General features: G+C 68.3%; 55 protein-coding genes and 2 pseudogenes. 33 read left to right on the forward strand and 24 right to left on the reverse strand.

What is annotated here, in order from left to right; all coding sequences use genetic code 11:
* The first annotated feature begins 79 nt into the window (after nt 1–79).
* The 3 genes from AC0Z36_RS07100 to AC0Z36_RS07110 all read left to right on the forward strand — a co-directional run bounded on the left by AC0Z36_RS07100 (nt 80) and on the right by AC0Z36_RS07110 (nt 4485).
* The gene (locus AC0Z36_RS07100; protein WP_485461849.1) at nt 80–1039 is read left to right on the forward strand and encodes an IS66 family transposase; all 960 of its coding nucleotides are present in this window, start codon (nt 80–82) and stop codon (nt 1037–1039) included.
* Between the two features lie 243 nt (nt 1040–1282).
* On the forward strand, nt 1283–2539 hold the full coding sequence (locus tag AC0Z36_RS07105) for a tyrosine-type recombinase/integrase (RefSeq protein ID WP_485461850.1): 1257 nt from the start codon (nt 1283–1285) through the stop codon (nt 2537–2539).
* An 899-nt stretch (nt 2540–3438) separates the two neighbouring features.
* On the forward strand, nt 3439–4485 hold the full coding sequence (locus AC0Z36_RS07110; RefSeq protein ID WP_485461851.1) for an NAD(P)-dependent alcohol dehydrogenase: 1047 nt from the start codon (nt 3439–3441) through the stop codon (nt 4483–4485).
* A gap of 118 nt (nt 4486–4603) precedes the next feature.
* Here the strand turns inward: AC0Z36_RS07110 and AC0Z36_RS07115 are convergent, their stop codons facing one another.
* Both AC0Z36_RS07115 and AC0Z36_RS07120 read right to left on the reverse strand, forming a co-directional pair.
* A complete protein-coding gene (locus tag AC0Z36_RS07115) occupies nt 4604–5620 on the reverse strand; it encodes a YdcF family protein (RefSeq protein ID WP_485461852.1) in 1017 nt (338 codons plus the stop codon).
* A 193-nt stretch (nt 5621–5813) separates the two neighbouring features.
* A complete protein-coding gene (locus AC0Z36_RS07120; protein WP_485461853.1) occupies nt 5814–5936 on the reverse strand; it encodes a hypothetical protein in 123 nt (40 codons plus the stop codon).
* Between the two features lie 457 nt (nt 5937–6393).
* Here AC0Z36_RS07120 and AC0Z36_RS07125 point away from each other — a divergent pair, with 457 nt between their 5' ends.
* From AC0Z36_RS07125 to AC0Z36_RS07145, 5 genes and pseudogenes are all read left to right on the forward strand, one after another.
* On the forward strand, nt 6394–6912 hold the full coding sequence (locus AC0Z36_RS07125; RefSeq protein WP_485461854.1) for a hypothetical protein: 519 nt from the start codon (nt 6394–6396) through the stop codon (nt 6910–6912).
* Nucleotides 6913–6999: 87 nt separating this feature from the next.
* Entirely contained in the window at nt 7000–7836 is an 837-nt protein-coding gene (locus AC0Z36_RS07130; protein ID WP_485461855.1) for a DUF4097 family beta strand repeat-containing protein, read from the forward strand.
* A 28-nt stretch (nt 7837–7864) separates the two neighbouring features.
* Nucleotides 7865–8008, forward strand: a pseudogene (locus tag AC0Z36_RS07135) (ABC transporter); the annotation flags it as partial.
* A gap of 652 nt (nt 8009–8660) precedes the next feature.
* Entirely contained in the window at nt 8661–8903 is a 243-nt protein-coding gene (locus AC0Z36_RS07140; protein ID WP_485461856.1) for a chaplin, read from the forward strand.
* Between the two features lie 609 nt (nt 8904–9512).
* A complete protein-coding gene (locus AC0Z36_RS07145; protein ID WP_485461857.1) occupies nt 9513–10211 on the forward strand; it encodes a bifunctional DNA primase/polymerase in 699 nt (232 codons plus the stop codon).
* A gap of 8 nt (nt 10212–10219) precedes the next feature.
* Here the strand turns inward: AC0Z36_RS07145 and map are convergent, their stop codons facing one another.
* Complete coding sequence (gene map / locus AC0Z36_RS07150) at nt 10220–11068, reverse strand: type I methionyl aminopeptidase (RefSeq protein WP_485461858.1); 849 nt, start codon at nt 11066–11068, stop codon at nt 10220–10222.
* Between the two features lie 19 nt (nt 11069–11087).
* Between map and AC0Z36_RS07155 the strand changes: the two genes are divergently transcribed.
* Nucleotides 11088–11333 (forward strand): hypothetical protein, encoded by a 246-nt coding sequence (locus AC0Z36_RS07155; protein ID WP_485461859.1) that lies wholly within the window; start codon nt 11088–11090, stop codon nt 11331–11333.
* Nucleotides 11334–11399: 66 nt separating this feature from the next.
* Here AC0Z36_RS07155 and AC0Z36_RS07160 read toward each other — a convergent pair whose 3' ends face one another.
* Nucleotides 11400–12194 (reverse strand): MgtC/SapB family protein, encoded by a 795-nt coding sequence (locus AC0Z36_RS07160; protein ID WP_485461860.1) that lies wholly within the window; start codon nt 12192–12194, stop codon nt 11400–11402.
* Between the two features lie 216 nt (nt 12195–12410).
* Entirely contained in the window at nt 12411–12983 is a 573-nt protein-coding gene (locus tag AC0Z36_RS07165) for a YegP family protein (RefSeq protein WP_485461861.1), read from the reverse strand.
* Between the two features lie 284 nt (nt 12984–13267).
* On the opposite strand from AC0Z36_RS07165, the gene npdG reads away from it, so the two are divergent.
* Nucleotides 13268–13960, forward strand: coding sequence for an NADPH-dependent F420 reductase (npdG, locus tag AC0Z36_RS07170; RefSeq protein WP_485461862.1), 693 nt, complete (start codon nt 13268–13270; stop codon nt 13958–13960).
* Between the two features lie 103 nt (nt 13961–14063).
* Here the strand turns inward: npdG and AC0Z36_RS07175 are convergent, their stop codons facing one another.
* Entirely contained in the window at nt 14064–14675 is a 612-nt protein-coding gene (locus AC0Z36_RS07175) for an NADPH-dependent FMN reductase (RefSeq protein ID WP_485461863.1), read from the reverse strand.
* A 246-nt stretch (nt 14676–14921) separates the two neighbouring features.
* Here AC0Z36_RS07175 and AC0Z36_RS07180 point away from each other — a divergent pair, with 246 nt between their 5' ends.
* The 6 genes from AC0Z36_RS07180 to AC0Z36_RS07205 all read left to right on the forward strand — a co-directional run bounded on the left by AC0Z36_RS07180 (nt 14922) and on the right by AC0Z36_RS07205 (nt 20521).
* On the forward strand, nt 14922–15104 hold the full coding sequence (locus AC0Z36_RS07180; protein ID WP_485461864.1) for a hypothetical protein: 183 nt from the start codon (nt 14922–14924) through the stop codon (nt 15102–15104).
* A 91-nt stretch (nt 15105–15195) separates the two neighbouring features.
* Nucleotides 15196–16389 carry a recombinase RecA gene (recA, locus tag AC0Z36_RS07185; protein WP_485461865.1) on the forward strand — a complete coding sequence of 398 codons (1194 nt, stop codon included), beginning with the start codon at nt 15196–15198 and terminating at the stop codon, nt 16387–16389.
* Nucleotides 16390–16510: 121 nt separating this feature from the next.
* Complete coding sequence (locus AC0Z36_RS07190) at nt 16511–17437, forward strand: regulatory protein RecX (RefSeq protein WP_485461866.1); 927 nt, start codon at nt 16511–16513, stop codon at nt 17435–17437.
* 134 nt (nt 17438–17571) lie between these two features.
* On the forward strand, nt 17572–18954 hold the full coding sequence (locus tag AC0Z36_RS07195) for an L-serine ammonia-lyase (RefSeq protein WP_485461867.1): 1383 nt from the start codon (nt 17572–17574) through the stop codon (nt 18952–18954).
* A gap of 299 nt (nt 18955–19253) precedes the next feature.
* Nucleotides 19254–20045, forward strand: a complete 792-nt coding sequence (locus AC0Z36_RS07200) for a GntR family transcriptional regulator (RefSeq protein WP_485461868.1) — start codon at nt 19254–19256, stop codon at nt 20043–20045.
* Nucleotides 20042–20521, forward strand: coding sequence for an HIT family protein (locus AC0Z36_RS07205; protein WP_485461869.1), 480 nt, complete (start codon nt 20042–20044; stop codon nt 20519–20521). Before AC0Z36_RS07200 ends, AC0Z36_RS07205 begins: the two co-directional genes overlap by 4 nt.
* A gap of 192 nt (nt 20522–20713) precedes the next feature.
* Here AC0Z36_RS07205 and AC0Z36_RS07210 read toward each other — a convergent pair whose 3' ends face one another.
* Entirely contained in the window at nt 20714–21160 is a 447-nt protein-coding gene (locus AC0Z36_RS07210) for a UTRA domain-containing protein (protein WP_485461870.1), read from the reverse strand.
* A gap of 716 nt (nt 21161–21876) precedes the next feature.
* Here AC0Z36_RS07210 and AC0Z36_RS07215 point away from each other — a divergent pair.
* Complete coding sequence (locus AC0Z36_RS07215; RefSeq protein ID WP_485461871.1) at nt 21877–22182, forward strand: hypothetical protein; 306 nt, start codon at nt 21877–21879, stop codon at nt 22180–22182.
* A complete protein-coding gene (locus AC0Z36_RS07220; protein ID WP_485461872.1) occupies nt 22179–22427 on the forward strand; it encodes a hypothetical protein in 249 nt (82 codons plus the stop codon). Before AC0Z36_RS07215 ends, AC0Z36_RS07220 begins: the two co-directional genes overlap by 4 nt.
* A 386-nt stretch (nt 22428–22813) precedes the next feature.
* Here the strand turns inward: AC0Z36_RS07220 and AC0Z36_RS07225 are convergent, their stop codons facing one another.
* From AC0Z36_RS07225 to AC0Z36_RS07240, 4 genes are all read right to left on the reverse strand, one after another.
* Nucleotides 22814–23149, reverse strand: coding sequence for a hypothetical protein (locus AC0Z36_RS07225; RefSeq protein WP_485461873.1), 336 nt, complete (start codon nt 23147–23149; stop codon nt 22814–22816).
* 2 nt (nt 23150–23151) lie between these two features.
* Nucleotides 23152–23547, reverse strand: a complete 396-nt coding sequence (locus AC0Z36_RS07230; RefSeq protein ID WP_485461874.1) for a hypothetical protein — start codon at nt 23545–23547, stop codon at nt 23152–23154.
* A 147-nt stretch (nt 23548–23694) separates the two neighbouring features.
* Nucleotides 23695–24114, reverse strand: a complete 420-nt coding sequence (locus AC0Z36_RS07235; RefSeq protein ID WP_485461875.1) for a phage terminase small subunit P27 family — start codon at nt 24112–24114, stop codon at nt 23695–23697.
* Between the two features lie 551 nt (nt 24115–24665).
* Nucleotides 24666–24989: a hypothetical protein gene (locus tag AC0Z36_RS07240; protein WP_485461876.1), complete on the reverse strand. Its 324-nt coding sequence runs from the start codon at nt 24987–24989 to the stop codon at nt 24666–24668.
* A gap of 217 nt (nt 24990–25206) precedes the next feature.
* Here AC0Z36_RS07240 and AC0Z36_RS07245 point away from each other — a divergent pair, with 217 nt between their 5' ends.
* Together AC0Z36_RS07245 and AC0Z36_RS07250 are read left to right on the forward strand one after the other, a co-directional pair.
* Nucleotides 25207–25434 (forward strand): hypothetical protein, encoded by a 228-nt coding sequence (locus AC0Z36_RS07245; RefSeq protein WP_485461877.1) that lies wholly within the window; start codon nt 25207–25209, stop codon nt 25432–25434.
* A gap of 60 nt (nt 25435–25494) precedes the next feature.
* Entirely contained in the window at nt 25495–25692 is a 198-nt protein-coding gene (locus AC0Z36_RS07250) for a hypothetical protein (protein ID WP_485461878.1), read from the forward strand.
* Nucleotides 25693–25773: 81 nt separating this feature from the next.
* Here AC0Z36_RS07250 and AC0Z36_RS07255 read toward each other — a convergent pair whose 3' ends face one another.
* Nucleotides 25774–26856 (reverse strand): hypothetical protein, encoded by a 1083-nt coding sequence (locus AC0Z36_RS07255; RefSeq protein WP_485461879.1) that lies wholly within the window; start codon nt 26854–26856, stop codon nt 25774–25776.
* Entirely contained in the window at nt 26778–27233 is a 456-nt protein-coding gene (locus tag AC0Z36_RS07260; RefSeq protein WP_485461880.1) for an NUDIX domain-containing protein, read from the reverse strand. The genes AC0Z36_RS07255 and AC0Z36_RS07260 overlap by 79 nt, the downstream gene beginning before the upstream one ends.
* 220 nt (nt 27234–27453) lie before the next feature.
* Between AC0Z36_RS07260 and AC0Z36_RS07265 the strand changes: the two genes are divergently transcribed.
* From AC0Z36_RS07265 to AC0Z36_RS07290, 6 genes are all read left to right on the forward strand, one after another.
* Complete coding sequence (locus AC0Z36_RS07265; protein WP_485461881.1) at nt 27454–28209, forward strand: GntR family transcriptional regulator; 756 nt, start codon at nt 27454–27456, stop codon at nt 28207–28209.
* Nucleotides 28210–28452: 243 nt separating this feature from the next.
* The gene (locus AC0Z36_RS07270; protein WP_485461882.1) at nt 28453–28887 is read left to right on the forward strand and encodes a hypothetical protein; all 435 of its coding nucleotides are present in this window, start codon (nt 28453–28455) and stop codon (nt 28885–28887) included.
* 88 nt (nt 28888–28975) lie between these two features.
* Complete coding sequence (gene tnpC / locus AC0Z36_RS07275; protein WP_485461883.1) at nt 28976–30484, forward strand: IS66 family transposase; 1509 nt, start codon at nt 28976–28978, stop codon at nt 30482–30484.
* A gap of 47 nt (nt 30485–30531) precedes the next feature.
* Nucleotides 30532–30933 (forward strand): IS30 family transposase, encoded by a 402-nt coding sequence (locus AC0Z36_RS07280; protein ID WP_485461884.1) that lies wholly within the window; start codon nt 30532–30534, stop codon nt 30931–30933.
* Between the two features lie 134 nt (nt 30934–31067).
* Complete coding sequence (locus AC0Z36_RS07285; RefSeq protein WP_485461885.1) at nt 31068–31526, forward strand: hypothetical protein; 459 nt, start codon at nt 31068–31070, stop codon at nt 31524–31526.
* Nucleotides 31499–32020, forward strand: coding sequence for a transposase (locus AC0Z36_RS07290; protein WP_485461886.1), 522 nt, complete (start codon nt 31499–31501; stop codon nt 32018–32020). Before AC0Z36_RS07285 ends, AC0Z36_RS07290 begins: the two co-directional genes overlap by 28 nt.
* Before the next feature lie 234 nt (nt 32021–32254).
* Here AC0Z36_RS07290 and AC0Z36_RS07295 read toward each other — a convergent pair whose 3' ends face one another.
* On the reverse strand, nt 32255–33211 hold the full coding sequence (locus AC0Z36_RS07295; RefSeq protein ID WP_485461887.1) for an alpha/beta hydrolase: 957 nt from the start codon (nt 33209–33211) through the stop codon (nt 32255–32257).
* A 314-nt stretch (nt 33212–33525) separates the two neighbouring features.
* A complete protein-coding gene (locus AC0Z36_RS07300; protein ID WP_485461888.1) occupies nt 33526–34221 on the reverse strand; it encodes a hypothetical protein in 696 nt (231 codons plus the stop codon).
* 259 nt (nt 34222–34480) lie between these two features.
* Between AC0Z36_RS07300 and AC0Z36_RS07305 the strand changes: the two genes are divergently transcribed.
* The 4 genes from AC0Z36_RS07305 to AC0Z36_RS07320 are packed head-to-tail and all read left to right on the forward strand — an operon-like array spanning nt 34481 to nt 43302.
* A complete protein-coding gene (locus tag AC0Z36_RS07305; RefSeq protein WP_485461889.1) occupies nt 34481–35173 on the forward strand; it encodes a hypothetical protein in 693 nt (230 codons plus the stop codon).
* Between the two features lie 58 nt (nt 35174–35231).
* Nucleotides 35232–37304, forward strand: a complete 2073-nt coding sequence (locus AC0Z36_RS07310; RefSeq protein WP_485461890.1) for a flotillin family protein — start codon at nt 35232–35234, stop codon at nt 37302–37304.
* A 45-nt stretch (nt 37305–37349) separates the two neighbouring features.
* Entirely contained in the window at nt 37350–42191 is a 4842-nt protein-coding gene (locus tag AC0Z36_RS07315) for a DNA repair ATPase (RefSeq protein ID WP_485461891.1), read from the forward strand.
* Between the two features lie 46 nt (nt 42192–42237).
* Nucleotides 42238–43302: an extracellular catalytic domain type 1 short-chain-length polyhydroxyalkanoate depolymerase gene (locus tag AC0Z36_RS07320; RefSeq protein WP_485461892.1), complete on the forward strand. Its 1065-nt coding sequence runs from the start codon at nt 42238–42240 to the stop codon at nt 43300–43302.
* Here AC0Z36_RS07320 and AC0Z36_RS07325 read toward each other — a convergent pair.
* Nucleotides 43249–44478: an acyltransferase family protein gene (locus tag AC0Z36_RS07325; protein WP_485461893.1), complete on the reverse strand. Its 1230-nt coding sequence runs from the start codon at nt 44476–44478 to the stop codon at nt 43249–43251. The two genes, AC0Z36_RS07320 and AC0Z36_RS07325, sit on opposite strands and share 54 nt — an antisense overlap.
* A gap of 266 nt (nt 44479–44744) precedes the next feature.
* Between AC0Z36_RS07325 and AC0Z36_RS07330 the strand changes: the two genes are divergently transcribed.
* Both AC0Z36_RS07330 and AC0Z36_RS07335 read left to right on the forward strand, forming a co-directional pair.
* Nucleotides 44745–45521 carry a response regulator transcription factor gene (locus tag AC0Z36_RS07330; RefSeq protein WP_485461894.1) on the forward strand — a complete coding sequence of 259 codons (777 nt, stop codon included), beginning with the start codon at nt 44745–44747 and terminating at the stop codon, nt 45519–45521.
* On the forward strand, nt 45521–46930 hold the full coding sequence (locus tag AC0Z36_RS07335) for a sensor histidine kinase (RefSeq protein WP_485461895.1): 1410 nt from the start codon (nt 45521–45523) through the stop codon (nt 46928–46930). The genes AC0Z36_RS07330 and AC0Z36_RS07335 overlap by 1 nt, the downstream gene beginning before the upstream one ends.
* A 130-nt stretch (nt 46931–47060) precedes the next feature.
* Here AC0Z36_RS07335 and AC0Z36_RS07340 read toward each other — a convergent pair whose 3' ends face one another.
* The 3 genes and pseudogenes from AC0Z36_RS07340 to AC0Z36_RS07350 form a co-directional block, all read right to left on the reverse strand.
* Complete coding sequence (locus AC0Z36_RS07340; RefSeq protein ID WP_485461896.1) at nt 47061–47237, reverse strand: hypothetical protein; 177 nt, start codon at nt 47235–47237, stop codon at nt 47061–47063.
* A 345-nt stretch (nt 47238–47582) separates the two neighbouring features.
* Nucleotides 47583–47939, reverse strand: a pseudogene (locus tag AC0Z36_RS07345) (type II toxin-antitoxin system VapC family toxin); the annotation flags it as partial.
* A 254-nt stretch (nt 47940–48193) separates the two neighbouring features.
* Nucleotides 48194–48781 (reverse strand): TetR/AcrR family transcriptional regulator, encoded by a 588-nt coding sequence (locus AC0Z36_RS07350; RefSeq protein ID WP_485461897.1) that lies wholly within the window; start codon nt 48779–48781, stop codon nt 48194–48196.
* 205 nt (nt 48782–48986) lie between these two features.
* Between AC0Z36_RS07350 and AC0Z36_RS07355 the strand changes: the two genes are divergently transcribed.
* Nucleotides 48987–50570: an MFS transporter gene (locus AC0Z36_RS07355; protein ID WP_485461898.1), complete on the forward strand. Its 1584-nt coding sequence runs from the start codon at nt 48987–48989 to the stop codon at nt 50568–50570.
* A 122-nt stretch (nt 50571–50692) separates the two neighbouring features.
* Here AC0Z36_RS07355 and AC0Z36_RS07360 read toward each other — a convergent pair whose 3' ends face one another.
* The 5 genes from AC0Z36_RS07360 to AC0Z36_RS07380 form a co-directional block, all read right to left on the reverse strand.
* Complete coding sequence (locus tag AC0Z36_RS07360; protein WP_485461899.1) at nt 50693–52348, reverse strand: FAD-dependent monooxygenase; 1656 nt, start codon at nt 52346–52348, stop codon at nt 50693–50695.
* 165 nt (nt 52349–52513) lie between these two features.
* Nucleotides 52514–53386 (reverse strand): amino acid ABC transporter permease, encoded by an 873-nt coding sequence (locus AC0Z36_RS07365; RefSeq protein WP_485461900.1) that lies wholly within the window; start codon nt 53384–53386, stop codon nt 52514–52516.
* Nucleotides 53383–54027 carry an amino acid ABC transporter permease gene (locus AC0Z36_RS07370; RefSeq protein ID WP_485461901.1) on the reverse strand — a complete coding sequence of 215 codons (645 nt, stop codon included), beginning with the start codon at nt 54025–54027 and terminating at the stop codon, nt 53383–53385. Before AC0Z36_RS07370 ends, AC0Z36_RS07365 begins: the two co-directional genes overlap by 4 nt.
* A gap of 233 nt (nt 54028–54260) precedes the next feature.
* Complete coding sequence (locus AC0Z36_RS07375) at nt 54261–55148, reverse strand: glutamate ABC transporter substrate-binding protein (protein ID WP_485461902.1); 888 nt, start codon at nt 55146–55148, stop codon at nt 54261–54263.
* Between the two features lie 205 nt (nt 55149–55353).
* Nucleotides 55354–56082 (reverse strand): amino acid ABC transporter ATP-binding protein, encoded by a 729-nt coding sequence (locus tag AC0Z36_RS07380; RefSeq protein WP_485461962.1) that lies wholly within the window; start codon nt 56080–56082, stop codon nt 55354–55356.
* Nucleotides 56083–56421 lie beyond the last annotated feature (339 nt).

Below are 56421 nucleotides of genomic sequence, written 5' to 3' on the forward strand. Positions count from 1 at the left end.
GGGTAATCGGAGCGTGATGCAGGACGCGTTTCCGTGACGGCGTGTGAGGTCCTGCTGCGGCGTGTGGTTGGATCGTCGGGTGCCGGATCTGGAGTCATTGTCGCGGAGCGAGCTGATCACACTCGCCCGTGAGCAGACCGCCGTGATCGAGCGTCAGGACGCGCAGATCGCGGCCATGGCCGGGCAACTCGCCGTGTTGATGGAGAAGTTCGAGCAGCAGGCCACCGAGTTGGACAAGCTGCGGCACCTGGTGTCCCGCAACAGCTCAAACTCCTCCATGCCACCCTCCGGAGACGGCAGCCCGGGGCGAACACCGAAGAAGGAGGCCAAGGGCTACCTCCACGTGGCCTGCACCGACCTCTACACGCATTTCCTGCTCGGGGACCGCTCGATGGTCACCTTCCGGCAGACCGTGCTGCGGGACCTTGAGCCCGATGCCGTGGTCGTCCACGACCGGTACCACTCCTACGACAGTGCTCAACTGGGCGAGTTGAAGCATCAGTTGTGCCTGGCCCACGTCCTGCGCGACCTGGCCATGGCCGCCGAACTCCACCCCGAAGAGGTCTGGCCGACCCAGCTCGCCGGCGAACTGCGCGGGCTGATCCACGCGGCCAACCTGGCCCGCGAACGTGGGGAGAAAGTCCTGCCGGAACGGGTCACCGGGCCGGCCCTGGAGGGCCTGCGGTCCGCCGTGGCCATCGGCCTGGGCCGCACCACCGGACCCGACGTCCGGCCCGGCGCCCGCAAGGTCCGGCTCCTGCTCGAAGCCTTCCGTGAGCGGGAAGCCGACTTCCTACGCTTCACCACTGATCTGCGAATTCCGCCGACCTCCAACCAGGCCGAACGTGACCTACGCCCGTCGAAGATCCAGGACAAGATCTCCGGGCGCCTGACCAACAACACCCGCACCAGCGAGCGTTACCTCATCCGCGGCGTGCTCTCCACCGCGATCAAGCACCTGGTCAACCCACTGACCGTCCTACGCGGCGCGTTCACCGGCTTCACCTGGCTCCCACCCGCGGCCCGCGCCCCCGCCTGACCGTCCCGCACCCCGACCAGCCGCTGACCACCGGTCACCGGCCGTCACCCCATGCCCGGAACCGTCACACGACGTGAACCCGCTGAATGTTTACGATCAGGCGCTGGCAGCGCGCCGTTCAGAGGTCGAGCCGAAATTGCCTGCGGTAAGCGGAATTTCTTGCCGACGAAGGTCGTCTGTGTGCTGAGCATTACGTGCTGCAGCACCCTGGCGCATGCCTGCATCAAAGCAAGGAGACCGCCGATGGCGGGATACATAGAAGACCGATGGCTGAAGAAGCGGCCGAACAAGGCGACGGGAAAGCGCGACCGCACCGAGCTCTGGGGGAAGCGAACCCGCTACCGGGTGAAGGGCATCCCCGGAGTCCAGGCCCGCTCCTTCGATACCGTCGCCGACGCGAAGGCATGGCTTGCCGAGGCCCAGACCGACACGCGGCGCGGCGAGTTCGTAGACGTCCGCGACGGCGAGATCACCTTCCAGGACTACGTCGAGCAACACTGGTGGCCCGGCCAAGTGCACCCCGCTCAGACGCTGGAGAGCATGCAGTACCGCATCTGGGGCCAGTTGCTCCCGCACCTTGGCTACTTCCCGCTCCGCGACATCGGCACTGCTGAGCTGCGCCGATGGTCTGCCGACGTGCAGCGCGAGGTCGGCCCCGGGACGGCGTACGTCGCCTGGATCTACCTCAAGGCGATCATGCAGGCGGCGGTCGAGGACAAGCGCCTCTTCCGGAATCCCTGCAAGGGCAACAGCAGCATCAGGCCGCCGAAGCGGCCAGAGCGCAAGGCCCGTCCCTGGGAGCTGCCGCGCGTCGATGCCGTCCGTCAGGGGCTCCCTGAGCGCTACCGGGTCGCCCTCGACCTCGGGATGGGCTGTGGCCTGCGCCAGGGCGAAGCATTCGCCTTCAGCCTGGACGACATCCGTGGTGACTCCATCCACGTCGAGCGGCAGATTCTCCGGCACCGCTCGCAGCTCTACTTCGGACCGCCGAAGGGCGGCAAGGAGCGCGACGTCCCCCTGACCGCCGCGCTTTCCGAGCGGCTGCTCGCCCACCAGGACCGCTTCAAGCCGGTTCTCGTCACCCTTCCCTGGCTCGACCCGGAGGAGCCCGACCTCCCGCGCGAGAAACGTCGCAACATCACGGTGCCACTGCTGCTCACCACCACCCGGCTCGGTGCGATCAACCGAACAACCTGGAACACCCAGGCATGGAAGCCGGCGCTCGCCGACGCCGGGGTGATCGAGCAGCTGGCCCCGAAGGGGGGCCCGGGGAGGCGGACCTCCCGGGTCTGGGAGCCGAGCCGCGAGCACGGCTTCCACATTCTCCGGCACACCTACGCCTCGGTGATGCTCGAAGCCGGCGAGTCCGTCGTCTCTCTGGCGCACTGGCTCGGGCATTCCGACCCGGCCTTCACCTTGCGCACCTACACTCACTTCATGCCCCAGGCCGGTGCCCGAGGACTAGCCGCGATCGAAGCCTGGTTCACTGGTTCGGCCTGAAAGTCCCCGAGAAGTCCCCGAAGCCGCTCCAGCCCCGAAAGTCACGTTAAACTACCAGGTCAGAGCATGATCATCCCCTGACTGGCCTGAACCCGGCGTACAGGCCGACTCGTCCGCCGTCACCTGGTGTTTTACCCCTGAAAGGGCCTCTGACCTGCGTCGGAGGCCCTTTCAGGTCTTTCGGGAGATTGCTGCTTTAGGTGGCGAAAAGTCCCTGGAAAGCCCCTCGGACAGAGTAGAAAGTCCCTGGAAAGTCCCTGGGATGGGGCCGCATCGGGGCCTCTGAGCAGCGGTTTTGACGAGCGCCAGGGACGGTGGAGCAGCTGGCTTGTCCCTGGGGCACCAGTGTTGGCGGCAATCCGGTTGAGGTCAGTCCCCGGATCGGCGGACTCACGCTCTGCTGAATGCTCCGGCCGGGAGCCACCACCGGGTTGGGGTGCGCGCTGGCGTTCGAGAGAAAGGCGTCCCACCGAGGTCGACGCGGGTCACCTCGCCGGGACGAATGTGCTGTCAGTGAGGCCGGCAGCTGAGTGTTCCGAGGGGCCGTCGTGTGGACAACCAGGTGAGCACGGCCGCCGGCAACGGGGCGTCCAGCTCGGCTCGGTCGGCCCGGACCCAGGAGCGCACGTCGACGTCATGGCTGCCCCCGCGAAGGTCCTACCGACGCGAACCGTAACCCGGTGAACCTTCCCGGTCACGGCACGAGCCGGTCAATGCTGTGCCGCGTCCGTGATGGCTGCGGCGAGCTGCTCGAATTCCACTGGTTCTGCGGCGGCCCGTACCCGGGTGTCAGGCCAAGCAGGGACTGTCCGGGCACACGCTGTGGTGCTCGCGATGGAGCGGGGTCTGCTGAAGGGGAAGCGGGAATAGTCCGGGCTAAACGGTTGCTGAAGGAAACCATGACCTTCAACGTCGCAGCGTATGCAGCACCAGCACCGAAAGCTCCACTGGAGCGCACCACCGTCCCCCGCCGCGCGGTGGCGGCGAACGACATCCTTATCGAGATCAAGTACTCCGGTATCTGTCACTCCGACCTGCACCAAGTGCATGAGGACTGGGGGCAGGCACTGTTCCCGATGGTTCCGGGCCACGAGATAGCTGGGATCGTCACCGAGGTCGGCGCGGACGTGTCCCGGCACGTACTCGGCGACCGGGTCGGCGTCGGCTGTTTTGTCGACTCCTGCCGGGAGTGTGCGACCTGCCTCGCCGGTGATGAACAGTTCTGCGAGAAGGGCATGACCGCCACGTATCCGTCCGCGCCGGACGGCACACCGACGTACGGCGGCTATTCGACGCACATCGTCGTCGACGAGAACTACGCCCTGAAGATCCCGGAAGGGGTCGGACTGGACGTGGCCGCGCCGCTGCTGTGTGCGGGCATCACGACCTATTCGCCGCTGAAGCGCTGGGGCGCGGGCCCCGGCAAGAAGGTCGCAGTCGTCGGTCTCGGCGGGCTGGGGCACATGGGCGTGAAGATCGCCCACGCACTGGGCGCCGAGGTCACCGTGCTCAGCCAGTCGCTGCGCAAGCAGGAGGACGGCCTGCGCCTGGGCGCGGACCACTTCCACGCGACCTCCGACCCGGAGACCTTCACCAAGCTCGCCGGGACGTTCGACCTGATCCTCAACACCGTGTCGGCGAACCTGCCGCTCGACTCATACCTCGGGCTGCTGAAGACCCGTGGTGTGCTGGCCAACGTGGGCGCTCCGGCCGAGCCGGCCGCGGTGAACATGTTCTCGCTGATCGGCGGCGGGAAGGTACTGGCCGGTTCGATGATCGGCGGCATCGCGGAGACGCAGGAGATGCTCGACTTCTGCGCGGAGCACGGACTCGGCGCGGAGATCGAGACGATCGGCGTCGAGCAGATCAACGAGGCGTACGAGCGGATGCAGGCGAGTGACGTCCGCTACCGGTTCGTCATCGACACCGCGACGTTCGACAAGTAGGACGACGAGGGCCCCGGACAGCGTCCGGGGCCCTTTTTCCTTCCCGGCACAGTCGCGCAGGGAATCAGCACGGCGGAACGGTGCCGCGGCTGACGCCGGCACACCGGGAACTCCAGCCTCAGGTGTAGTGCAGCGGGTCCCAGCCGACGGCCACCCCGACGAAAAGCAGCATCAGGCACACCGCGAAGTTCGTGCGCCGGTAGTCGACCACCAGGGCGATGAACTCGCGGATCATCGCGCCGGGCCAGAAGTAGGTCGCCGTCGGCGCGCCGACGACATGGCCGTTGACACCCGTGCGGCGGGCGGTCACCGCGGCGCGGAAGACGTGGAAGTTGTTGGTGACCACCAGGCAGCGGTACCCCGGCTTCTCCGCCTCCATGATCTTCGCACTGAAGCGCAGGTTGTCCTCGGTGGTCATCGACTGGTCCTCGCGGCGGATCCGGTCCTCCGGGATGCCCCGCCCGATGAGGTAGTCCGCCATCGCGTGCGCCTCGGGCAGCTTCTCGTCCGCACCCTGCCCGCCCGAGGTGACGATCACGGGCCCCCGGCCCTTGCGCTCCTGTTTCGCGTACACCTTCTCCGCCCGGTCCAGCCGGCTGGCCAGCAGCGGCGGCACCCGGTCACCGCCGATCAGGCCGGAGCCCAGGACCACCACGAAGTCCACCCGGCGCCGCAGGAACATCCGTCCGTACAAGAACGCGTAGCCCAGGAAGCAGACGAACAGGAAGAACACGTATCCGGCGGCCAGCGCCGTCGTCCCGGCGATGACCAGCAGCACCCGGGAGCCGGAGAACCACGAGTAGGCCAGGAACGCCACCAGCGCGAGGATCCCCAGTCCGGCCAGCAGTGACAGCAGGTTCGCCGGCCGCAGGCCCTCCTTGCGGACGGTCCGGCAGCCGTTGACGATGAGGAAGCACGCGGCGGTCAGCGTCGCCGCCGCGAGCAGCAGCACCACCGCCAGGGCGGCTGCGTCACGCAGTCGGTTGGACACGTCCCCGAGTTGCACGATCAGTCCGGCCGTCGCGAAGACGGCCGCTATGCCGAGGCTGATGGCGTTGCCGAAGCGGCGGCGGTCCCGCAGGACGCCGACGCAGAAGAGGAGAAAGAAAAAGACAGCAACCCAGTAGGCAAGCACGCGTGGATCCTAGAGGGAAACGAGTCGTGAGGTTCACCGCCGAACCTGGACACTTTTCGGTTACGCCGTGCGGGCGTGGTCCTGGCCGCACCGAAGACGGGTTCGGTACGGGGTGAGACAGCCCCAGTCGATGCGCTTGCGCGGGCGACGCCGAATATGGCCTCCTCCGCCAGGAAGAACCGGTACACAACGGTCACCGATCCATCTCTTCGACGAAGAAGATCGTCACATTTTTCAAGATTTCGATCGTTTTCCGCCGCTCGACGGTCTGTTTCCGCAAGCGTTTGAGCTCGTCACGCTCCGCGGAGGTCAGCACTCCGGGAACCCCCTGGCCCCGGTCGGCGTCGCCCTGCTTGAGTCAGATCCGCAGGCTTTCGGGGCTGGCGCCCAGCTCCCGGGCGATTTCGGCCGGTGAGCGCTCCGACGAACGGGTCGGCGTGAGTCGCGTCACGCCGGAACTCCTCGGTGTAGCGCACGGCCTTCTTGGTGCCCACCTGGCACTGCTTTCTCTGGGCTGATCGTCCCAGTGCCCAGTGCCCAGTGCCCAGGTGCCCAGGTGCCCAGGTGTCCAGGTGCCCTGGTTCAGGGGCTGAACTTCACAAAACCGCTGCCCGGTGGGTGTCGTCACGGGCCGCATCCCGTTGGCGAAATCGCCCCGCGCCTGGAGTCGCACTGGCCAATCACGAGGCCGATGGCGCCATTGTGGCGAGAATTTGGCGCATCGTGGCGCCATTGAATTTGATGTGGCGCCATCATGGTGTCAGTATTGCGCTATGGACCTCACCCCGTACGTTGACAATCTCCGCCATGAGCTCGGCGTGGCCGCCGAGGCGGGCGGCGACGAAGCCCGCGCCCTGGCCGACCGGCTCACCGGCCCGCTTGAGTCGGCCGCCCGCCTGACGCTGCTCAACGTCCTGTCCGACGCGATGGACGAGGTCACCCGCGACCTGGCGCCTGGCTCGGTCGACCTGCGGCTGCGCGGACTGAACCCCGAGTTCGTGGTGACCGCGCCGCCCACCGCCGACACCTTCGAGGACGCCGACACTCCACCGCCGCCGGTGGCAGTCCCCGTGGAGGCCGAGGAGGGCGCTACCTCGCGCATCAACTTCCGGCCGCCGGCCCAGCTCAAGGTCCGGGTCGAGGAGGCCGCGAGCCGCGAGGGCCTGTCGGTCAACGCCTGGCTGATCCGGGTCGTCGCCACCGCCCTGGAACCCACGGCGAACCGTAGCCGGAAGGGCTCGACGGGCCTGGGCCCGGCGGCCGGACACGGCTTCACCGGCTGGGTCCGCTAGCCGTACCTGGCGGCACCTCACAGCACTGTCGTACCAAGCCGTTTCACCCGAGCACTTACCTTCAAGCAGCAGAAGGACGGCACAGACATGCCTACTTTCGACACCCCTGAACCCCTCTCCGTCACCGTCGAGGTCGAGATCGGCCGGGCCCGGATCATCGCCGGCAAGCGCACCGACACCGTGGTCGAGGTGACGCCGAGCGACCCCGGCAACAAGCAGGACGTGCAGGCCGCCGAGGAAACCGTGGTCACCTGCGCGGACGGCAAGCTGCTCGTCAAGGGCCCCAAGAAGCGCTCGCTCTTCGGCAAGTTCGGTGCGGTCGATGTGACCGTCGAGCTGCCCGCGGGCTCGGAGTTGACCGGCAGCACGGGCCTCGGCGACTTCATCGGTGAGGGCCGGCTCGGGAACTGCCGCCTGACGACCGCCGCCGGGAACATCCGACTGGAAGAGGCCGCGACCGTACGGCTGAAGACCTCGTGCGGAGACATCCTGGTGGACCGTACGACGGGCGGGGCCGAGATCCACGGCTCGGGCCGGGTGCGGGTCGGCCGGATCGACGGAGAGGCGACCATCAAGAACCTCAATGGCGAGACCGCGATCGGCGAGATCAGCGGCGAACTGCACGTGAAATCCTCCAACGGCCCCATCGGCGTCGTACGCGCGGAGTCCTCGGTCACCGCCAAGACGGCGAGCGGCTCCATCCGCCTCGACGAGGTGGTGCGCGGGCGGATCACCCTGGACTCCGCCGCGGGGGGTCTGGAGGTCGGTATCGCCGAGGGCACGGCGGCCTGGCTCGACGTACGGTCCACGGTGGGGCGCGTGCGCAATGAGCTGGGGACGACGGAGGGCCCGAGGCAGTCCGAGGAGACGGTTGAGGTCCGGGGCCGCACGAGCGTCGGCGACATCGTGATCCGCCGGGCCTGACCCCCTGCCCGGGCTGGTGGGACGGGCAGCCCGAAGCGGGGGTCGCCGTCGCACCGCCGAGCTCCTGGAGCGGTTCGAGCTGACCGAGGCGGCCCGCAAGAACGTCGCCACCTACTCCGGCGGTATGCGACGTACGCCCGACCTGGCGATGACGCCGGCCGGCTGGCCACGGCGACTCCATCAACTACGTGGCGCCCGGCGTCATCCTGACGTCCGCGACCTCGGGGGGCATCGCGACGGCCGTGTCCGTCGGCCCCTACATGACGGAAGGCATCGTCAACCGCTTCCGTACGATGTCGATCTCCTGCGGCTCCATCCTCGCTGATGCGGTAGCCGGCACTGTCTTGTCTAGGGGTGACGGGACATCAGAATCACCGTGATCACAAGAGGCGGTGGCCGCCCGCGTTCCCGACCCTGATCCGGAGCCGCATCCCTGTCACGAACCGGGACGAAGCGTTGTCACGCCGCAGCCGTGGGGCCGGTTGCAGACGGGTCCTGTGCTGCGTTCAGTTCGTAGAACGACGTCACGGCAGGCTGCCATGTGTAGTTCGGTCCGGCGTACGGGTCCGCTTCCACGTAAGCGAAGGGGAGTTCCAACTCCCCGTCGGACAGGAGGTGTTTGCGTGTGCCCTGAGTCTGATCGGCCGCAATATTCATTAATACCTTCCAACGGAAGTAATAGGACTCACCAGTACGGCCTATGTCTTTTCGCTGAGGATCGGATGAACGGGTGAATCAGGACAACGGCGACGTTTCTCCCGCTGCATGCTGTCGTTGAACAGTCTGCCGAACCTGCTCGGCAGCCTAATGCGGAGGTAGAAGTAATGAAGAACATGACCAAGGGTGCTGCTCTCGCCGCGCTGGCCGGTGGCCTCATCGTCGCGGGCGCCGGCGTTGCCAACGCCAGCGCCGGCTCCGAGGGTGCCGCGATCGGCAGCCCGGGCGTCGGATCCGGCAACCTGCTTCAGGTTCCCATTCACGTGCCGGTCAACTTCTGCGGCAACACGATCAACGGTGCCGCTGCGCTGAACCCGGCCTTCGGCAACTCTTGCAGCAACGCCGGCTGATAATCCGGCACGGGTTCTTTCCCCGGCCGGTGCCGAAGCTGTGACCGCCCCGCCTCCCGGAACAACCGGGGGCGGGGCGGTCCGCGTTTCCGGCGGGCGCTGACCGCCGCCACCGGGCCACCGTCGCCTCACCTGCCAGGCCGGGCCGAATCCCCGGTCGGACCGCTGAGTCGACCGCCCCTCGACCCTCCCCGCCCCTCCTCCCGGCCACCCCCGGCCGAACCGCTGGCTCGGCCGGACCCTTGACTCGGCCGAACCGCTGACGTGGCCCAACCCCTGAACACGCCGAACGGTCGGATCCCACACCGGAACGTGTTCACTCCGCTTACATACCGTCAGATCCGATCAGTCCGTGGATCTGCGGCGAACCGACGGCGAAACAGGCGGGACAATGGGGATTGCCTAAGGCCCGCTGCCGCGTTGTGCAGGGTGCGTTGCGGGCGGGGAATAACCCGAGTGCGGAATTTCCAGCCGCCCGCGATGGCTCTGTGGGTGAAAACCCGGTGCGCGTGCGGGGCGGATGCGTACGATCACACACCACCATGTGTGATTCCGACGGCCAAGGCGCATGGCGACGCTGCGACGCTGAGTGGTGGAAGAAGGGGCTCGATGGAGCGAAAAGGCAGGATGGCCGGTTGGCTGCGCCGACGCCCGCGTGAGGACGAAGCCGCCGGTCGTGATCGGCGGGCGGCCGAGTTGATGGAGTTCACCGCCCGGGGGTGGCCGGTGGCACCCGCCGCCTATCCGCTGGGCTACGGCTGTTCCTGCGACCGGGTCGGCTGTCCGTCCCCGGGCCGGCATCCGATGTCCTTCGCCTGGCAGACCCAGGCGAGTGCCGACCCGATGCAGGTGGCGCGCTGGCTGGAGCGTTACCCCGACGCCAACTTCATCGCCCCGACGGGCACCGCGCACGACGTGCTCGACGCACCCGCGGTGGCCGGTGAGATCGCGCTGCGAGTCCTCGACGAGGCAGGTGTGGACCCTGGTCCGGTCGCCCTCAACGGGCCCGACCGCTACCTGTTCTTCACCGTGACCCGCGGCACGCCGCAGGACGAGGACGAGTGGTGGCCCTGTGAGCTCGACTGCCACCCGGAGACCCTGGACGACCACCCGGGTCTGCGCTGGCACTCCCGGGGCAGCTTTGTGCTCATTCCCCCGTCCGCGCACCCTTCGGGCGGGCGGGTGACCTGGCTGCGCGGCCCCCACCTGCCGTTGCCCGACCCGTTGCGGGTCCTGGACGTCCTGACGGACGCCTGTGACACGGTCGGGGCCGGGGCGGCCGACAGCAACTGGCTGATGGGGATGTAGCCGGCCGGCTAGACGAGTGTGAGGATCTCCGAGCCCGTCTCGGTCACCACGAGGGTGTGCTCGAACTGGGCGGTCCGCTTGCGGTCCTTGGTGACGACCGTCCACTGGTCGTCCCACATGTCGTACTCGTGGGTGCCCAGGGTCAGCATCGGCTCGATGGTGAAGGTCATCCCGGCCTCCATGACAGTGGTGGCCCGGGGGTCGTCGTAGTGCGGCACGATCAGGCCGGAGTGGAACGCCTGACCGATGCCGTGCCCGGTGAAGTCCCGGACCACGCCGTAGCCGAACCGCTTCGCGTACGACTCGATGACCCGGCCGATGATGTTGATCTGGCGTCCTGGGCGCACCGCCTTGATGCCGCGCATCATGGCCTCACGGGTGCGCTCGACAAGCAGCCTGGACTCCTCGTCCACGTTGCCCACGGGGTAGGTCGCATCCGTGTCGCCGTGCACGCCGCCGATGTACGCGGTCACGTCGATGTTGACGATGTCACCGTCGTTCAGCACCGTCGTGTCCGGGATGCCGTGGCAGATGACCTCGTTGACCGAGGTGCACACGGTCTTGGGGAAGCCGCGGTAGCCCAGGCAGGACGGGTAAGCGTCGTGGTCGAGGATGAACTCGTGCGCGACGCGGTCCAACTCGTCGGTGGTCACTCCCGGCGCGATGTGCGCGGCCGCGGCCTCCATCGCCCCGGCGGCGATCCGGCCGGCGGTGCGCATCTTCTCGATGGTCTCCGCGTCCTGCGTGTTCGGACCCTCGTACGGGGTCGGGGCGGCCTTCCCGACGTACTCCGGCCGGGTGATGTGCGCCGGGACCGAACGGATGGGGGTGGGCCTGCCTGGTACGAGAATCGCCATACGGGTGAGTGTAACGAGGGTGACCGGGCATTCACCGGACAGCACCCGGACGAAGAACGGAGTACGGACGATGAAGCTGTGGCGACGCCCCAAGGACGGCGAAGAGGGCTGGTACTACAACGTCACCAAGCGTGAGGTCGAGTACGGCAGACTCACCCGCGCCGCGGACCGGCTCGGCCCCTACGCGACACAGGCGGAGGCCGAGCGGGCCCTGCAGACGGCCCAGGAGCGCAACGAGGAGTGGGAGGACCAGGAAAAGGACTGAGTACGGGTGGGCTGACGCGTTCCGGCCGTCCGGTCCACCGTGGCCGGTCCTACTCGTCGGTCCGTCCTACTCGTCCGGTTCGTTGACCCGGCCGCCGCCGACAGCCAGGACACCTTTGAGCTCCGACAGTTCGGCGACCAGGTGGTGCGGGTCGCGCGGGCCCTCCAGTTTGAGGACGACGGAGGTGACCCGCGCGGGCAACTCGTCCGCGGGGACGCTGTATTCGTCCGGGGGGCCGTCTCCGGACCCCCGGGGGAACGGCACCCGTCCCGCCTCGTCGTCCACCACGCCGTCGTGGTCGCGGTGGTGTACCGAGACACCGATCACCTGGAAACCGGCGGACATCGCGGACACCAGGGTGGTGGGCAGCACCCCGTACGACCGCAGGTAGGTCAGCCTTATCTCGATCTCCCGGGACTGCGGGCCGCTGAGTTTCCGCAGGATCGGCGTGTAGCCGTACACGACCATGAAGTGCATCAGCGTGACGCCGACCGCCAGGAGCGGCAGCCCCGCGCCGCAGGCCATGCCCACGGCGCAGGTGAGCCAGACGACCGCGGCGGTGGTCAGCCCACGCACCGCGTCCCGGCGCACGAAGATCAACCCGCCGCCGATGAAGCCGATGCCGGACACGATCTGCGCCGCGATCCGCGACGGGTCGGCACCCGGCGACCCCGGCGGCATCACATCGGCGAAGCCGAATTTCGAGACTTCGACGAAAAGCGCCGTACCCACGCCCACCAGGGCGTGGGTACGGAGTCCCGCACTCTTCTGCCGATGCTCGCGCTCCGTACCGATCAGGCTGGACAGCAGCAGTGCGAGCATCAGCTCGCCGAACTGCTTCCAGCCTTCGCCGTAGGGCATGTTCACAGCGAGTGAAACAGCTGAGCCCCCCGGAATCCCACTCACGTGCTGACCGCCTTCTTCTTCCGCCGTACGTGCTTGTTCGGGCGGATGGCGGCCACGTTATGCCGCTGAAGAGGCGTGCGGGTGACCGGTGTGTGTCCAAAACCCGTGCGGGAAGTGCACGAATCATTGCTTTCCGGGAGGAAACGACCAGGCGTTAGAGGGCGTTTTTAGTCACGCCTTCTTCGCGGGTGCCTTCTTGACCGCAGCCTTCTTGACGGCCTTCTTGGGTGCTGCGGCCTTCGCCGTGGTCTTGGCGGCGGCCTTCGCGGTCACCTTGGGTGCGGCCTTGACCTGCGCCTTGACCTGTTCCTTGACCGCGGTCTTCGCTGTTGCCTTCTTAGCCGCGGCCTTGGCGGACACGGCCTTAGCGGGCGCGGCCTTAGCGGGCGCGGCGGACTTTGCCGGAGTCTTCTTCGTGGCGGACTTCTTATCCGGCTTACCGGCCTTCCCTGCCTTCCCTGCCTTCTCCGACTTACCGGCCTTAGCCGGAGTCTTCGCGGCGGTCTTAGCCGGGGACTTCACCGCGGTCTTCTTGACGGCCGCCTTCTTCGCGGCGGGCGCGGTGACCGTCAAATCGTCGAGTACGGCGGCGGAAGCGCTGCGCTGGACCGCGCGCAGGGCGTTCTGCGCTTCGCGCTTGGTCTCGTACGTCTCCGACTTCGCCAATACGTTGCCGCCGGCCGAGTGCAGCGCGAAGCTGAACTTCCCGTTACGGGCCTGGTTGAGAACGAACTTCGCCGGCACAGATGCCTCCGGTAATCCCGTGGGTCCGGCTCTTTTGCCGAACGATTTCACTCATAAAGAAGCACATATTGGTCAAGTTGTCACATATTGCTGAAATGCGGCGAGGCGGTATATGTCGGTCCGTCGTGGAACCGGCAATCGGCGCACCGGATCTGACAGGGAGTCACCGACCCGGAGGATCCGCCCGCCGCGCAGGTCACCGGCCCGTGCCCGTGGTTGTGACGTCGATTTCATCGAGCCTTCCGAGCGGGTCTGTGCGGCCGACCCCTGGCAGGATCAGGAGTATGACCAACCCCCCCACCCCCCAGCGCGACCCGCACGAGCTCCCCGACGTGTCCGGACTGGTCGTCGGTGTCCTCGGCGGCACCGGTGAGCAGGGCCGCGGCCTGGCCTACCGCTTGGCCGAGGCCGGACAGAGTGTCGTCATCGGCTCCCGCAGCGCCGAGCGCGCCGAAGCCGCCGCCGCCGAACTCGGCGACGGCGTACGCGGTGCGGACAACGCCACCTGCGCCCGGGAGAGCGACATCGTCATCGTCGCGGTCCCGTACGAGGGTCACCGTGACCTGCTGACGGCTCTGAAGGCGGAGCTCGCCGGAAAGCTCGTCGTCGACTGCGTCAACCCGATGGGCTTCGACAAGCAGGGTGCGTACGCCCTCCCCGTCGAGGAGGGCAGCGCCGCCCAGCAGGCCGCCGCCATCCTCACCGACTCGACGGTCACCGCCGCGTTCCACCACCTGTCGGCGGTCCTGCTCCTGGACCCGAACGTCGAGTCCATCGACACCGACGTGATCGTGCTCGGCGACAGTCGCGCGGCCACCGACCAGGTCCAGGCGCTGGCCCAGCGGATCGCCGGAATGCGCGGTCTGTTCGGCGGGCGCCTGCGCAACGCCCACCAGGTCGAGGCGCTGACCTGCAACCTCATCTCGGTCAACCGCCGCTACAAGGCGCACGCCGGAATCCGCATCACCGACGTGTGAGTGAAAAAGTTTTCAGAACGTACGGAAGCCCCCGCACATCAAGTGCGGGGGCTTCCGTACGTTCAAAGCTTTTTGTGCCGGGCGCGGAACGCCCGTCAGAAAATCAGGCGCGCAGCGAAGCGGCCCAGTCGGTGAGGGGCTTCGTGACCAGCGCGCCGGCACCGGCGTCGATGGCCTCCTGGAGACCGATGAGGACGTGCTTCAGCATTCCGGCGGTGCCGGCGTCGGTGAGGACGTGCTGTACGTCGGCGTCGACACCCAGGCGGGTGTGGACCTCGGGGATGCAGATCTCCGGGCCGCCGACGACGAAGTTGGCCAGGTCGTGGAGGAGCGCCTTGAGCTGGATCAGCGCGCGCAGGCCGCCCTGGCCGCCGGGGGAGGCGGAGATCGTCACGACGGCCTTGCCCTGCAGCGAACCCTGGCCGTACGGACGCGACGCCCAGTCGAGGGCGTTCTTGAGCGAGCCCGGGAGGCTGTGGTTGTACTCCGGGGTCGCGATGATCAGACCGTCGGCGGCGGCGATGGCCTCACGGAAACGCACGACCGAGGCCGGCGGGTTGGCCTCGAGGTCCTGGTTGAAGTGGGGCAGCTCGTCGATGCCCTTGTAGACCTCGATGCTCATGCCCGCGGGCGCCAGCGGGCTCAGGGCGTGCAGCACCGCGGTGTTGAAGGACTCGGCGCGCAGCGAACCGGAAATGGCGAGGATGCGGGACATGACAGGTCTCCTGCGGGGCGTGACGGACGTCTTTGGTTGAACGATGAACAAGATAGCGCAAAGTTGGTTCGGAATTCAACTTGTTGGCGACCGGGCGATCGGATCCGGCCGGTCGGCCGCCGCTGCGCACCGGTCTGGACCGCCGCGTCCCGCGACTCTGCCGCACCGTCCCGTGCGGCCGACCGCGGGTCCGGGGGGAGAATGGGCGGGTCCCGCCGTACGTCCCGCCCCAGGAGTCCCGCACCCATGCCTCGCCTCGCTCCCCTCGCCCTGGCCGTCTGCGTCCTGGCGGTCGCCGCGATGGTGGTCGCCGCCGTCGAAGGCAACTGGCTGATCGGACTGCCGTTTGTCCTGCTCGCGGCGGTGAGCGGCAATATCGGGCTGTACTACGTCCGCCGCGACCGGAACGCCCGGAAACCCCGCGTTTGAGCGAAACGCGACCGATCCGACCGCGTTGTCGGTGCGACGGGTTAACGTCGGGGTGATGAAGCGTTCAACTCAGTCCCCCAGGACGGCACCCATGGCTGGAAACGACCGCGAGAAGGCTCTCGAAGCCGCTCTCGCCCAGATTGAACGGCAGTTCGGTAAGGGTTCCGTGATGCGTCTGGGTGACACCGCCCGCGCACCGATCGACGTGATCCCCACCGGTTCGACCGCCCTCGACGTGGCACTCGGCATCGGCGGCCTGCCGCGCGGCCGGGTCGTCGAGATCTACGGCCCCGAGTCCAGCGGTAAGACGACCCTCGCCCTGCACGCCATCGCCAGCGCCCAGCGCATGGGCGGCGTCGCGGCGATCGTCGACGCCGAGCACGCGCTCGACCCCGACTACGCCAAGAAGCTCGGCGTGGACACCGACGCCCTCCTGATCTCGCAGCCGGACACCGGTGAGCAGGCCCTGGAGATCGTCGACATGCTGATCCGCTCCGGCGCGGTCGACATCATCGTCATCGACTCGGTGGCGGCCCTCGTGCCGCGCGCCGAGATCGAGGGCGAGATGGGCGACTCGCACGTCGGCCTGCAGGCCCGGCTCATGAGCCAGGCCCTGCGGAAGATCGCCGGCGCGCTCAACCAGACCAACACCACCGCGGTCTTCATCAACCAGCTGCGCGAGAAGATCGGCGTGATGTTCGGTTCGCCGGAGACCACCACCGGTGGCCGGGCGCTGAAGTTCTACGCGTCGGTCCGGCTCGACATCCGCCGTATCGAGACGATGAAGGACGGTACCGAGGCGATCGGCAACCGCACCCGCGTCAAGGTCGTCAAGAACAAGCTGGCCGCGCCGTTCAAGCAGGCCGAGTTCGACATCCTCTACGGCCACGGCATCTCCCGCGAGGGCGGCCTGCTCGACATGGGCGTCGAGCACGGCTTCGTCCGCAAGTCCGGCGCCTGGTACACCTACGAGGGTGACCAGTTGGGCCAGGGCAAGGAGAACTCGCGCAGGTTCCTGCTCGACAATCCGGCCCTGTCCGACGAGATCGAGAAGAAGATCAAGGAGAAGCTGGGCGTGGGCCCGCGCGTCGACGCCCCGGCCGAGCCGGTGACCCCGGCTCCGGCGGCAGCTCCGGCGAAGGCGGCCTCGGCCAAGGCGGCTCCGGCGAAGGCGGCAGCAGCAGCCGCGGCCGCGGCGGCGACCCCGGTCACTCCGCCGGAGGCAGCGTCCGTCCCCGCCCCGGCCACCCCGCCGAAGGCGGCGGTGGGCGTCAAGGAGAGCTGAGCTGAACCCGGCGGCAGACGACGACCGGCACGCGGAGTTCCCGCGTGCCGGTCGTCGTGCTGCCCGCAGGAGCCGGAGCGACACCGCGCCCGCGGTGCCGGACTCCGCCGCGGAGTCACCCGTGCCAACGCTTGATTTCACTCCGGCGGCCCGGGACACCGCGGGCTGGACGGACACCTGGGCCGGGGAGCGTCCACGGGGGGAGACCACCCGGGGCGAGACCACACAGGGTGAAACCGCTCAGCGCGAAACCACGCAGCGCGAAACCACGCAGCGCGAGACCGCTCAGCGCGAAACCACGCAGCGCGAAACCGCTCAGCGCGAAACCACGCAGCGCGGCTACGAAGAGCGCCTCGCCGCAGCCAGGGCGACGCAGGACAGCCCGCCGCAGAACCCGGACGGGCCACCGGCTGACCGCCGCGGGCCCGGCGGCCGGAAGAAGAAGTCCGGCCTGTCCTGGTCGTCCCAGGAGAACAAAGAGAAGAAGACGAAGCGTGGGAAACGCTTCGGCGTCACCCAGATCGACCCCGGGGCCGACCCCGAAGCGGCGGCCCGGGACATCTGCCTGCGCCTGCTCACCGGGCAGGCCAAGACCCGCGCGCAACTCGCCGAGGCGCTGAAGAAGCGCGGCGTCCCCGACGAGGCCGCCGAACACGTCCTCGGGCGCTACGCCGCGGTCGGGCTGATCGACGACGCGGCGTTCGCGGCGGCCTGGGTCGACAGCCGCCACCGCGGCCGCGGCCTGGCCCGCCGGGCCCTGGCCCAGGAGCTCCGGCACCGCGGCGTCGACCAGGAGCTGGTCAACGAGGCCGTGCGGCAGCTCGACCCCGACCAGGAGATGGAGACCGCCAGGGCCCTGGTGGCCCGCCGGCTCCCGGCCACCCGCAACCTCGACCGCCAGGTCCGGCTGCGCCGGATCGCCGGGATGCTCGCGCGCAAGGGCTACAGCGAGGGCCTCGCCCTGCGGGTCGTCCGGGAGGCGTTGGACCACGAAGCCCAGGACGACGGGGACGAAGACACAGCGGGCGGATACGCGAACAGCTGGTAGCCCCGCAACCTTCGCACGCGTGTCCGCTTACCCTGGAAGCGGACTTCTCACGGCAAGGACGCCATCCGCGGACTTCGCCGTGTCCGCGTGTAACGGTGCGACCCACCAGTCCGTCCCTGCGAAAGGCCCAACCCGTGGCGATAAGCGTCTTCGACATGTTCTCGATCGGAATCGGCCCTTCGAGTTCACATACGGTCGGCCCCATGCGGGCGGCCCGACTGTTCGTCCTGAAGCTGCGCTCGCAGGGTCTCCTCGGCCAGACCACCGCCGTACGCTGCGAACTCTTCGGCTCCCTCGGCGCCACCGGGCACGGGCACGGGACCCCCAAGGCGGTACTGCTCGGCCTGGAGGGCTACTCCCCGCGCGACGTCGACCCCTCCGCGGTCGAGGACGACCTGGAACGCATCAGGTCCAGCAAGCGCCTGCGGGTGTTCGGCGCCGAAGAGGGCGACAAGTACGAAATCGACTTCGACGAGGCCAAGCAGGTCGTCCTGCACCGCCGCCGGTCGCTGCCGTACCACGCCAACGGGATGACCATCGCGGCGTACGACGCCGACGGCGTCCCGCTCCTGGAGAAGACCTACTACTCGGTCGGCGGCGGTTTTGTCGTGGACGAGGACGCGGTCGGCGCCGACCGGGTCAAGCTCGACGACACCGTGCTGAAGTACCCCTTCCGCTCAGGTGACGAACTCCTGCGCCTCACCCGGGAGACAGGCCTGTCGGTCTCCGCGCTCATGCTTGAGAACGAAAAAGCATGGCGTACGGAAGATGAAATCCGTACCGGACTGCTCGAAATCTGGCAGGTCATGAAGGACTGCGTGGCCAAGGGGCTGCGCACCGAGGGAATTCTCCCCGGCGGTCTCAAGGTGCGCCGCCGCGCCGCCCTCACCGCCCGCGCACTGCGGGCCGAGGGTGACCGCGACGCGCACGCGATGGAGTGGGCGACCCTGTGGGCCATGGCGGTCAACGAGGAGAACGCCGCCGGCGGGCGGGTGGTCACCGCCCCGACCAACGGTGCGGCCGGGATCATCCCGGCGGTCATGCACCACTACGTCGCGACGGTCCCGAACGCCACCGACGACTGCATCGTGCGCTTCATGCTCGCCGCGGGCGCGGTCGGCATGCTGTTCAAGGAGAACGCCTCCATCTCCGGCGCCGAGGTCGGCTGTCAGGGGGAGGTCGGCTCAGCCTGCGCGATGGCGGCCGGCGGCCTCGCCGAGGTCCTGGGCGGCACACCCGAGCAGGTGGAGAACGCCGCTGAGATCGGCATCGAGCACAACCTCGGTCTGACCTGCGACCCGGTGGGCGGTCTTGTGCAGATCCCGTGCATCGAGCGCAACGGCATGGGTGCGGTGAAGGCGATCACCGCGGCGCGGATGGCACTTCGTGGTGACGGCCGGCACCACGTCTCGCTCGACAAGGCGATCAAGACGATGAAGGAAACCGGTGCGGATATGAAGACGAAGTACAAGGAGACGTCGCGCGGCGGGCTCGCGGTGAACATCATCGAGTGCTGAAAATAGCCGCTGACCTGCGGCCCCCGAACGGTCATCGAGGTCACCGTCCGGGGTGAAAACAGTCGGTCTCGCACTCCCCGGATTCTCCCCAGCAGCTCCGATCTCCCCAGATCCTCCCCAGGAATCGTCCGCTGGCTCGCTTCAGAGCCGCAGGTCGCAGCCGCATTCCCCCGAGGTGACAGAGGCGATGAGGTCACCCGAGTCGGCTGCCCGTACCTACTCTTGGCGGCGCGTCAGATAGAGCCAGGCGCTCAGGCTGTCCCTGGTAGCGTGCTTGGAATCCGAGGATCATAGGGAGCGTGGTGGACCCAACCCGGTTGGACCCAAGCGCCGACAGAGCCCTGTCCCTCCAACTCGCCGACCTGCTACGTGAGGACATCGCCAGCGGTGTCCTGCGGCCCGAAGAGAAACTCCCTTCCGAGCAGGAGTTCAACGTGCAGACGGGGCTGAGCCGGACGCCTGTCCGGGCTGCGCTGGCGATCCTTGCCGCTGAAGGACTCGTCGTCACGCACAAGGGCTACGGCACCTACGTCCGCAAGCAACGGCCCCTGCGCCGTGTTATGTCTTCGCGCAGCCGCGCTGCGCTCCTGGGATCCGGGAAGCCGGTCTTCGACACTCTGGCGATTGAGCAGGGGCAGTCGCCGTCCCGCCACATGCTCAAGGTCGGCCGTGGTCCGGCTCCTCGCGATGTGGCCGAATGGCTGCGAGCCGCCGTCGGCGCGGCGGCCGTCCTACGCCAGCGGCTTCAAATTCTCGACGGTGAGCCCGCGGTCCTGTCCACCAGCTACTACCCGCTGTGGCTCGCAGGCGGTACCGACCTGGCAGACCACACCGCCCTGCCCGAAGGGCCCGACCTCTACATCAAGTCCCTCGGACACCACGTCGCGGACACCATCGACGTGTTCGCCGCCCGGATGCCGACACCGGGCGAAGCCAAGACGCTCAAGCTCGATCCGGGCGTCCCTGTGGTCCGTATGATCCACGTCGACTACGACGCAACCGGGCGCCCGCTCCAGGTCGCTGACGACCTGTACGCCGCCGACCGGCACGAGTTCGTGTACGAGTGGGCCACACCCGAGGGGACTGCATGACCAGGGAATGGCCGTCGAACTGGGACGACCTGATCAAGGGGGTCGGCTGCGAGATGTGCGAGTCGGGTCGGCCGGAGCGTACGAAGTACGGAGTCCTCATCCGGGCGAGCAAGTTCACCGACGCGTACCTGCAACGGGCCGACGTACAGCGCGGGTACAGCCTGGTTATCTGGCGCGGCCGGCACATCAACGATCCGACAGAACTGACCGATGAGGAAGCCGCAGGCTACTGGGCTGACGTACTCGCGGTGTCACGCGTGCTGCTCTCGTACTACCAGCCGCTGAAGATGAACTACGAGACCCTCGGCAACACTTCGCCGCACCTTCACACACACTTGGTGCCGCGCTACCGCGTTGATCCAGCGCCGGGCCACCCCTTCCCGCTCCTGCCTGTCGATGACTCGTTCCCGCTGCTGCCGGAGGACCAGGTTGAGTACGAAGCCGCCCAACTCCGGGCGCTGATCGCGGGCGCCTAGTCGCTTCTTGAGTTGGCTGAAACCTTGTACACATAAATCTGTAGTCCTAGGGTTATAGGCGTGATGAAAGGACAAGCCCAACCAGTGGCGGTCTTCCTGTCACTAGGCGGGCGGTCCCGACCGTCAGGCCATCCCCGACGGCAACGCTTCGGCGGGTCGCGAGGGCCGCAGACGCGAACGATGGTCAGTAGGTCAATCCGTCAGCGAGCCGCCATCGGAAACCGACGCCTCGACTTCGATCTCCCAATGGTCCACCGGCGCGATCAGGTCCCCGGTTTCGACCGGTCGCCCGGACGTATCACGGTGGGTGCGTCGGATCGCGTACACAGGGAGGCCGGGAGCGATCTCCAAGCGTCGGGCCTCATCAGCATGCGCCGGTCGACATGCGATGTGAAGCGGCACCTGGGTCACCGTGACACCGATCTCCCGCATACGAGCGGGCACGCCAGAGCCTGCGTGGTCGCCGACTTCCGGCATGGCGATCACGTTGGCACCGGTGATCGCCATCGGCTCGTACGACGTCAGCAGCCGTGTCGGCCGGCCCCCGTCCAGGTGGATATAGATCGTCTGCATGACCGCGTCGCCTGGCTGAATGCGGAGCCGTTCAGCCACCTCTGCCGACGCGCGCACGGACGTCATGCGCGATTCGTACACCCCTGCGATTGGTCCTGGCGACAGATTCAGGACCTGTCGAGGAGCGGGCGGAAGGGCCACCTCGGCGGGTCGACCCTTGGTTATCCGGACCAGCCCTTCGGCTGCGAGCAGCTTCAGCGCACTGCCCGCGGCCGTCGGTCGGACTCCGTGCGTGGCGGCGATCTCGCCCTGTGTGGGGAGCCGTTAGCCGGGCTGCTACTCGCCAGCTTCGATCTGCGCGCGAATGGCATCCGCGATCTGCGACGCCTTGCTCGGCGACGGGTCCGGCATCTCGTCTCCCCGTGGTCATCTCCGACGAACTGTGCCGACTGTAGCGCTGGAGGCGTATGTTCTCGCGTGGAATTTAGATCTCGCGAGAGGCCATCCTTTATGGAACCCGCCCCGCCCTTCCCCGTGGCAATGAAGCGCGCCGAGCTCGAACGGATCACGGGGCTCCTCATCAACGCCCGCGTTCAGGGCGGACGGTGGGAGCTCTGTATAGAAACGCCGGCGGACCTGCCATCCGGCACCTGGGATGAGCGGCGCGGATACGTCCAGGCTCACCACGCAGACATCGACATCCTGCGCATGCCTGATGGCTCAGCGACCGTACGGATCAGCTTGCCCACTGCCTGACCAGTCCATTCGGGGCGGCTGCGACGCCCCGCCCACCCGCCACGGCCGGCCCGCGAACCCGGCCACGGCACAACCCGAGGAACCTCATGTCCAACAACATCACCGACGACCACGTCCTCGTCGGCAACTCCACCGACCCCGACCGGCCGGTCGAACTCCGCTTCGGCCCGCACCACGACGCCGACGGCAAGCCCACCGACGAGTGGACCGTCGAACACCTCACCCGCACCCAGGCGATCCGGCTGTCCAACAGCCTCGACGCCGAACTCCGGCGGACCGTCACCGGCGGCGCCGGGCCGCTCCCGCCGTACACGCCGGTCGACCACAGCATCCACAGCCATCAGGCCGCACGTGGGCCGCCGGAGACAAGGGCGAGGACGGTGCAGTCGTGAGCGCAGAGACCGACGACATCGTCGAAATCGTCCCCACCGACGGCGGAATCGGCATCATCGTCCGCGCCCTTGACGCAACCCCCTGCCGCACCTGCCGCCGCCGCACCGGAGTCATTCTCGGACACCACAAGGCCGCCGCAATCGTCCGCCGGGTGCTGGCCGCGATGGACCCCGGCGTGCGCGCGGAGCTGCTCGCCGACCTGGCCCGGGTGCAGTCGAAGCTGCTGCACACAGCGCACCGCTGACCTCCACAAAGAAGAGCCAGCAGCCAAACCACTGCCACCGAACACCAGCGCGGTCCAACAGAAACCGGCTGCCACACCTTCGCCCAACGCCGCTCAGCAAGTCCAACTCATCAAAGCACTCACGGCCATTGACACCGGACTCACCATCAACGTCGAGCGAGCCGTACGCCGCAGCATCAACGTCTGCACCGACATCCAGGCCAAGAAGGATGAGCCAACCATCGTGAAGAACGCAGCCGCGCGGTTCGACGGCGGTAACGCCGCAGTCGACGAGACCAAGGGTGCCCAAAACGTTGATGTGATCCGTTCGACGTTCTGCACCGCCTGACGACAGGACAAAGCAGCCCCGCCCTCCCGAAGGAGGACGGGGCTGATGTCATCTCAAGTCATGCTGGCGGGTCGGGGGTGACCGCCTGCTCGACACGGTCCACAGCATCCCGCAGGCTGCCACCGGAGTTCGGGATGAGCTGATGCTCGATCCGCTCCGTCCGCTCCTCCGTGACGGTCTGCCGGTCCTCGATCCGCGCGAGCCGCTCCATCACCCCGAGCTCAGCCGGTCGACCAGGTCGCGCCGGCCTCCCTATCCAGTCGTCCCAAAAGCTGTCGAGCCGGTCGACCAGGCCGCTGTCCCCGACGACGCCGTTGAGCACCGCGATGCCTATCGACACGAGCAGCGCACCGAGGGTCGCGAGTTGAACCTTCGTTTCGATTTTCTTCCGCATGATCACGCCACCACCTTGAAGTTGTGTCGATCACCCAGCGTCGTCAGCGAAGTGCTGCCCGGAAAACCATCCGCATCCGACCCGCTGTAACCACACCGCCGCTGCCACGCCGCATACGCGCCCACCGTGCGCTTGGACGTCGGCAGGTACGACGGCGTCGACTCGGCCTTGGCCGACTCGCGCCGCATGTACGCCAACGTCGGGCTCACCCCGAGGCCGGGGTTCGCCTTCCGCCAGGTGCTCTCGGCGAACGGATCGTCACTCGCCTCGGCGGCCCACACGGCCCCGTAGTGCGCGCGGTCCTGGACCACCCGGGTCGCGACCTTGCGCGTGTAGCCGTGCAGCTCGTCGTAGATCGACCCTTCACCGCACGGCGGGCCGCCTCGACGTCGAACCACGCACCCGGCTCCTCGTGGGCCTGGCAGGCCACCACCAAAGGCCGCGACGCGAGCGCCTGCCCGATCTCCAGCTCCGACATGCCGAGCGCCACCAGGGCGGCACGCGGCACAACGAGGCCGTCCTTGCGGTCCTGCGCGGACAGCTGTTCAGTCGAACACGTCGTCGTCATCGTCGTCGCCCTCCGGCGGCGTCAACCGGCCGCGCGCCGACGGCGACAGACCCAGCGCCCCGATGTACCGGGCGAGCTGCTGCCGGTACTGGCCGGCCACGGTCGTCGCGCCGTTCTTCATCCAGCCCCGCTCACCCTCGATCAGCAGGCCGCGGCGGGGGATGTCCCGCTCGCACTGGTCGATCTGGGCTACGGCCACGCAGTAGTCGTGCACGGTGGTCGTGTCGATCTCAGCCAGACCTGCGGAGACTTTCAGGACGGGGACGACGCGGCGCCACTCGCGGCGGGCGACCTCCCGGCAGCGGGTGTTGACCTGCCGCAGATTCTCGTTTTCGTAGATCGTCGGGAAGGTGTCTTGCCAGTCGGGTTCTTCCAGGTCGGCCGGGGGGCCGGACACCTTCGGTGATCTTGGCTTTGCCGGGGTTGCCTTCACGGATAACCATGAGGGGCGGCCGCTTCCGGCGGGGGTCTGCCATGGATGATCATCCGAGTGCTCGGATCTGATCTTCCGCCAGTCCCGACCGTAACCGCGTTCGGCGGCGGTACCGCGCTGCCGGTCGGCCTGATGTCCATGATCGGGACAGGGCTTGTTGTGCTCGCACCCGGGGCGTGTGCACAGTGGGGGGGAGGCGTCGGGGCATGCGCTCACCCCGCATCACCGGCCGCCAGGTTGTGGGTTGGTTGCTTCGCCACCGTCGGATCGTCCTGGCTGGCACGCTGTGCACCCGCGGGTCAGGGTGGCCGGCGGTGGGGGGGTGGACTGTGTCCAGTGGGTGTCGGGACTGCACGACGTGTACGAGGCCGTTGCTTTCGCGGTGGGCCATGCAGCTTCTGTACTTGATGAGTTGCGTGTGGCTGGGCAAAAAACTGATCACCAAGAACTGCCCGCAGTGCGGGCATCTGCTGTCGAACCACCAGCGGCGTGCGGACGGTTCGTTCCGGGATTGATCAGACGGTGAGGGCGATCAGTTTCAGCTCGGCGGTGTCGACGTCGATCAGGAGCTGGTCGCCGTAGTCGCCGTTGATCTCGGTGGGTGCGGCGATGTAGGGGTTGCTGCGCAGCCGGGCGCGGTCGCGGGTTGCTCGCTCGCCGGCGGCCAGATCTGTAGTGCGGAAGATCTTCCGGTTGTCCGGGAACGGGTACCGGCCGACCGGCTCGATCTTCTGGCGCTGTACCCAAGTCCGGACGGCGACTTCGGTGACTCCTACCCGCTCGGCGAAGTCGCGGATGGTCGTGTAGTCGGTGGGATCGAAGTCGTCTACAGACACCACGGCGATCTCCTTGGGGGCATGGGAAAAGCCCCGCACCATTGCTGGTCGCGGGGCTTCTCGGAGGTCTGCGGGCGCACTACGCCTAAGAGGATGTTGCACCCCGGGCGATCATTGCGCGAGGCACTACACGGATCAGGCGCTCAGGGGTTCTCGTTCGGCGGCATGATCCTGATTGATGGTTAGCGGACATGGCCACCCGCTGTGGCATCCTGTCCGCATGACCAGCGCACACGACCCGGCGGCCCGACTCCGCATAGCCGCCGCCAAAAGAGCCGAGACGCAAGGCGCGCTTGAGGTCGCCCGGTGTGAACTCGTCGAAGCGGTAGTGGACGCCCTGAGGACCGGGATGCGGGTGCGGGACGTCGTGACGATCTCCGGCTACACCCGGGAGCACATCCGCCGGATAGCCCGTGAGCACGGCATCCCATCTGCCCGGGATGCCTGAATCGGACACGGACGCACTCAGAGTGCGTGACCGCCGCCGGTGGGGTGTCCTGTCGACTCCATGGATGATCACCCACTGGCCGCGTTGGTCGACCGCCTCACCGACGCTACGGGCCTGCCCCAGGACCAGGCACTGGCCCTCCTGCGGGAGACGTGGGACGCGGGCGTCGCCGAGGGGGAGCGCCGGGGGCTGGCGGATGTGGCCGCAGCCCAGCGTGAGGCGGCCGACCTGCGGCGGGAACTGGAAGGCCCGTCTTAGCCGGCGGCGGACACAGGACCGCCCCCGGCCTCGGGTGGGGTTCCAAGGCCAGGGGCGGCGTCTACGGGGATTGCCTCAGGCTCACGCGGCCAATCGCAGGTCCGGTCCGAAGTACTTCGCGGACATGAACACGGCGTTGAACGTGCCGGGTCCGTGACGCTGGTCGAGCCAGTCAGACAGCCTGCCCGTGTCGCCGGAGATCACAGCCATGAGGACCGTCGTGTGCAGGTCCTCGGCCTCAGCCCCGCCGAAGTCGTCCAGGAACACGGCGTACCGGACGTTCACGCCCGCCTGGTACCTCCCCAGGGAGGTGAGGTACGCGGCGGCCTCCGGCGGCGCGAGCGCCGCGGCACCGGTCAGCGTTTCGGCGTCCTGGGCGTCGAGTTGCCCGGTGGCGTCCCGGAAGGCGAACCGGTCGACGCCTGCGGTGTACGCGATGCTGTGCAGGCGCGCGACCCGCCGGGTCAGGGAACGCGCCTGCCGGTCGCACGCGCCTTCCATGACCACGCCCAGGTTGCGGGTGCCGGCCGTTCCGGGCAGGTCGGGGGACGAGTAGCTGCGCCCGGTGTGGTGGCGGTAGTTGATGCCGTACCGGGTCCGCACGACCTTGCCGTCCCGCAGCTGGTAGCTGCGGTACGAGCCGTAGTGCAGGCAGTCGTGGGCGTAGGAGCGCAGTAGGTCCAGTACGGCCAGGCCGGGGACCGGGGGAAGGGCGGTGCCCAGGTCTCCGTAGCGGGTGATGAGGGCGCGCATCTGGAGGTGCCGGTATCCCTGACCGGGGTGGTGGAAGCCGCCGAAGGCCCCGGGCCTGACGGACCGTACGCCGACGAGCACGCGGTCCACAGGCAGCAGCCCGGTCAGGCCCAGGGCGGCGTAGCAGGGCCGCAGGAGGTCCAGCCCGTCAAAGAACGGTCCGGTGTCGACCGCGCTGTCCCGCCACCGGCGGAGGGCTTCGGGCAGGGGCAGGAAGGTGTGGTCGGGGTGCTGCTGGGTGAGGGTGTCGGCGGTGCGCAGACCCGACAGGATGTCCGCGAGCTGGTCGGCGTCACGGGTTCCGGCGCAGTGCTCGTTGGGGGCGAGCGGTGTCAGGCGGGGGCCTCGCCGTGGATCAGGAGCCGGTGCGACTCCTGGAGTCCGTCGGGGAGGGAGTCCGGGGAGAACCATGCTGCCTCCAAGATCTCGAATGCGTCCGTGGTGATGTCGCCGCCGATGAGTTCGGCCTCGTACGCCACCTCGACGCGCAGCTTGTAGCCGCTCTTGATGTGCACCGGCCTGCCCACCCGTACGTCCAGCCCGGTCTCTTCGCGCACTTCGCGGACGATCGTGGCCTCGAACGTCTCCTTGGCGTTGGCGTACCCGGTCGCCAGGCCCCACTGGCGGCCCTCGGGCCACAGGCGGTGCTTGAGCAGCAGGACCCGGCCGTCCCGGTCGCGGACGACGCCCGTGACCCCGACCATGAATTTCGCGTGCCAGATCCACAGGGCCCGCCACTGCATCGGGCCTCGGATGGTGCGCCAGAGCCAAAGGACGATCCGCTGCATCGGGTGCCTGCTTTCCGGGAGTTGATGATCCGTGGGCCAGGTGGATCACACTGACGCGTGCTGCGTAACCGTCCACATGCGGACCGTGGGACTGTACGCTCAATGTGACCTAGGCCACTAGCCACCGCCAACAGTGCATGTGGACTAGTCCACATGCCACTGTTCGGTGTCGGCGCCACGCCGCAGCGCGGCCCGGCGCACCACCTGAAGGAGGGTCAGAATGTCTCCCCGGATCGAACGCTCCCTGCCGCCCTACATGCAGGTACTCAACGAGCTGCGCACCCAGATCGTCACTGGCCAGTTGGCGGAGGGCGCCACCGTCCCGTCCGAACGCCAGCTCGCCGAGCGGTGGAACATCTCCCGGGCCACCGCCGCGAAAGTCCTCAACGAACTGCGCCACGAGAACCTGGTGACCCCCAGGCAGGGCGCCGGAACCGTCGTCACCGCCCGCGCCACCCTGCACCACTCACCGTCCGACCGCTTCCAGACCGCGGCGACCACCGGGCGCATCTACCCACCCGGCCAGTACGCCAAGATCCTGTCCGCCGGTCTCCACCCCGCCCCGGCGCACGTCGCCACCGCCCTCGGCGTCGAGGAAGGCGCGGAGGTGATCCGCCGCCAGCGTGTGACCTACGACCAGGACAACGCCCCGGTCTCGGCCTCCACCTCGTGGTTCGCGGCCGAACTCGCCGACCGCGTCCCCCGGCTGCTCCAGCCCGAGAGGGTGACCGGCGGCACGCCCAAGGCCGTCGAAGAAGACGCCGGCCTGTCCTGGCAGGACGGCCAGGACCTCGTCGGCGCGCGCATCGCCACCGACGAGGAAGCGGACCTGCTCGGCATCACCGAGCGCCCGGCCGCGCTGCTCGTCGGCTACAACTCACTGTTCGACGGCGAGGGGACGGTCATCGAGTACGGGGAGTACATCACCCACGGGCACCGGCTGACCGCCTACACCTACGAGCGGCCCCTGATCTGAGCGGACCCTGATCTGAGCCGGCTACGCCTTCCGCACCCTCTGTGCGGACTCCCGGCACCGACTGCCGGCACCGACTTCCGCACCGACCCCGTTGCCCGGCGGTTGTCCGGTGGTTAGTGCCCGGTTAGGACGCTTGGGCAAGGTCATCCAGGAGCGGCCGGACCGGCCGCCCCGCTGCACCGAGGGGTGTCGGGGGAGCCCGGTCCGTCAGTGGCCGCGGGTGCAGCGGCGAGGAGGCGTTTCGTGAGTTACGCCGTTGTGGGGCTTGTACTGATCGGCGTCGTCTGTGCACTGAACCTGGTGCTCCTCCTGGTCGTCCTGCGCCGCTGGCGTGAGCTGGAGAGGTCCGGCGGCGGCAGCGGTGACGGTCATCAGCACGGATCCGGCGGGGGACAGCTGTCCGGCGGCATCCGGTCCGGAGACCGGATCCCGCGCTTCTCCGCCACGGCGGTGGACGGCGCCAAGGTGACCGAGCGCGATCTGCTCGGCCGGGAGGTCATGACCGGGTTCTTCTCCCTCACCTGCAAGGCCTGCGTCGAAGCCGTCCCGCACTTCGCCGGGCACGCCGAACGCGTCCGGGAGGGCGGCGGCACCTCGCTGGCGATCGTCCACGGGCTGGACGCGGCCGGGAGCGATCTGGCCGAACTGCTCGTCCTCGCGGCCGACATCGTGATGTAGACATTCAGCGGGTAATCGGAGCGTGACGCAGGACGCGTCTCCATGACGGTGCGTGAGGTCCTGTTCTGGCGTGTGGTTGGATCGTCGTGTGCCGGATCTGGAGTCGTTGTCGCGTGCTGAGCTGATCGAGCTCGCGCGGCGTCAGGATTCCCAGATCACGACGATGGCCGGGCAACTCACCGTACTGATGGAGAAGTTCGAGCAGCAGGGCGGCGAGCTGGAAAAACTGCGGCACCTGGTATCCCGCAACAGCTCGAACTCCTCGATGCCACCTTCCGGTGACGGAGGCCCGGGGCGTACACCACCACGCGAGGAACGTCGCGCGAAGCCGTCCAGACGGGCCAAGGGCAAACAACCCGGAGCGCCGGGCACCGCACTGCGGTGGCGCCAGACCGACGAACTCGACGAACACCTCGACCGGTTCCCACAAGGCCTCTGCCCGTGCGGGGAAGACCTGTCCCAGGCCACAGACCTGGGAATCGTCGACCGCTACCAGCGGCATGAGATCCCCCAGGTCACCGTCAGCGTGGTCCAGTTCGACCAGCACGCCGTCGCCTGCGGTTGCGGGCTGACGCACACCGCTCCGCGCCCCGGGGGTGCCGGGGCCGGGCGTGTGGAATACGGGCCGAACCGTCGCGCCTACGCCGTCTACCTGCTGGTCGTCCACTTCATCCCGGTGCACCGGGTCGCTGAGATCCTCGCCTCGATGACCGGCGCGAAACCCTCGCCGGGTTTCGTGCACTCACTGATCCGGCGGGCCGCCGAAGCCCTGCGGGCCTGCGACTTCGCGATCCGCACCCTGATCACCCTGGCCTTCGTGGTGTGCGCGGACGAGACGCCGCTCAAAACCGGACCGGCCACCCCGGCGGCCGGGAGGAAGGAAGCCAAGGGGTACCTCCATGTGGCCTGCACCGACCTTTATACGCACTTCCTGCTCAGCGACCGTTCAATGGTCACCTTCCGGCGGACCGTGCTGCGGGACCTGGAGCCCGGGGCGGTGGTCGTCCACGACCGGTACCACTGCTACGACAGCACCCAACTGGGCGCTCTGAACCATCAGTTGTGCCTGTCGCACGTCCTTCGGGACGTGGCGTCGGCCGTCGAACTCCACCCCGACGAGGCATGGCCGACCCAGTTCGCCGGCGAACTGCGCGGGCTGGTCCACGCGGCCAACCGGGCCCGGGCCCGTGGGGAGGAATCCCTGCCCGACCGGGTCACCGGGCCGGCCTTGGAGGGGCTGCGGTCCGCCGTGGCCATCGGCCTGGGCCGCACCACCGGACCTGACGTCCGGCCCGGCGCCCGTAAGGTCCGGCTGCTGTTTGAAGCCTTCCGTGAGCGGGAAGCCGACTTCCTGCGCTTCACCACCGACCTGCGGATCCCGCCGACTTCCAACCAGGCCGAACGTGACCTGCGCCCGTCGAAGATCCAGGAGAAGATCTCCGGACGTCTGACCGACAGCACCCGAACCGGCGAGCGCTACCTCATCCGCGGCGTGCTCTCCACCGCGGTCAAGCACATGGTCAACCCGTTGACCGTACTGCGCGGCGCGTTCACCGGCGGAACCTGGCTCCCACCCGCGGCCGTCGCCCCCACCTGAGCACCACCCCACCCAGCCGCTGACCGCCGGTCACCGGCCGTCACCCCATGCCCGGAACCGTCACACGACGTGAACCAGGTGAATGTTTACCCACCGACGTCTGCGACGCACTCATCGAATCGGTCCGCGACGTACCCAGGCAGATGCCCACCAGTCCGACCTGGGACCAGGGCAGTGAAATGGCCCAGCATCAACGCCTGTCCCTGGCAACGGAGTCGGACGTGTACTTCGCCCACCCGCACTCCCCGTGGGAACGCGGGACCAACGCGAACACGAACCGGCTGTCGCGCGAGTACTTCCCCAAGGGCACCGACATCACCGCCCACGAGCCCTACCCGCGGGCCGTCGCCGAGGAACTCAACACCCGGCCCCACCGTATCCTCGACCACCAGACACCCGCCGAGGTATTCGCCGAGCTGCTGGCCGCCTCAATTGCTTCGACCAGTTGAGATCAAGCCTCATGAATTCACGAGGCGGGCAGATGCTGGTGACGGAGTGTGAGATCAGCAAGGAAGGGTGCCCCGACCTGCAATGATTCGGCTTGTCTAGAACTGAATCGTGCAGGGAAGGAGGCACCCTTCCGGTGCCGAAGCTTACCCAGTGGTCGGATGGTCTGTCGCTGTCGGCGGATGGACGCAAGCTCGTGGGCAAAGCGGGCGTCGTGCCGGTACGTCGCCTGGCGGACAAGGTCGGACTGACGGACGCGTTGTCGAGGGCGTTGGTCCGGCGCGACTTCCACCCGGTCCATGACCGGGGTGAGGTGCTGGTGTCGGCGGCGTGCTCGGTGCTGCTGGGCTCACGCTCGATCGCGGGGATCGACGTCATGCGTCAGGCCGCACTGGTGCTGGGGCATCCGGCCTCGGCCTCCACCCTGTATCGCACCTTGGACGGTATCGGCCCCGTCCAACCGGGGAAGATCGCCTCGGCGCGGGCGAAAGTCCGCTCCCACGTGCACACCCTGCTGGATCTGCGGCCCTGGACGCGAAACGCCGGCCCCGCCAGGACGCCGCACTGGTGGAGACCACCGACCTGCTGGACCTGACCGGCTGGCCGGGCGGGCTGCGGCTCATCGTGCGCCGTGAGCCCGTTCATCCCACGTACGCCCGTGACGTGAAGCCGTACGAGATCGCCACCGGGTTCCGCTACCAGGTCATCGCGACCAACACCCCCGGCCGGCAACTGCAACGGCTTGACGCCCGCCATCGCGTCCACGCCCACGTCGAGTCGGGCAGTCGACGGTCAAAAGCCCTCACCCTGACCCGGCTGCCGTCCAAGAAGTGCGCCCTCAACCAGGCCTGGTGTGCCCTGCTCGCCCTGACCATGGACTTGCTGTCCTGGCTCCAGCTCCTGGCCCTGGAGGGTGGCAAGCTCGCCCGGGCCGAACCCGCCACCATGCGCACCGAACTGTTCGACGTCCCCGCCAAACTCGCCGACCACGCCCGCGGCCGGGAACTGAAGCTTGATCCCGCCTGGCCCGCCAGCCATCGGGCCGTCGCCGCGTGGGACCGGATCCAGGCGTTGCCCGGCATCGGCTGACCTTCGGCCCGGCATCCGCACGATCTGAAAAGGAGAAGCCCAGCAGCACCCTCGGCCTGTGGAAACCGACGACCGCCCGTGGCGACACACAGGCCGGTCAGCGTCGACACTTGGAGGACAAACCGGAATCAACCGCCAACCCCGGCCGACCACTTCAGGGTGGCGCGCGCACGTGAATGATCGAGGCCAGGTACAGCATTCCGAGCATGGCCGACGCGGCGGAACCGCAGGAAATCAGTGCTGCGCGATCAGGAATTCCACGATGGCCGCCCGGTATTCCCGTGCCTCCGGCAGCAGTGCGGTGAAGAGCCCCGCGCCGTGGATGAACCCGTCCCACCGGCGGATCTCCACCGGCACCCCGGCTTCCCGCAGACGCTCCCCGTACGCCTCGCCCTCATCGCGCAGCACGTCGAACTCACACGTCATCACCAGCGCCGGCGGCAGGTTCGACACATCGGACGCGTGCAGCGGCGACGCCGATCCGTCGGTCGCCTGCGCCGGGTCGGCGAGGTAGAACCCGACGCCGGTCAGCATCGCGTCCTCGGTCAGCAGGTAGCCGGTGGCGTTCTCCCTCACCGACGGCTGGGACAGCGTCAGGTCCGTCGACGGGATCTCCAGGACCTGCGCCACCGGCATCGGCAGCCGCCGGTCGCGGATCGCGACGGTCGCCGCCGCCGCGAGGTTGCCGCCCGCGCTCGCCCCGCCAATCGTGATCTTGTCCGGGTTGACCTTCAGCAGGATCGAACGCTCCTGGAACCAGACCCAGGCCGCGATGCAGTCCTCCAGCGGCACCGGGTGCTTGACCTCGGGAGCGAGCCGGTAGTCCACCGAGACCACAACGCTGCCGGACAGCTTCGCGAGGTTGGCGCACACCGCGTCGAAGTGGTCGAGCGTGCCGAGCCAGAACGCCCCGCCGTGCAGGTAGAGATGGCCCGGCCGGCCGCCGCGCGGGGCGTCCCCGGCAGGGGTGTAGGACCGCACCGTGATCCGGGAGTTCTCCGCGTCGAAGAGCTTCACCGTGTGGTCACGTATGGAGACGTCCTGTGGTGCGGGTTCACCGAAGGCCACGACCGTTTGCTGCAGCCGGGTGTTGGACAACTCCCGCCGTTCCGCCACGGACAGGTCCGTCGGCAGCGGGGGGTTCGCGTTGGCGACGTCGAGGATCTTCTGGATCTCAGGCAGGACGGGCATGGGTGGATCCCCCGTACGTGTGTGCGTAGGGCAGGTGTGCGTGCGGTGGAGCCAGCCGAATGCTGACGGTCCGTCATGCTGAGGTACGGAACGGCGGCCTAGCGCACATGAGTACCAGGATCGGGCCACGAAATCGACAGTGGTCGCGTGTCGGGTGGCCCCCGGAAGCGGTTGTGATCCAGTGACGGATGATCGCGGGCAGCACGGTCATCCGTCACTGGATCATGACGCCGGTGCCCTGAGCCGAGAAGCGCCCCAGCCCGGCAGCGCTCTGTTCATCCGTGCGGCGGACTTTCCCAACCGGAGGGCCACAGTCAGTGCTTGATCCGCGCTTCCCAGACGGTGAGTTTTCCGTTGGCCAGCCCGTACGACCCTGCCGAGTTGTCGGTGCTGGTCACTTCGAAGAGCCCCAGCCGCCCGGCTTCGTTCGCGATGCAGACCCGGTCGCCGGACGCGACGATGACTTGCTTCTGCGCCTGGGTGACCAGGAGCTCCTGGCAGTTGGCTGCCGTTGCCTCGGTGGCTGCGGGCAATTGGGCCGTCCGGCCCTGGATTGCCACGGTCTCGCTCCCCTCCCGTCCTACCCTGGGCCGTGCGTAGTTCGTCGTCTGGCGCGGGGGTGTCTGCTCCATGTCCACGCCTTCGAAGCCCAGAACGAACTTCCCCGTCCAGCGGACCGCGTTGGGGTCGGCCGGCGCGACCGGCGGCGCGGAGGTTTTTGCGCCCGGATCGCCCGGCCCGGCCGCGCCGGACGAACCGGCGGAAGCAGCCGGTGCGGCGGGCTTGTCCGCCGGGGACTGAGCGGCTGTCTTGGCCGCGTTGGAAGATGACGGCTTGTCACCGTCCGACGAGAAGCCGCCGGTAGCGGCCATGACCCCGACGATGGTGGACACCACTGCGGCGATCGCGCCGACGACCGCCGCGCCGGTGTTCCAGTCCCGCCGGGGTGGCGGAGGCTGGTGTGACGGCTGCGGCGGGTACCAGGAAGCACCGCTCGGCGGCTGTGTCATGACGGTCTCTCCAGAAGTGTCGACACGGTGGGACACGAGAACTCTAGTTGGGCGCGCAAACAACCCACACACGAACCAATATGAACAATTCTGTTGATCATGGCCCGTTCCTTTTCTTTTCTTGGGTGAGAACGGAGGGATATACCTCTCCGTCAGACGAGTGAAGTCTGTAAGGTGACCACCGGTGCGCCGGGAAGCCTGGTCGGCTCGCGACAAGAATGTCGCGGTCTGCAGTTCCGGCTGTGAGGACGCACCCCAAGTGAGCGGTTTCCTGGGCACAGCTCTCGGGTTCCCCACCGCGCTGTTCAGCTTCGCGCTTGTTGTGGTCGTCGGCTACTGGCTCGTTGTGCTGCTGACCGGCTTCGGCCACCACGCACTCGACGGGCACGGCCATGTCGGCCACGTCGGTCCCGGCCATGGAGCACCAGGCCACGGCGGAACAGGTCTCGGAGCACCAGGCCACGCACAGCCGGGCGACGAGAGCCACCACACCCTCAGCACCCTCGGCCTCGGCGGAATCCCGGTCACCGTGACCCTCTCCCTGCTGATCGCCTTCGCCTGGTTCCTGTCCCTCGTCGGGGCGGTCCTGACCGGTGGCCCCCTCGCCGGAACCGGTGTGCTGGTAGCCGCCGTTCCCGGTGCGTGGCTGGCCACCCGACTGCTCGTCAGTCCACTGCGGCGGATGTTCCCGACCGCGGTCGAACCCTCCCGTACCCACTTCGTCGGTCTGACCTGCGTCATCCGCACCGGACGCGTCAGCCGGGACTTCGGCCAGGCTGAAGTCCGGTCACCCGACGGCTCGTCGGCGGTGGTCCAGGTGCGCTCCGACGAGGCCGGTCTGCGGGCCGGCTCGACCGCGCTCATCTTCGACCACGACATCGAGACCGGGACGTTCCAGGTGATGCCGTTCGACGGCGTGCCGGAGAACGGACCGCCCGGCACCGGCCGCTGAACTCCCCGGCGGCCACAAAAAGACACCCCCACGACCACCTGCGGAAGGTGACTGCTCAATGGACACTGTCACAACCGGGATCGGCGTACTCGTCGCCGTTGTCCTGTTGATCCTCATAGCCGTGCTCTTGATGGTCAGCCGCCTGTTCAAAAAGGTCGACCAGGGTTACGCGCTGATCATTTCCAAAGTGAACACGGTGGACGTCACCTTCACCGGCGGCATGGTGTTGCCGGTGCTGCACGCCTCCGAAATGATGGACATCTCCGTCAAGACCATCGAAATCCGCCGGACCGGGCGTGAAGGCCTCATCTGCCGGGACAACATCCGGGCCGACGTCCACATCGCCTTCTTCGTACGGGTGAACAAGACCGTCGAGGACGTCATCAAGGTGGCGCAGGCGATCGGCACCGACCGGGCGAGCCACCAGGAGACCCTGCAGAGGCTGTTCGCGGCGAAGTTCTCCGAGGCGCTGAAGACCGTCGGCAAGCGGATGGACTTCGTGGACCTCTACACCCAGCGTGAGGAGTTCCGCGACCACATCATCCAGGTCATCGGCACGGACCTGAACGGCTACCACCTCGAAGACGCGGCGATCGACTTCCTCGAGCAGACGCCGATGTCCGAGCTCGACGGCCAGAACATCCTCGACGCCCAGGGCATCCGGAAGATCACCGAGCTGACCGCGATCGAGCACGTCCGCACCAACGAGTTCCAGAACACCGAGCGCAAGGAGATCACCCGGCAGAACGTCGACGCGCGGGAGGCCATCTTGGAGATGGAGCGTCGGCAGGCCGACGCCGAGAACAAGCAGCGGCGCGAGATCGAGACGGTCAAGGCCAGGGAGGACGCCGAGATCGGCCGCGTCCAGGCCGAGGAGCGGTTGACCGCGCAGACCGCGTACATCAGGACCGACGAGCTGCTCGGCATCCAACTGGCCAACCAGGCACGGGAGATCGCCGTCGCGGACAAGAACCGCGAGCGGGTCATCGCGGTGGAGAACGAGCGCATCGAGAAGGACCGGATGCTCGAAGTCATCATCCGGGAACGGGAGACGCAGCTCGCCACCATCTCCAAGGACAAGGAACTCGAAGCCGAGCGGCGGGACATCGCCGAGGTGATCCGCGAGCGCATCGCCGTGGAGAAGACGGTGGCCGAGCAGGAGGAGGCCATCAAGCGGGTGCGGGTGGTCGAGGAGGCCGAGCGCAACCGCGCGGCGATCGTCATCGCCGCCGAAGCCGCGGCGCAGGAGCAACTGGTCAAGGGAATCAAGGCGGCCGAAGCGGCGGAGACCGCGTCGAAGTTCAAGGCCCGCGAGCAGTTGGTGCTCGCCGAAGCGCGGCAGCAGGCCGCTGAGCTGGACGCGCGGGCGTCCATCCGTACGGCTGAGGCGATGCAGGCCGAGGCCGCCGCCGCTGGACTCGCCGAGGTCCAGGTGCGCGAGCGGAACGCCGAGGCCATCGAGAAGGTCGGTCTCGCCGAGGCGGTCGTGGCCCGGGAGCAGGGCCGCGCACAGGCCGAAGCCGCGCAGAAGGTCGGGCTGGCTGAGGCAGCGGTGCAGCGCGAGAAGGCACTGTCCGAAGCCCTCGGCATCAAAGAGAAGCTGAAGGGCGAGGCCGAGGGCCTGACAGACAAGGCCGCCGCGATGGCCGCGCTCGACGACGCGTCGCGCGGACACGAGGAGTACCGGCTGCGGCTGAAGGCCGAGACGGACGTCCGCCTCGCCGGCATCGAGATGCAGCGGCAGGTCGCCGAAGCGCAGGCCACCGTCCTGGCCACCGGCCTGGAGACCGCCGACATCAGCATCGTCGGCGGCGACACGGTCTTCTTCGACCGGCTGGTGGGGGCGATGTCCTGGGGCAAGGCCGTGGACGGTTTCGTGGGACAGTCGAAAACCGTGCAGCAGTTGGGCTCGGGATGGCTCAATGAATCCGGGGGCTTCGCCGGCGATCTGACAAAGCTGCTCGGGGCGGTCGGAGCCGAGGATGTGAAAAACCTGACAGTTTCCGCGCTGCTGCTGAAACTCATCAAGGCTGGCGGCCCGCAGAGCGGTCAGTTCAGCGAACTGTTGGATGCAGCACAGCGGATCGGCGTGGCGGATACACCGGTTTCGGCGCTCAACGGGTCACGCTGAAAACGGGGCGAAAAAGCTCAGCATGAATTTCGGAAAGGGACACCAGTGACCGACCTAGACGCCGGTACGTACGAGATCCTCCAGCGGCGGCTCGCCGCACAGGCTGACGCGCTGGCCACGCGGGCCGGGGAGCTCAACTCACGCCGTCTCGGTGTCTTCGGCGGCGCGGAGCTCCGCCTCGTGGGCACGGCGCGGATCCGTACAGCGGAAAGCTGCGTGCCACGCGGCATCGCGGCCCTGGGCGACCACGTGCTCTTCGGCTACAACAACGCCTCCCGGCAGACCGCCGTGGGCGACGTCTTCGCCGTCCAGCGGTTCACCGGCGGAGCCTTCGAACCCGCGTCGGTCGCCGGGCTGCTCGACGACCCGCAGTTCCTCAAGGACTTCGAGGAGCTCTACCGCTACTACCGCCAGGCGCGGCTGCTCCAGCTGCGGGTCCTGGACGGGCGGCTGCTCGCGGTCTTCCAGACGGGGCCCAACACCGAGGACATCCGGGTCCTGCGGTGGTCCGTCACCGACGCGGGGGAGGTCTCGTACGAGGACAGTCGCGGTGAGCGTGACCACGTCTTCCCGGCCCCGTACGACTTCACCTGGACCGCGACCACCCGGGCCGACCATGTCCAGGGGCGGCATCCGCACATATCCGTCGGCGGTGAGGTGTTCGTCTCAACGGTCGGCGGGACGCTCGCGGTCAAGGTCGTCAACGACACAGCCACGGGGGAGGGGGTTTACGCGGAGCCGGTGGACGAGACCCTGCAGTCCCTCGCCGACGCCGATGTGTTCCACGCCCGCGTCGGGCCGCTGGTCCTGCTGCGGATCCGGCCGTACAACGAAACCGCCTGGCGCTACCTGGTCTTCAACACCCTGACCAAGGAGGTCGTCCGGCTCGACGCCATCGGGCAGGCGTGCCGCACGCTCCCCGAAGGCCAGGGGATCATCTTCCCGGGCGGCTACCACCTCATCACAGGCGTGGTGAAGACCTTCGACACGAACACCGGGGACCTGCTCCTGGAACGGGTCGTACGGTCGGCCAACGGCGAGGACGTCCTCTACGTCTTCCACGCGCGGGCGGACGGGCGCACGCTGCTCCTCCCGTACAACGTCATCCGCAAGGAAGTCGCGAACGCGCTCAACTGCAATGCCTATTCGCTGTTCGAGGACGGCACTCTGGCAGCCAGTAGCGGGCACAGCAAGGCCGACGAGGCCACCCGGGTGCACCCGCTCCAGCTCTGGAAGACGCCCTACGTCTCCGACGGCTACGCCGCCGGACAGCCCGTCGGGACCGGTCCCCTGGAACGCGTCGGCAACGCCGACCTCGTACGCGGCGTCGCCGACTGCCTGTCGATCGTCCGGCTCGTCGAGGCGATGACCGGGTCGGACCTGACCGTGCACGACAAGCAGAGCGAAGCGCTCATCTCAGCCAGCAAGGCGGCGGCCGACCACTACCACTGGCTGAACGACGAGGAACTCGGCGGCCTGGGGCGGCTGGTGGCCGATCTGCGGGCCACGGCCGAGCAGGTCCTCGCCGAATTCGAGGCCGTGCGGTCGCTCACCGCGCAGGCGGGCGAGGCGTTCGCCCGCGCGGAGCGCGACACGGTGAATCTCGTACGGAAGTCCCGCGGTGAGGTGTCGCGGTCGGCCGGCGACTGGATCCGGCACCTTGCGGAACTCCGCCGTCTGCAAGGCCGCCTGACGACGCTCCGGGACCTTCGGTACGTCACCGCGGCCGGTCTGGACGGGCTCGACACGGAAGTCGCGGACGAACTGGAGTCCGCGGCCCAGCGCGCGGTGGAGTTCCTGGCCACGCCGGATGCCTTCGGCGAATACCGCGACGCGGTCGACCTGCTGGCCGAGGAGGCGTCCAACGTCCCCACGGTGGCCCGGGCGGTCGAGGTCGGGGAGCGCCTGACCGGGCAGGCGGCGGCGCTTGAGGTCGTCACCGATGTCGTCGGCGGTCTCGACGTCGCCGACGCGACGGTGCGTACGGGGATCCTGGAGCACATCGGCGAGGTCCTCGGCGGGATCAACCGGGCACGGGCCCGGCTCACCGCGCGGCGGCGGGAGCTCCTCGACCGGGAGGGCCGGGCGTCGTTCGCCGCCGAGTTCACCCTGTTCGGGCAGGCTGTCACCGGCGCGCTCGCGGTGGCCGACGACGCGGACAAGTGCGACGAACACCTGGGCAGCCTGCTCCTCCGACTTGAGGCACTGGAGACCCGCTACGCCGAATTCGACGACTTCCTGGGGGAGTTGGCGGCCAAACGGGAGGATGTCTACGAGGCGTTCTCCGCCCGCAAGCAGGCCCTGCTCGACCAGCGGGCCCGGCGCGCGGACCGGCTCGCCGGGTCCGCGACCCGCATCCTCGCCGGAGTCGCCCGACGGGTGGCCGCGCTCGGGTCGCAGGACGAGGTCAACACCTACTTCGCCTCCGACCCGATGCTGGTCAAACTCCGGGCCGTCGCCACCGAACTGCGCGGACTCGGCGAGCAGGTCAAGGCCGAGGAACTGGAGGGCCGGATCAAGGCCGCCCGCCAGGAGGCCGCCCGCGCGCTGCGGGACCGGCAGGACCTCTTCGACGGGGACACCCTCAGGCTCGGCAGCCACCGGATCGCCGTCAACAGCCGCCCGATCGACCTCACCCTCGTGCCGCACGAGGGCGGGATGGCCTTTGCCGTCACGGGCACCGACTACCGGTCGCCCGTACGTGACCCGGACTTCCTGGCGACCCGGCCGTTCTGGGACCAGTTGCTCGTCTCCGAGACGGCCGAGGTCTACCGTGGCGAGCACCTGGCCGCGTCGGTTCTGGCCGCTCCGCAGGAGCTGCGGGGGGCCGATCTGCCCGGCGTCGTCCGGAAGGCCGCCGAAAGCAGGTACGACGAAGGCTACGAGCGCGGTGTGCACGACCACGACGCCGCGCTGATCCTGGAATCCGTCCTGCGGCTGTACGACGGCGCGGGTCTGCTGCGGTTCACCCCCGAAGTCCGTTCCGCCGCACAGCTTTTCTGGCGGTTCGGCACGAACGGGCGGGAACGGTCGGCCTGGACGGTACGGGCGGCTTCGCTCGGGCGTGCCCGTACGGTATTCGGCCCGTCGGCTGCTACGGACCTCCTGTGCCTCGAACTGGACTCTGCTGTCTGTGAGTTCAATGGAGCGACCGGCGTCGGCGCTTATCTCTTCGAGGAACTGGCGAGCAGTCAGAGCGGATTTGTCACCAGCGCTTCGGCCGTTCGGCTGGGCGAGCAGTTCCGCCGGAAGCTCGGCGACGCGGTCCACGCCTACGAGGACGACCTCGCAGCCCTGGACGGCGACCTGGCGGCGCGGAAGCAACTGGTCGAAGGCTGGCTCGGCGCCTACGCCGGGGCCGCCGGGGCCGACCCGCGCGACCTGCCCGAAGCCGTCGCTGTGGAACTGTGCGGAACCGAACTCCCGCGCTACGGATCGACAGCGGAACTCACCGTCACCGTCGACGGCCTGCTCGGCACCCACCCGCGGATCACAGCCCGCGGCCTGGACCTGCGCCTGGACGAATTCCTCACCCGCACCGACGAGTTCCGGGACACCCGGGTCCCCGCGTACCGCGCGTACCAGCGAAGCCGCAACGAGCTCGTCGCCGCGGAGAAGCAACGGCTGCGGCTCACCGAATTCCAGCCGCAGGTGATGAGCGCGTTCGTCCGCAACAAGCTGCTCGACGATGTCTACCTGCCGCTGATCGGCGGCAACCTCGCCAAGCAGCTCGGCGCGGCCGGGGACGCCAAGCGCACCGACCAGATGGGCCTGCTGCTGCTCATCTCCCCGCCGGGCTACGGCAAGACGACGTTGATGGAGTACGTCGCCAGCCGCCTCGGCATGATGCTCGTCAAGATCGACGGGCCGGCCCTCGGACACGGCGTCACCTCCCTCGACCCGGCCGAAGCGCCCAACGCCACCGCCAGGCAGGAGGTGGAGAAGATCTCCTTCGCCCTGGAGACCGGCAGCAACGTGCTGCTCTACCTGGACGACATCCAGCACACGAGCCCCGAGCTGCTCCAGAAGTTCATCCCCCTGTGCGACGCCCAGCGCCGGATGGAAGGCGTGTGGCAGGGCCGGGCCCGGACCTACGACCTGCGCGGCAAGCGCTTCGCGGTCTGCATGTCCGGCAACCCGTACACCGGCACCGGCGAGCGCTTCCGCATCCCCGACATGCTGGCCAACCGAGCCGACGTGTGGAACCTCGGCGACGTCCTGTCCGGGCGGGACGACGTCTTCGCGCTCAGCTACCTGGAGAACGCGCTCACCTCCAACCCGGTCCTGGCCCCGCTCGCGGCCCGGGAGCGCGGTGACATCGAACTCCTGGTGCGCCTGGCGAACGGGGACCTCTCCGTCCGGCCGGACCAGCTGGCCCATCCGTACGGGACGGTGGAACTGGACCGCCTGCTCGCGGTCCTGCGCAAGCTGATCTCCGTACAGGAACTGGTCCTGACCGTGAACCGGGCCTACATCGCCTCCGCCGCGCAGTCGGACACGTCACGGACCGAACCCCCCTTCCAGCTCCAGGGCTCCTACCGGAACATGAACAAGCTCGCCGAACGCATCGTGCCGGCGATGAACGACGCCGAACTCGACGCCCTCATCGACGACCACTACGTCGGCGAGGCACAGACGCTGACCGTGGGCGCGGAAGGCAACCTGCTGCGACTCGCCGAACTGCGCGACCGGCTCTCTGACAAGCAGGCGGCGCGGTGGGCCGAGGTGAAGAGCCTGTACCTCCGGGCCCAGGCGCTCGGCGGCAGCGCGGACGACCCGGTCGGGCGCGCGGTGGGCGCCGTCGGCCTGCTCGCCGACCGGATCGGCGCGGTGGAGGCGGCCATCACCCGCTCAGCGGCATCCAGAACTGAACTCTATGATCGGTGAGGCGGCCGGTCGGTGTTCACCGGGCCAGGGCTGGTGAGGAGAAAACATGGTGCGTGCGCTCCTGCGCCGCGGTGCCGGTGCCGGCGCCGTTCCGGCGCTGGCCGCCGCAGCTGTTGTCGGTCTGCTGCTCCTCACGTCGCTGACCACGAGTGGCGCGGACTCCCTGGAATCCGGCGGCAGCGCCGCCAGTGACAGCGCCCCGGCCTGCGACGGGACCGCCGCCCCCGGCCCGGCCAGCATCGACGTGGCCTCGCAGGGCGAGGTCTACCCCGTGACCGTCTACCTCCCACAGGCTTACGACGGCCGCACTCCGCTGCCGCTGGTGCTCAACTTTCACGGGAGCAACAGCAACCCCGCCGACCAACTGGGCCTGAGCGACTTCCCCAAGGCCGCCGACCGGCACGGCTTTGTGGTCGCGGCCCCGGCCGGCGGCATCGGGTACCCGGGCTCGAAGACCGGCCGCGCCTGGAACATCCCCGGCGTCCCGCTGTTCGGCAACCGCCCGACACCCGCCGGGGCCCGCGACGAGGTGCAGTTCACCGAGGACCTGCTCGACACCCTCGACGCGCGTCTGTGCCTCGACGACCGGCGGGTGTACGCCACCGGCTTCTCCGGCGGGGCCCGGATGACCTCGATGCTCGGCTGCCGGCTCGCCGACCGGATAGCCGCGATAGCCCCCGTCGCCGGACTGCGCGCGGGCAGCCCCGACCCCTGGCGGAAGGACGGACACCCCCGCGCCGACGCGTGCGTGCCGGGCCGCCCCGTGCCGGTGCTTACCTTCCACGGCACCGCCGACCGGGCCAACCCGTACGCCGGGGACGACTCCCTGCGGTGGCGCTACCCCCTGACGACCGCGCTCCAGCGCTGGGCCGAGCTCGACGGCTGCCTGACCAGACCGACGTACACCGCCGTCTCCCGCAAAGTGCGGCGCGTAACTTACAACGGCTGCGGCGGCGGGGCCGAAGTAGTCGCGTACATCGCCACCGGCGCGGGGCACACGTGGCCGGGCATGCCCGGCGGCGACGACTCACCGCTGGGCGTGGTGAACCGCGACATTTCAGCCAACGAGCTGATGTGGGATTTCTTCACGCACCACGTCCGCACCACGTGACCGGGCCCGCGTACGGTCGAACGCGCCCATGAGCGCACGGTGCGCGGGCCGTTCGACCAGCACGGTCAGCAGCCAGCCGAGGAGGACCGCCGTGGCGAAGAACGCGATCTCCTGCGGCACCGGGCCCAGTCCCCAGTGGCCCAGCCACCACATGATCCGGTAGCCGAGCTGCTGGTGGATGAGATAGACCCCGTAGCTGATCGAGGCCAGCCAGGTGATCACTCCGGCCGCGGGGGCGGGCACGAACCGGCCCCAGTCCGGGCCCCGGGCAGTCAGGCACACCAGGACCATGCCGATACCGACGCCCCACGTCCAGGAGTCCACCTGGACTTCGAACTGGTGGGCGTAGAGACACAGGGCCATGAGCGGGACGAACGCGGCCGTCGGCATCCGCCGCGAACCCCAGCGGTGCGCGGCGACACCGGCCACGAACAGATGCACCCGGGGGAAACCGAGGCCGTCGTGCAACATCGCGAACACGGGTGAATCCGTGTTCATGCGTACGGGCCACAACAGGGACTGCGCGGCGACGACGGCGTAGAGAGTCACAGTCGCCGGGCGTCCGCGCAGCCGGTACCACCGCCACAGGACGAACACGGCGGAGAACCACAGGAGCTGGAGCGGCAGCGTCCAGTACGCGGGCTCCACGGACGGGACCGACCGCGGAGTCCAGTTCCACAGCATCGCGAAGTTCTCGAAGACCACCCGCAGACTCGGTTGCCACCACCCGGGCGGCGCCAGATAGCGCAGACCGGCGGATGTCACCAGGACCGCGACGAAATACGTCGGCAGCAACCGGGCCAGACGGCCCACCCACCAGCGCAGCACATCGCCCTTACGCAGGGACAACGACGTGAAGTACCCGGAGATCAGCAGCAGCATGCTCGCGCCGACCTGCCACGGGAAGGTGACAGGACGTGCCCCCAGCTCCGGGGCCAGCTGGACACCGACGTACGTACTGTGGAACAGCAGGACGGCGAGGAGCGCGGCGACGCGCACGATGTCCCAGCTGGTCCGGTGCGACGGGGGCGGCCCGGGTCTGCCGTTTCCGGATTCGGAGCTGACCGGTTCGGAGCTGACCGGTTCGGAGCTGACCGGTTCGGGTCTGACACGTTCAGGTCTGACGGCAGGGGCGTTCGCGGGGCCGACGCGGACCAGGACAGTGTGCGATGCCATCAGCTCTCCGAAGGACAGTGGAGATCGATCGTCGGCCAGCCTTTCGCGGCCGTCTGAGAATGGCCTTAACGGCGCCCCGGAGGCCCGATGACCGGAGCGACCACCGGCTGCCGCACTGCCTCCCGTACAACGACGAACGTTCGACGACGGCACGGGATGAAAGCGGTATACCTGACGTAATCGCCCACGTCCGTGCCGTGCTGCGCCGTGCGGCGGCGGTGTGCGACGGTATTGGCCTCCAGCCGCAGCAAGGAGTGCAACCGATCATGACCCCCGCAGAACCCGGGCTGAACGCCGAGCCGGGCCGCGACTCAGGACCGCCCGTCCGCGTCCTTGTCGTCGACGACGAGCCCGCCGTACGCGACGCCCTGGAATCCAGCCTGCGCTTCGAGGGCTACACCGTGACCGTGGCCGAGGACGGCGTCGCAGCCCTCGCGGCCGTCGAGCACGAGCGGCCCGACCTCGTCGTGCTCGACGTACTCATGCCGCGCATGGACGGCCTCACCACCTGCCGTCGGCTGCGCGCCCGCGGCGACAACGTGCCGGTCCTGATGCTCACCGCCCGCGACAGCGTCGGCGACCGGGTCACCGGCCTGGACGCCGGAGCCGACGACTACCTCGTCAAGCCCTTCGACCTCGACGAACTCTTCGCGCGAGTAAGGGCGTTGCTCCGCCGCAGCGGCATCAACGGGAACGGCAAGGGCAACGGAAACGGGGACAACGGTCACCCGGGCGACGGCGTTCTGGAGTTCGAGGACCTGCGGATGGACACCCGCTCCCGCGAGGTGCGCCGCGCCGGACACCTGATCGAACTGACCCGCACCGAGTACACCCTGCTCGAACTCCTCCTCGCGCACCGGCGCCAAGTCCTGACCCGTGATCAGATCCTCGACAACGTCTGGGGGTTCGACGTCGAACCCTCCTCAAATTCGCTGGACGTGTACGTCATGTACCTGCGCCGCAAGACCGAGGCGGGCGGGCTGCGCCGTCTCGTCCACACAGTGCGCGGCGTCGGCTACGTCCTGCGCGGCACGGACCACTGATGGGCCGCCGACTCAGTCTGCGGATCCGGCCGGCCCTGCGGACCCGCCTCGCCCTGCTCACCGCTCTCGCCGTGGCGCTCGCGGTGGCCGGCGCCGCCACCGCCTGCTGGTTCCTGACCAGCAGGCAACTGCACGACCAGCTCGACCGGACGCTCATCGTCGCGATCAGCGCGATCCCCCGGTCCGACCTGAAGCACCCCCGCGACGTGTCCGACCTGTGCCGCCGCCCGGTCCAGGCGTCCTTCGCCCGCAACCTGCTCACCTTCCAGGCCGTCTACTCCAACGGAACTTCCTGCACCCAGCCCGGTTCCACCGCCTTCAAGGTCACCAGAGCGGACATCCTGGTCGCCTCCGGAGGTGCCAAGCGGTCGCTGCACAACGCGACGACCGACGACGGCACCCGGGTTCGGGTGCTCACCATGGCCAACGGCTCCGGCACGGCGATCTCCGTCTCCCGGCCGCTGAACGAGGTCACGGACTCCCTCCACAAGCTGGCCCTGCGGCTCCTCATCACCGCCGCGGTCGGGGTGCTGGGCGCGGCCACCGCCGGACTGCTCGTCGCCCGCGCCGGGCTGCGCCCCGTGTACCGGCTGACGGACGCCGCCGAATACATCGCCCGTACGGAAGACCTGGACACGGTGATCCCCGCCGAGGGGGAGGACGAAATCGCCCGCCTCGGAAGGGCGTTCAATGCGATGACCGGCTCACTGCGGGCCTCCCGGGTCCGCCAGCGGCAGCTGATCGTCGACGCGGGACACGAACTGCGGACGCCGCTGACCAGCCTGCGGGCCAACATCGACCTGCTCCTGCGCAGCCACAACCAGGGCCGCCCGCTGCCTGAGGCGGACAAGGCGCGCCTCCTGTGCAACCTCAAAGCGCAGTCCCTGGAACTGTCCGAGCTGGTCGGCGACCTGCTCGAACTCGCGCAGGACCGGCCCGCCCCGTCCCGTGAGGTCATCGCGTTCCACCGGGTGGTCGAACAGGCGGTCGCGCGCGCCCAGCTCCGCGCGGAGGCCGACGTGGTCGTCGACGCCGACATCCGGCCCTGGTTCGTCCGCGGTGACGCCGCCGCGCTGGAACGCGCGGTGGTCAACCTGCTCGACAATGCGCTGAAGTTCTCCCCGGGCGGCGTGTGCGTCGAAGTCCTGCTGGCGGACGGCGAGTTGACGGTCCGTGACCACGGTTCCGGGATTGCCGCCGAGGACCTGCCGCACGTCTTCGAACGCTTCTGGCGGGCCCCGGCGGCCCGCGGCCTGGCCGGCTCGGGCCTGGGTCTGGCCATCGTCGCCCGCGCGGTCGCTGACAGCGACGGCAGCGTCGTACTGGAGTCGGCACCCGGCGGCGGCACGCTGGCCCGGGTGCGCATCAGGGGCGCGCGTGAGGCGTGGGTGCTGAGGGTCCGGACCTGAGGCACGCGCGGCCGGTCGGTGCTGGTGCGTACTCGACCGGCTCGGAGCGATGATCTCTGCCGGGTGACCGCACGATGGGCAGGGAACCCCGTGGGGATGCCCTGCCCACCGTACGGCTGTTGAGCCGGGACTACATGATGCAGGGATTGCCTTCGCTGCAGAACATCGGCTGGATCGTGTGGTGACCCGCGGTCTGCGCCGAGCCGGACGCGGACGCCGGGGCGGCCGACGCCACCGTGGGGGAGACGGCGAACAGCGCGACTGCCACTACGGCGGCACCGATGAACTTCTGCGTGCGGGTCTTCATGATTTTCCCTTTTCCCATGGTGAGTTGCACTGGTGGCGGGCGGTCTGACGGAGCGTCGTGCTGGGCTCCGCGACCGCCCTGACAGTGATGTGACCACGCCGGGCGGTTGGTGCTCCAGGGGGCTTGACGGCATCGATACGGGGCCGGGGAATTCCCATGCGGCTGCACCGCGACGCCCTGCCGCGGCACGCCGTTCTCGGGGCCCAAGCAGTCACGATCACTGCAAGAGGTGACGTGCGTTAGCTCAAAAGGCCAGGTGGTACTGGGTAGATCCAATCTACGTAGATTGGATCTACCTCAAAATCAGGTGCTGGAATCTTCCGCTGGAGGACTCCGAAAGCAGCGTCAGACCGCCGCGCCGATCGCCGTAACCCCCGGCAGGTCATCGAACTTCGCCGCGACATCGAGGCTCACTACAGTGCGCCCGGTCGCCATCGCGGTCGCGGCGACCATCAGGTCATGCGAACCGCGGGCTGTTCCGTTTCTCCGTGTGTGGGCGAACAGTTCGGCATGCTCCTCAGCCACTGTCGCGGTGTAGTCCTCCACGGGAAAGAACCCGAGTGTGCGTTTGACCGCAGCTTCACGCTTCGCTTGACGCGCGGCGTCGGACAGTCTCGCTCCCAGGCGGAGCTCCGCAACTGTGACGGCAGAAATGACGATGTCGTCATCCGGTCGGATCGCATCATCGTCGCCACGTGCTCGCCGCCGCGCATGATCTCGATGGTCGCGCCGCGTCGGGCGGCATCGAGGACGGAGGAGAAGTTTCGTCCGGCTTCGGTCGCAGTGAACGTCTTCAAGGAGTCATGGTATTTGATACTCAGATACTCAGATAGTGGCCGGATTGCTGCTTGCCGTTCAGTTGGGGCGAGCGGAGGTGGCCGGTACTCCCGGCCTGCTGAAATGGCTGTGCCAAGCGGCGCGCCGGCCTGGCTGTGCATCCCCGGGCCGGTCCGCAGTCACCTCCGCGCACCAACCCCGGATGCGATCGTCCTTAGTGCCAGAGCCAGTTCGCGCCCCGACGGCGCCCCCGCCGGGTTGATCATGAGCAGCGCCATGATCCCCGCGAGGAGTGACTGGTAGAAGACCACGACCGCGATCCTGGAGTCCTCGTCGGTGGCCGGGTTGACGCTCGCGAAGAGCTCCGCGATGCCCTCGCGGGCGTCCTTCTGGATGTCGGCGAGGGCCTTGGCCAGCTCCGGGTAGTGGTCCAGCTGGGCGATCACCTCGAACTGCGCCATCCACATTCTCCGGTGCTTGGCGTACAGCCCGATGATGGTGTCCCAGAGCGTCTCGAAGCGCTTCAGCAGGTCGGCTTCCGGGGCCGGGGGCCGGCTCTCGATGACTGTCTGGAGTTCGTCGCCCCACTCCTCGATGGCCGCCATGAACGCCAGGTTCATCAGGGCGTCCTTGGAGCCGTAGTGGTAACCGATCGAGGCCAGGTTCGCGCCTGAGGCCGCGACGATGTCGCGTGCCGTGGTGCGCGTGTAGCCCTTTTCGAGCAGGCAGTGCTTGGCGCCGGTGAGCAGATCCTCGCGATGTCCCATGGGGTCCAGTGTAACCACGGATCCATACAGACGTATTAGACGACCGTACGAGACGTTCGTCTTGAACAACTGTCCGGCTAGTAGGCAGCCCGCGGCGCTCACACGGAGTGGCCGCGCGCCTCGCTTCTGCTGAACAAACATCTAAAACGCATGTCTTATACAAATGTCCTATACAAGCGTCTAAGACGTGCGTACGGTTCTCCATATGACGACGACTCAGGAAACATCCGGTACGGAACGGCAGCTGGCGGGCCGCAAGGAATGGATCGCCTTCTGTGTACTGATGCTGCCGCTGCTCCTCGTATCGATGGATGTTTCAGTCCTCTACTTCGCAGTCCCGTTCATCAGCCAGGACCTTGAACCCAGCACCACCCAGCAACTCTGGATGTTCGACATCTACGGCTTCGTCCTGGCCGGCCTGCTGGTCACCATGGGATCCCTTGGAGACCGGATCGGCCGCCGCAAGCTGCTCCTGATCGGCGCCGCGGCGTTCGGTGGCGCCTCGGTCGCCGCCGCCTACGCCCAGAGCGCCGAGATGCTGATCGCGGCCCGTGCGCTGCTCGGTATCGGCGGGGCCACGCTGATGCCCTCCACCCTCGCGCTGGTCCGCAACATGTTCCCCGACGACAAGCAGCGCTCGAAGGTCGTCGGCATCTGGTCCGGCGTCATGGCCGGCGGCGTCGGCCTCGGCCCGGTGTTCAGCGGAATCCTGCTCGAACACTTCTGGTGGGGCTCGGTGTTCCTGGTCAACACCCCCTTCATGGTGATGCTCCTGGTCCTCACACCGATCCTCGTCAAGGAGTACAAGGCACCGAAGGTCGGCAGGTTCGACATCCTCAGCGCGCTGCTCACGCTGGCCTCCGTGCTCCCGCTCATCTACGGCCTCAAGGAGATGGCGAAGGACGGCTTCGAGGCGCTCCCCGCCCTCGCCCTGCTGGTGGGAGTCGCTGTCGGATACGTCTTCATCCGCCGCCAGCGCACGCTGGAACACCCGATGCTCGACCTGGAACTCTTCCGCGACCGCGGCTTCAGTGGCTCGCTCATCACCAACCTGCTCGCCATGTTCGCCCTGGTCGGGTTCGCCATCTACACCACGCAGTACCTCCAGTCGGTACTTGAGATGAGCCCGCTGCGCGCCGCCCTGTGGGCCCTGGTCCCGTCGGTGCTCGTCGGCGGTGTCGCCCCGCTGGCCACCGCGCTGGCCCAGAAGATCAACCGGGCCTACCTGCTCACCGGGGGCTTCACCATCGCCGGTGCCGGATTCATCGCCCTGACCCAAGTGCGCGCTGACTCGGCCCTCTGGGTCGTCCTGACCGGCGCCACGGTCTACGCCTGCGGAATGATGGTCGTCATGGCACTGGCCTCCGAACTGGTCATGGCCACCGCGCCGTTGGAGCGGGCCGGCTCCGCCGCCGCGACGCTGGAGATGAGCTCGGAGCTCGGCGGCGCACTCGGCATGGCGGTCCTGGGGACCATCGGAAGTGTCGTGTACCGCAACCAGGTCGACGGTTCCCTGCCTGCTGGCATCTCCGCCGAGAACCAGGAAGCCGTACGGGAGACCCTCGGCGGAGCCCAAGCGGTGGCTTCACGCCTCCCGGATGAGATCGGAACTCAGGTGTTCGACGCCGCCCGCGACGCCTTCACCCACGGGATGCAAGCCGCGGCGATCGCGGCAGCGGTCGTCATGTTCCTCGCCGCGGTTACGGCACTGGCCACCCTGCGCAAGGCCGGGGCGGTGCCGGAACCGGAGCCGGTGGCCGGGAAGGAACTGGCGGAGGTCGAGGTCTGACCCGGCTTGCTCCGCTCCGCGAGAATGCTGGAGTGCCCTCTTCCCGAGCCGGGGAAGGGGGCACTTCAGCATGCTCGCCGAAAGACCTGCGGCCTGGTCCGGTGGGAAACCCGGAACAGGCCCTAGACCCCGCCCGCGCCCCGGGCAGTGTTGACAGCCGCTGCCAGTTCCCCGTGCGCGTCCGGCGGGAGCACCGCCGCGAGGTAGCCGTCAGGCCGGATCAGGAGCAGCGAGTGCGGGGCCGCCCCCGGATACTCCGGGGTCGCCACCAGCTCTGCGGGGACGGGGAGTTCGTCCACCCGACGGCGCAGCTCGGGCATCAAGCCCGCACTCCGCCAGCGTTCGGCGTCCCACACCTCTATACCGGGTGCTGTCAACAGAACCAGGAACACCCGGTCGAGGCATTCGCTGAGCCACTTCCCCTCAGTGCTGTCCGTGCGGACGACCGGCACGTCAGCGGCTGGAGCGCCGGTTCCCGCCCCGGGGAAGAGAATCGGCGAAGTGGTGTACTCCGGCCCGGACCCTTCGCCTGCGACCCCCCGCGGGTCGAGGCGGCGCAGGGTGGTGCCGTCGCTGCGGGTGCCGAGCAGGGTGAGCCTGCGCCCGACCTTTTGAACCGTCGTACGGGGGGTGAGGAAGTGCAGGGCCTCTTCCCCCAGCGCGAGTTTCCGCTTGGCCACCGCGCGGCGTTCGCGGTCGTACGTCTTCAGCAGACGTATGGGCGCCTGCCCGTGCAGCGCGAAGGCCAGCTTCCACGCGAGGTTCCGCACGTCGTGCAGCCCGAGTTCGACCCCGTCGGCGGCGGACGGGTGCACCAGGTGCGCGGCGTCGCCGGCCAACAGCACACGTCCCTTGCTGAACTGCCGCGCCAGCCGCTGGTGGACTTCCCACTCGCCGGTCCACTGGAGGTCGTAGGGCCAGTGTTGGTCGCCGCTGGCCGAGTGGGACAGCGTACGCAGGACTCCGCGGATCCGGGACGCGATCTTCTGCGGGTCGGCGGGGTCGCCGGGGACCTTCAGGACCTGCGTCTCGGCGGAGGCCTTGGCGAACCCGTGCGCCAGTGGCAGCTGCCAGGTCAGCCGCCACACATCGTCAGGAAGCGGCTGGACGTGGACGGTTCCGCCGCGGTGGAACGACGGGTCGACGAACAGCCTTGGAGAGAAAGGCTCTTCGTCGCGCGGCAGGATGGTCTTCACGTCGGCGCACAGCAGTCGGTCGACACGCGGTCGCCCCGGAAAGCGGATGTCGACGGCCTTGCGTACGGGGGAGTGCCGTCCGTCACAGGCGATCAGGAAGGAGGCCCGCCAGCGCACCGGCCCGGCGGGACCGGTGGCGGTGAGGGTGACGGTCTGCCCGTCCTGTTCCACCGTGGCGACGGTGTGCCGCCACGCGGTGGTGATCAGCGGGTGCGACCGCACGGCGTCGAGCAGCGCGGTTTCGAGGCGGTTCTGGGAGAGACCGAAACGGTCGGCGGTGCCCGTACCGCCCTGGACATCGTGGTTGCGCCGCCGTACGAGGGTCGGTCCCCACGGTTCGGCCGCGCCGTCGAGGCGGTCACCGGCAAGGGCGTGGACATAGGCGAGCGTCGCCGTGTCGAGCCCCACGGAGCGGGACCCCGCGCGCGCGACACCCGTACCCTGATCGACCAGAACACACCGGATGCCGTAACCGGCGAGGGTGAGGGCGGCGGCCAGACCGGTCGGCCCCGCCCCCGCGATGATCACCGAGTCTTCGTACGGCGCGGCGGACGCGGGTGCCACTGCGTACGGTTCGTCCACGGACGGATCGTTCCTGCGTTGTCTGTCCATGGGCGCCACCGGCCCCTCCCCGAGCGTGTTGCCTGATTGCACTGGCCCCATCATCGGGCACAAAAGGCGTACGACATGACTGCGGCGCCCCGGAGCGAGGGGGAGTGCTCCGGGGCGCCGCAGGTCCGGGGGTGTTCAGGCGCTGACGCCGGCGCCCATCTCCAAGTTGGCGGGCTGGGCCGGGGGCTTGCCCTTGCGGCTCGTCCGCGACCGCTTCTCGATGTACGTCGCCAGATACGACAGTGCCATGCACAGGCCGATGTAGATGGGGGAGATCACCAGCACCATCGGGATGAACGGCTGACCGAAGGTCTGGTCACCGCTGAAGCTCTTGGCGATGTACAGGAACTCGGTGTACGTGATCAACGAGCCGAGCGAGGTGTCCTTCAGCGTCACCACCAGCTGGCTGATGATGTTCGGGAGCATCGCCCGCACCGCCTGCGGCACCAGGATCAGCGTCATCACCTGGGTCTTGCGCATGCCCAGGGCGTACGCGGCCTCACTCTGCCCCTTGGGCACCGACAGGATGCCGGCCCGGATGGTCTCCGCCTGCACGGTGCCGTTGTAGACGGACAGGCCGATGACCAGCGCCCACATCACGTCCAGACCCCAGCCGTACGTGGCGTTCGCCAGGTAGAGGAAGAAGATCAGGACCAGTAGCGGCATCGCGCGGAAGAACTGCACGAACGCGATGGCGGGAACCCGCACGGCCAGGTGGTCGGACAACTGCGCGGCCGCGAGCAGCGCACCCAGGACGATCGACAGCACACCGGCGTACGCGAACGCCTTGAGCGTGTTCATCAGACCGTTGAACAGCTCGGTCTGCACGTTCTTGTACTGGAAGATCTCCCACTTCTTGGCCTCGAACTGGCCCGTGGCGTTGAACCGGTAGACGACGAACGCGATCAGCCCGGCGATGAGCACGGTGCCGAGGACGCTGTACATCCGGTTGCGCTGCCGGGTCTTGGGGCCCGGTGCGTCGAAGAGTACGTTGGCCTGCGAGCTCATCGGGCCACCGCCAGCTTCTTCTCGAGGACGGCCAGCAGCGCGCTGAGCGTCAGGGTGATGATCAGGTAGCAGACGGCGATCCAGAAGAAGATCCACAGGACGTTCTCGCCCTGCTCCATCAGCGAGTCCTTCGAGCCCAGGAGCTCGGTGACGCCGAACCCGGAGGCGATCGCGGTGTTACGGACCATCGCGATGATCAGCGAGCCCATCGGCACGGTGGCCGTGCGCATCGCCTGCGGCAGCACGACCGTGGTCAGCGACTGGTTGAACGTCATCCCGAGCGAACGGGCGGCTTCGGCCTGGCCCATCGGCACGGTGTTGATGCCCGAGCGGATCGCCTCGCAGATGAAGGCCGAGGTGTAGCAGCCCACCGCGATGACCGAGAGCGTCAGCCGGTCCAGGTTCACACCCAGGCGGGGCAGCGCCAGTACGGCGATGAAGAACAGCAGCACCAGCGGGGTGTTGCGGAGCACGGTCACCCACGCGGTCCCGAAGGCGCGCAGCGGCGGCACGGGCGAGACCCGGAAGCCGGCCATGACCGTGCCCAGGACCAGGGCGAGTACCCCTGACCAGGCGCTCAGTTCGAGGGTGCCGAGGAACCCGTCTTTGAAGAGGTCCCAGTGGTCGGCGAGAAGGTTCATCAGCGACTCCTCCTCACGCCGCGGGAGCCGCGGTGCAGAGATTCCATGTGCGAGTCCTTGTGGGCGTCCGGCAGGGCGGAGGGGGAGGGGGCCGGCGGCCCGCCTTCGTCGGGCGGGCCGCCGGTGTTACGGCATCAGACGGTTGCTCGGTGACGGTCGCCCGGTAGCGTTTCGGTCCTGGTGCCCGGGGTGAAAGCTCAGGAGCGATCAGTCCCGGGGCCCGGGGCGAAGGCTCAGTAGCGGTCGAGCGCGGGGACCGCGGCGATGGCCACACCGGAGGCGCCCAGCGTGGAGTCGTACGCCTTCTTCCAGTCGCCGTTCTTCTCGTGCGCCTCGATGGCGTTGTTGACCGCGTCGCGCAGCGCCTTGTCGTCCTTGTTCAGGCCGACGCCGTACTTCTCCTCGGAGAACGGCTTGCCGATCACCTTGAGGTTGGTGGAGTCCTTCGCGGCGTAGCCCGACAGGATCGTCTCGTCGGTGGTGACCGCGTCGACCTGCTTGCTCAGCAGGTTCTCGACGCAGAGGTCGTACGACGCGAAGAAGGTGGACTTCACGTCCGGGTACTTCTTCTTGATGTTGTCGATCGACGTCGAGCCGTTGACCGAGCAGACGGTCTTGCCGTTCATGGCGGTGACATCGGTGAGCGTGCTGTCCTTGCGGACGAGCAGCGACTGGCCGGTGATGTAGTACGGGCCGGCGAAGGAGACGAGGTCCTTGCGCTTGGCGGTGATGCTGTACGTACCGACGTAGTAGTCGACGTCGCCGGCGGCCAGCGCGGTCTCCCGGTTGGCCGACTGGATCGGCTTGTACTCGATCTTGTCATCGGCGAAGCCGAGGTCGGCGGCGACCATCTTGGCGACCTCGATGTCGAAGCCGGAGTACTTGCCGCTCGTCGGGTCCTTGTAGCCCAGGCCCGGCTGGGTGTCCTTGACACCGATGATCAGCTTGCCGCGGTCCTTGGCCTTCTTGAAGGCCGGCGAAGCGTCGATCTTCACGTCCTTCTTGACCTCGTACGACCCCGACTTCGCGTCGTCCTTGCTGTCCTTGCCACAAGCGGTGCCGAGCAGGGCCATGGCGGCGATGCCGGTTACAGCGACTGCCGTGCGCATACGACGGTTCATGAGAGCGGTCCTTGTCCTTCGAGCCGGGCGTCCCCCCACGGGACGTGGCGGGTGTGTACTGCCTACGCGCCTTGTACGCCTGGGTACATGACGAGGGTTCAGCTGGTGCTGCGGGGCGTTCGACAAGCTGTGTCCGCCGGGGTGCGCTGTACCCGCAACGTCGTTGGTGCGGGGGCTGGACCCCGGCGGACAGTCTCAGGTGGGTTCAGTGGTGCAAGATCTTGGAGAGGAAGTCCCTCGCCCGGTCGCTGCGCGGGTTGGAGAAGAACTCCTCAGGGGTGTTCTCCTCGACGATCCGGCCGTCGGCCATGAAGATCACCCGGTTCGCGGCGGAGCGGGCGAAGCCCATCTCGTGCGTGACGACGACCATGGTCATGCCGTCGCCCGCGAGGGAGCGCATGACTTCCAGGACCTCGTTGATCATCTCGGGGTCGAGCGCGGAGGTCGGCTCGTCGAACAGCATCACCTTGGGCTTCATCGCCAAGGCGCGGGCGATGGCCACCCGCTGCTGCTGACCGCCGGACAACTGCGCCGGGTACTTCTCCGCCTGGGCGCGCACACCGACCCGGTCGAGGAGTTCGAGGGCCTGCTTCACGGCGACGTCCTTGGCCACCCCGCGTACCTTGACCGGGCCCAGCGTGACGTTCTCGAGGATCGTCTTGTGCGCGAACAGGTTGAACGACTGGAACACCATGCCGACGTCGGCGCGCAGCCGGGCGAGCTCGCGGCCCTCCTGGGCCAGCGGAGTGCCGTCGATGGTGATCGTGCCGGCTTCGATGGTCTCCAGGCGGTTGACCGCGCGGCACAGTGTCGACTTGCCGGAGCCCGAGGGGCCGATCACCACGACGACCTCGCCGCGGTGGATCGTCAGGTCGATGTCCTGGAGCACGTGCAGGGCGCCGAAGTGCTTGTTGACCCCCGACAGCACGACCAGGGGCTCGCCCTCGCCCGCTACCGGCGATTCCTTCGTAAGGAGATCAGGTGCGTCGGTCACGATTGCTCGCTCCGTTCTGGCTGGCTGGGAGCCCACAAAGGGCGGAAGGGGAAGAGATGAGGGAACCGGCGAGCCGGGGTCCGGATCGCGAACCCCGGCACCCGCCGGGTGGGCAGGAGGTTAACCCGAACGGGGTAGGGGTTGGTTGCTGACTTGAGCATCACTTGAGGTCGCTGTTTGGTAACGCCCATTGAGGGATCATGTGATTAAGCCGGGGTAGCCGGGCGCGCGCGGGCCGGGTCCGAGACCATCACCACATACCGGCGAAGCGTGTGGACC

It is taken from the genome of Kitasatospora sp. UYEF31 (assembly GCF_057291755.1).

Excerpts from the sequence above, each read along its gene's own strand:
- AC0Z36_RS07105 (WP_485461850.1), top strand. The coding sequence starts at position 1,283 with ATGGCGGGATACATAGAAGACCGATGGCTGAAGAAGCGGCCGAACAAG.
- AC0Z36_RS07110 (WP_485461851.1), top strand. The coding sequence starts at position 3,439 with ATGACCTTCAACGTCGCAGCGTATGCAGCACCAGCACCGAAAGCTCCA.
- AC0Z36_RS07125 (WP_485461854.1), top strand. The coding sequence starts at position 6,394 with ATGGACCTCACCCCGTACGTTGACAATCTCCGCCATGAGCTCGGCGTG.
- AC0Z36_RS07130 (WP_485461855.1), top strand. The coding sequence starts at position 7,000 with ATGCCTACTTTCGACACCCCTGAACCCCTCTCCGTCACCGTCGAGGTC.
- AC0Z36_RS07140 (WP_485461856.1), top strand. The coding sequence starts at position 8,661 with ATGAAGAACATGACCAAGGGTGCTGCTCTCGCCGCGCTGGCCGGTGGC.
- AC0Z36_RS07145 (WP_485461857.1), top strand. The coding sequence starts at position 9,513 with ATGGAGCGAAAAGGCAGGATGGCCGGTTGGCTGCGCCGACGCCCGCGT.
- map (WP_485461858.1), bottom strand. The coding sequence starts at position 11,068 with ATGGCGATTCTCGTACCAGGCAGGCCCACCCCCATCCGTTCGGTCCCG.
- AC0Z36_RS07160 (WP_485461860.1), bottom strand. The coding sequence starts at position 12,194 with ATGCCCTACGGCGAAGGCTGGAAGCAGTTCGGCGAGCTGATGCTCGCA.
- npdG (WP_485461862.1), top strand. The coding sequence starts at position 13,268 with ATGACCAACCCCCCCACCCCCCAGCGCGACCCGCACGAGCTCCCCGAC.
- AC0Z36_RS07175 (WP_485461863.1), bottom strand. The coding sequence starts at position 14,675 with ATGTCCCGCATCCTCGCCATTTCCGGTTCGCTGCGCGCCGAGTCCTTC.
- AC0Z36_RS07180 (WP_485461864.1), top strand. The coding sequence starts at position 14,922 with ATGCCTCGCCTCGCTCCCCTCGCCCTGGCCGTCTGCGTCCTGGCGGTC.
- recA (WP_485461865.1), top strand. The coding sequence starts at position 15,196 with ATGGCTGGAAACGACCGCGAGAAGGCTCTCGAAGCCGCTCTCGCCCAG.
- AC0Z36_RS07205 (WP_485461869.1), top strand. The coding sequence starts at position 20,042 with ATGACCAGGGAATGGCCGTCGAACTGGGACGACCTGATCAAGGGGGTC.
- AC0Z36_RS07210 (WP_485461870.1), bottom strand. The coding sequence starts at position 21,160 with ATGACGTCCGTGCGCGCGTCGGCAGAGGTGGCTGAACGGCTCCGCATT.
- AC0Z36_RS07215 (WP_485461871.1), top strand. The coding sequence starts at position 21,877 with ATGTCCAACAACATCACCGACGACCACGTCCTCGTCGGCAACTCCACC.
- AC0Z36_RS07225 (WP_485461873.1), bottom strand. The coding sequence starts at position 23,149 with ATGCGGAAGAAAATCGAAACGAAGGTTCAACTCGCGACCCTCGGTGCG.
- AC0Z36_RS07245 (WP_485461877.1), top strand. The coding sequence starts at position 25,207 with ATGACCAGCGCACACGACCCGGCGGCCCGACTCCGCATAGCCGCCGCC.
- AC0Z36_RS07250 (WP_485461878.1), top strand. The coding sequence starts at position 25,495 with ATGGATGATCACCCACTGGCCGCGTTGGTCGACCGCCTCACCGACGCT.
- AC0Z36_RS07255 (WP_485461879.1), bottom strand. The coding sequence starts at position 26,856 with ATGGTTCTCCCCGGACTCCCTCCCCGACGGACTCCAGGAGTCGCACCG.
- AC0Z36_RS07260 (WP_485461880.1), bottom strand. The coding sequence starts at position 27,233 with ATGCAGCGGATCGTCCTTTGGCTCTGGCGCACCATCCGAGGCCCGATG.
- AC0Z36_RS07265 (WP_485461881.1), top strand. The coding sequence starts at position 27,454 with ATGTCTCCCCGGATCGAACGCTCCCTGCCGCCCTACATGCAGGTACTC.
- AC0Z36_RS07280 (WP_485461884.1), top strand. The coding sequence starts at position 30,532 with ATGCCCGGAACCGTCACACGACGTGAACCAGGTGAATGTTTACCCACC.
- AC0Z36_RS07295 (WP_485461887.1), bottom strand. The coding sequence starts at position 33,211 with ATGCCCGTCCTGCCTGAGATCCAGAAGATCCTCGACGTCGCCAACGCG.
- AC0Z36_RS07300 (WP_485461888.1), bottom strand. The coding sequence starts at position 34,221 with ATGACACAGCCGCCGAGCGGTGCTTCCTGGTACCCGCCGCAGCCGTCA.
- AC0Z36_RS07310 (WP_485461890.1), top strand. The coding sequence starts at position 35,232 with ATGGACACTGTCACAACCGGGATCGGCGTACTCGTCGCCGTTGTCCTG.
- AC0Z36_RS07320 (WP_485461892.1), top strand. The coding sequence starts at position 42,238 with ATGGTGCGTGCGCTCCTGCGCCGCGGTGCCGGTGCCGGCGCCGTTCCG.
- AC0Z36_RS07325 (WP_485461893.1), bottom strand. The coding sequence starts at position 44,478 with ATGGCATCGCACACTGTCCTGGTCCGCGTCGGCCCCGCGAACGCCCCT.
- AC0Z36_RS07330 (WP_485461894.1), top strand. The coding sequence starts at position 44,745 with ATGACCCCCGCAGAACCCGGGCTGAACGCCGAGCCGGGCCGCGACTCA.
- AC0Z36_RS07335 (WP_485461895.1), top strand. The coding sequence starts at position 45,521 with ATGGGCCGCCGACTCAGTCTGCGGATCCGGCCGGCCCTGCGGACCCGC.
- AC0Z36_RS07340 (WP_485461896.1), bottom strand. The coding sequence starts at position 47,237 with ATGAAGACCCGCACGCAGAAGTTCATCGGTGCCGCCGTAGTGGCAGTC.
- AC0Z36_RS07350 (WP_485461897.1), bottom strand. The coding sequence starts at position 48,781 with ATGGGACATCGCGAGGATCTGCTCACCGGCGCCAAGCACTGCCTGCTC.
- AC0Z36_RS07355 (WP_485461898.1), top strand. The coding sequence starts at position 48,987 with ATGACGACGACTCAGGAAACATCCGGTACGGAACGGCAGCTGGCGGGC.
- AC0Z36_RS07365 (WP_485461900.1), bottom strand. The coding sequence starts at position 53,386 with ATGAGCTCGCAGGCCAACGTACTCTTCGACGCACCGGGCCCCAAGACC.
- AC0Z36_RS07370 (WP_485461901.1), bottom strand. The coding sequence starts at position 54,027 with ATGAACCTTCTCGCCGACCACTGGGACCTCTTCAAAGACGGGTTCCTC.
- AC0Z36_RS07375 (WP_485461902.1), bottom strand. The coding sequence starts at position 55,148 with ATGAACCGTCGTATGCGCACGGCAGTCGCTGTAACCGGCATCGCCGCC.